Below are 56,568 nucleotides of genomic sequence, written 5' to 3' on the forward strand. Positions count from 1 at the left end.
GGGGGGGGGGGGTGGCTTACTAAAATCTTTCTCTGGCGCACCCCCCCCCCCCCCCCCCCCGCGGGGGGGGGGCCCCCCCCCCGGCCCCCCCCCCCCCGTCCGTCGTTCCTGTGGTGCTCCGCACACTGTCCCGCCGCAGGTCAAAGGTGAGTTGACGGGTGTTCGCGCAGCGTGGTGGACTTCCGGGGCCATGACGGCGGCAACAGAGGAAGCCCGGTGCGAATCCGGCGCGGTCCCGCCACTGTGACCGGGGAGTCGATCCCCGGGAGCCAGGAACTCTCTCCGCCGGTCACGTCGAGCCAGGGCGCGGACCCTGAGTGAGGACACAGCGCCATGCCCGGCCGCAGTGCAGCCACAGGTGTATTCGCGTACGGCGCCGCCGCCGGCCTGGCCGCGGACCTGATCGTCGGCGACCCCCGCCGCGGCCATCCGGTCGCCGCGTTCGGGCGCGCCGCCGGCTCCGTCGAGAAGCTGCTCCACCACGACCACCGCGGGTGGGGTGCGCTGCACACCGCCGTCTGCGCCGGTGGCGCCACGGCGATCGCGGCACTGGCCGCCCGTACCGTACGCGACCGCCCCGGGGCCGCCGTCGCGCTGACCGCCGCCTCCGTGTGGGCCGTCGTCGGCGGCACGACCCTGGGCCGCGAGGCCCGCGCGATCGGCGGGGCACTGGCCGCCGGGGACCTGGAGGTCGCCCGCGAGCGGATGCCCCACCTGGTGGGACGCGATCCGCAGGCCCTGGACGGCCCCGCGATGGCCCGCGCGGTGGTGGAGTCCGTCGCCGAGAACACCTCCGACGCCGTCGTGGGCGCCCTGTTCTGGGGCGCGGTCGCCGGGGTTCCGGGACTCGTCGGCTTCCGTGCCGTGAACACGCTGGACGCGATGGTCGGCCACAGGTCCCCGGCGTACCGGCGCTTCGGCTGGGCCTCGGCGCGACTCGACGACGTGGCCGGCTGGCCGGGCGCCAGGCTGACCGCCGCTCTCGCGACGGTCGCCGGCGGCGACCCGAAGGGGGCCGTGCGGGCATGGCGGCGGGACGCGGCCGGGCACCCGAGCCCCAACGCCGGTCCCGTGGAGGCGTCCTTCGCGGGGGCGCTCGGCGTACGGCTCGGCGGGACGCTGTCGTACGGCGGACGGGTCGAGCACCGGCCGGTGCTGAACGAGGAGGGCCGGGCCGTGGAGGTCGGGGACATCGAACGGGCGGTGCGGCTCTCGCGCCGGGTCACCGCGCTGACGCTGGCGGTGTGCGTGGGCGGACGGATCGTGGCGGGCGCGATGAAGCGGAGGAAGGCATGAGAGGCGGGGGGCTGCTGGTCGCGGGGACCACGTCCGACGCGGGCAAGAGCGTCGTCACGGCGGGCATCTGCCGCTGGCTGGTCCGGCAGGGCGTGAAGGTCGCCCCGTTCAAGGGGCAGAACATGTCCCTGAACTCCTTCGTGACCCGCGGGGGCGCGGAGATCGGCCGGGCACAGGCCATGCAGGCGCAGGCGGCCCGCGTCGAGCCGACCGCGCTGATGAACCCCGTGCTGCTGAAGCCGGGCAGCGACCGCTCCAGCCAGGTCGTCCTGATGGGCAAGCCGGTGGGCGAGCTGAGCGCGCGCGGGTTCTTCGGGTCCGGGGAGCCGTCCGCCGGGAAGGGTCTCCACGGGGGCCGGCGGACGGAGCTCTTCGAGCCCGTGATGGCGTGCCTGGAGGAGCTGCGGGGCACGTATGACGCCGTGATCTGCGAGGGGGCGGGCAGTCCGGCCGAGATCAACCTGAGGCGTACGGACATCGTCAACATGGGCGTCGCACGGGCGGCGCGGCTGCCGGTGCTGGTCGTCGGCGACATCGACAGGGGTGGGGTGTTCGCCCAGTTCTTCGGCACGACGGCGCTGCTCACGCCGGAGGACCAGAAGCTGATCGCGGGCTATCTCGTGAACAAGTTCCGAGGCGACGTGAGCCTGCTGGAGCCGGGCCTCGACATGCTGCTCGGACTGACCGGGCGCCGGACGTACGGGGTGCTGCCCTACGCGCACGGGCTCGGCATCGACGAGGAGGACGGCCTGCGGGTCTCGCTGCGGGGCGCGGTCCGCGAGTCGGTCGTCGCGCCCCCGGTCGGCGAGGACGTGCTGCGGGTCGCCGTCTGCGCCGTGCCGCTGATGTCCAACTTCACCGACGTGGACGCGCTGGCGGCCGAGCCGGGCGTGGTGGTGCGGTTCGTGGACCGGGCCGAGGAGCTCGTCGACGCGGACCTGGTGGTCGTGCCGGGCACCCGCGGGACGGTCAAGGCGCTGGCGTGGCTGCGGGAGCGCGGTCTCGCCGACGCGATCGCCCGGCGCGCGGCGGAGGGCAGGCCGGTGCTCGGCATCTGCGGCGGCTTCCAGGCGCTCGGGGAGCTGATCGAGGACGAGGTCGAGTCGAAGGCCGGCACCGTCGACGGGCTCGGACTGCTGCCCGTACGGGTCCGGTTCGCGGCCGAGAAGACCCTGGCCCGGCCCGTCGGCGAGGCGCTCGGCCAGCCCGTGGAGGGATACGAGATCCACCACGGCGTCGCGGACGTGCGAGGTGGCGAACCCTTCCTCGACGGCTGCCGGGTCGGCGCCGTCTGGGGCACGCACTGGCACGGCTCCCTGGAGAGCGACGGCTTCCGCCGGGCGTTCCTGCGGGAGGTCGCGGCGGCGGCCGGACGGCGCTTCGTCCCGGCCCCCGACACCTCCTTCGGGGCGCTCCGCGAGGAGCAGCTGGACCGTCTCGGCGACCTGATCGAGGAACACGCGGACACGGACGCGCTGCTGCGTCTGATCGAGAACGGCTCGCCGAACGGGCTGCCGTTCATCCCGCCGGGCGCGCCGTGAGGGCGGGCCCGGAGTTGAGCGAACGTCAGCGACCCGACCTTGAAGGAGTGACCACCCGATGAGCACCCGGTATCCGTTCACCGCCGTCGTCGGCATGGACGACCTGCGGCTCGCGCTGCTGCTGAACGCGGTGAGCCCGGCGGTGGGCGGTGTCCTCGTACGCGGCGAGAAGGGCACCGCCAAGTCGACCGCCGTGCGCGCGCTCGCGGACCTCCTGCCGCCGGTGGCGGTGGTCGCCGGGTGCCGGTTCAGCTGCGACCCGGGCGCGCCCGATCCGCGGTGCCCGGACGGCCCGCACGCCGAGACGCCCGGGGCGGCCCGCCCCGCCCGGATGGTCGAGCTGCCCGTCGGCGCGTCCGAGGACCGGCTCGTGGGCGCGCTGGACATCGAGCGGGCGCTCGCCGAGGGCGTGAAGGCGTTCGAGCCGGGGCTGCTCGCGGACGCGCACCGCGGGATCCTCTACGTCGACGAGGTCAACCTCCTCCACGACCATCTGATCGACCTGCTCCTCGACGCCGCCGCCATGGGCTCCTCGTACGTCGAGCGCGAAGGCGTCTCCGTACGGCACGCGGCACGCTTCCTGCTCGTCGGCACGATGAACCCCGAGGAGGGCGAGTTGCGGCCGCAGTTGCTGGACCGCTTCGGACTCACCGTCGAGGTCGCCGCCTCCCGCGAGCCCGAGCAGCGGGTCGAGGTGGTGCGCCGCCGGCTCGCCTTCGACGACGACCCGGCCGCCTTCGCCGCCCGCTGGGCCGAGGAGGAGAACGCGCTGCGGGACCGGGTCGTCGCCGCGCGCGACCTGCTGCCGAGCGTCTCGCTCGGCGACGCCGTCCTGCTCCAGATCGCCGCGACCTGCGCCGCGTTCGAGGTGGACGGGATGCGCGCCGACATCGTGATGGCCCGGACGGCGACCGCGCTCGCCGCGTGGGCGGGGCGGACGGAGGTGACCTCCGAGGACGTACGGCAGGCCGCGCTGCTCGCCCTCCCCCACCGCAGGCGGCGGAACCCCTTCGACGCGCCGGGGCTCGACGAGGACAAGCTCGACGAGACGCTGGAGCGGTTCACGGACGAGGACGGGGACGACGATCCCGACCCGGGACCCGACGGCGGACCGGGCGGTGGCCCCGGTGGCGGGGTGCCTCCGCAGGGCGAGGGGCCGGACGACGGCACCTCGCGGGACGCCGGTGCCGAGGAGGCTCCGGCGCCCGCTCCGGGCGCGGGCGGCGGCGCCGGTGAGCGGGCCGCCGTCAAGGCCGCCGAGCCCTTCCGTACGAAGGTGCTCAGCGTGCCGGGACTGGGCGAGGGGGCGGCCGGACGCCGTTCCAGGGCCCGCACCGAGCACGGCAGGACCACCGGCTCCGTACGGCCCCGGTCCACGCTGACCAAGCTCCATCTGACCGCGACCGTGCATGCCGCCGCCCCGCACCAGAAGGCGCGCGGGCGGACCGGGCCCGGGCTCGTGGTCCGCCGGGACGACCTGCGGCAGGCGACCCGCGAGGGGCGCGAGGGCAATCTCGTGCTCTTCGCCGTGGACGCCTCCGGCTCGATGGCGGCCCGGCAGCGGATGAGCGCCGTGAAGGGCGCGGTCCTCTCGCTGCTGCTCGACGCCTACCAGCGGCGCGACAAGGTCGGCCTCGTCACCTTCCGGGGGCGGGACGCCGAGGTGGCACTGCCGCCGACCTCGTCCGTGGACGCGGCCGCCGCGCGGCTCGAACAGCTCCCGACGGGCGGCCGCACACCGCTGTCCGCGGGGCTTCTCAAGGCCCATGACGTCCTGCGCGTGGAGCGGCTGCGTGATCCCTCGCGCCGTCCGCTGCTCGTCGTCGTGACCGACGGCCGGGCGACCGGTGGCGGCGCGGACCCGGTGGCGCTCGCCGCCCGGGCGGCGCGGCTGCATGCCTCCGAGGGCACGGCGGCCGTCGTCGTGGACTGCGAGACCGGGCCCGTGCGGCTGGGGCTCGCCGGGCAACTCGCCCGCGAACTGGGCGGCACGGCCGTCACCTTGGACGAGCTGCGCGCCGACTCGATCGCCGGGCTCGTCAGGGACGTACAGGCAGGACAGACAACCAGGAGGGCCGCGTAATGCCGCAGGGACAGCCGACCGTCGTTCCGGACGACGGTCTCACCACCCGTCAGCGCCGCAATCGTGCGCTGGTCATGGTGCACACCGGGGTCGGCAAGGGGAAGTCGACGGCGGCCTTCGGCATGGCCCTGCGCGCCTGGAACCAGGGCTGGCCGATCGGGGTCTTCCAGTTCGTCAAGTCCGCCAAGTGGAAGGTCGGCGAGGAGAACGCCCTCAAGGCGCTCGGCGAGACCGGCAAGGGCGGCAGCGTCACCTGGAACAAGATGGGCGAGGGCTGGTCCTGGATCCAGCGCGAGGTCGCCGAGGGCGAGCAGTCCCACGAGGACAAGGCGCGCGAGGGCTGGGAGCAGGTCAAGCGCGACCTCGCCGAGGAGAAGTACAAGTTCTACGTCCTCGACGAGTTCGCCTATCTGCTGCACTGGGGCTGGATCGACACCCGAGAGGTCGTCGAGGTGCTGCGCGACCGTCCCGGTCAGCAGCACGTCGTGATCACCGGCCGCAACGCCCCGCAGGAGCTCGTGGACTTCGCGGACCTGGTCACGGACATGTCGAAGGTGAAGCACCCGATGGACGCGGGTCAGAAGGGCCAGCGGGGCATCGAGTGGTAGCACGTCTCGTCATCGCCGCGCCGTCCTCCGGCGCGGGCAAGACCACGGTCGCGACCGGCCTGATGGCCGCGTTCGCCGGCCGTGGTCTCGCGGTCTCCCCGCACAAGGTCGGCCCCGACTACATCGACCCGGGCTACCACGCCCTGGCGACCGGACGGCCGGGCCGCAACCTCGACGCGTACATGTGCGGCACGGGGCTGATCGCGCCGCTCTTCGAGCACGGGGCGCGCGGCTGCGACCTGGCGGTCGTCGAGGGCGTCATGGGGCTGTACGACGGCGCCGCCGACCAGGGCGAGCTGGCGTCCACCGCCCAGGTGGCCAAGCTGCTCAGGGCGCCGGTGGTGCTGGTCGTGGACGCCTCGTCGCAGTCGCGGTCGGTGGCGGCGCTGGTGCACGGGTTCGCCTCGTGGGATCCGGAGGTGCGGATCGGCGGGGTGATCCTGAACAAGGTCGCGACCGACCGGCACGAGCATCTGCTGCGGGAGGCGCTCGGGGAGTCGGGGGTGCCGGTCCTCGGTGTCCTGCGGCGGGCGCCGGCGGTGGCCACGCCGTCGCGGCACCTCGGTCTCGTGCCCGTGGCCGAGCGGCAGGCTCAGGCCGTCGAGGCGGTGGCCGCGCAGGCGGAGCAAGTGCTCGCGGGCTGCGACATGGACGCGCTGCTGGCCCTGGCGCGCTCGGCGCCTCCGATGCCGGGAGACCTCTGGGACCCCGCGGGCGCCGTTCTGGTGCGGTCCGACGGTGGTGTGCCCACCCTCCCCCGGACGTCGTCCGGGGGTACCTCCACCGCCCTGCGGGACGATCGCCCACGCCCTGTCGTGGCGGTCGCGGGAGGAGCGGCGTTCACGTTCTCCTACGCCGAGCACACGGAACTGCTGAAGGCCGCGGGCGCGGACGTCGTCACCTTCGATCCGCTGCGGGACGAGGCCCTGCCCGAGGGGACCGGCGGGCTCGTCATAGGCGGCGGCTTCCCCGAGATGTACGGGTCCGAGCTGTCCGCCAACGAGCCGCTGCGGAAGGCCGTCGCCGCGTTCGCCGCGTCCGGCGCGCCGATCGCCGCCGAGTGTGCCGGGCTGCTGTACCTGGCGCGGTCGCTCGACGGGACGCCGATGTGCGGGGTGCTCGACGCGGACGCCCGGATGTCGGACCGGCTGACGCTCGGGTACCGGGACGCCGTGGCGGTGAGCGACAGTTCGCTCGCCGCGGCCGGGACGCGGATGCGGGGCCATGAGTTCCACCGGACCGTGATCGAGCCGGGCGCGGGGGCGGACGCGGCCTGGGGGCTGCGGCAGCCGACGCGGAGGGTGGAGGGGTTCGTGCGGCAGGGTGTCCACGCGAGCTATGTGCACACCCATTGGGCGGGCACCCCGCAGGCCGCCGTGCGCTTCGTGGAGCACTGCGCGAAGGGCTCCGCCGCGTGAGATCAGCCGCCGGAGGCGCCCACCACGAGCCAGATGAAGCCCACGCCCGTCACCGTGCAGAACAGGGTGGAGCGGGCCGGGTGTTCGTGGTGTGCCTCGGGGAGGATCTCGGCGGCGGCGAGGTAGAGCAGGGCGCCGCCGAAGAATCCGAGATATCCGCCGAGCAGTCCCTCCGGAAGGGTGAACAGCAGGGTGGACGCGGCGCCGACGACCGGTGCGAGCGCGTCCAGGACCAGCATCGTGACGGCTCTGCGCCGGGCGTTCCCGTACAGGCTGGTGATCGTGTACGTGTTGAACCCGTCGGCGAAGTCGTGGGCGATGACGGCGAGCGCGACGGTGGCGCCCATGCCCCCGCCGACCTGGAAGGCGGCGCCGAGCGCGATGCCGTCCATCAGGCTGTGGGCGACCATCGCGGCGGCGGCGGTGAGTCCGACCTGCGGCACCCTCTCGTCGGCGGCGACACCGTGCGCGGCCCGACGGACCGCGAGGAGGCGTTCCACCACGTGGGCGAGGAGGAAGCCGGCCACGAAGAGGAGCAGGGCCTGCGGCACTCCGAAGACCTTCTCCCCCGATGCCTCCATGGCCTCCGGCAGGAGGTCGAGGCCGACGACGCCCAGCATCAGGCCGCCGGCGAGCCCGAGGACGAGGTGGCGCCGGTCGGTGACGCGCTGCGCCGTCCAGCCTCCGAAGAGCGTCATGAGGAACGCGCCGAGCGCGACGAAAACGGCCATGGGCCCTTGCTATCGGATCGCGCGCGTTCCGCGCACATCACCGGGGCCGATGTGGGGAGGCTGGTCGCGTGATCACGGTGATCGGAAGCAGTGCGGGAGCCGACGCGGGCTCGTGGGCGGGCGAGGCGGCCCTGGTGGTGGACGTGCGGGGCGACGAGTTGACGGACACGGAACTCGACCTGGTCGAGAAGCACGTGTCCGGAGGTGGGACGCGGGTGGTCGTGCGAGCGCTGGGTGACCCCGGATTCTTCGGGGTCGTCCGCACCTTGGAGGAGCGCTTCGGGGCCGCGGAGCTCGACGTGCGGCCCGGGCCGACGATGGTGGGGCTGGCGTTCGCCCGCCTCGGCCTGCCCTGGGACGACGCCTTCGTGGTGGACGGCGGGGAGGAGTGCGGCCACGCGCTGAACCGGGCCGTGAACGTGTGCCGGGCGCATCCCAAGGTGGCCGTGCTGCCCGGGCCCGGGGTGGGTCCCGCGGAGCTGGGCGCCGAGCTGGTGCACCGGGTGGCGTCGCGGACGCTGGTGGTGTTCTCGGCGCTGGGCGATCCCTTCCGCGAGCGCTTCGAGCGGGTGGAGCCCGCTGAGGCGATGTGCCGGAGCTGGGAGGGGGTGAGCCTGGTCCTGTGTCTCGACGAGTCGCGGCCGGAGGGGCCGCCTCCGGCGGTGACGGGGCCGCTGGCGGGGCCCGGCCGCTGGGCGTTGCCGGACGGGGAGTTCGGGGCGGGCGACGCGCTCGGCGGGTCCGTGCTGCCGTACGAGGCGCGGGCGCTGGCTCTGGCGCGGCTGGGGCCGCGGGCCGGGGATCTGGTCTGGGACATCGGTACGGGCTGTGGCTCGGTCGCGGTCGAGTGCGCCCGGCTCGGCGCGGCGGTGGTCGCGGTGGAGCGGACGGCTTCCGGAGTCGAGCGGATCCGGGCGAATACCGCCGCGCACGGCGTGGAGGTGCGGACGGTGCACGGCGCGGCGCCGACGGTGCTGTCCCATCTGGCCGATCCGGACGGCGTGTTCATCGGTGGCGGGGGCAGCGAGCTGAAGTCGATCGTGCTGGCCTCGGCCCGGCGGGCGCGGCGGGCGGTGGTGGTGGCGGTGACGGCTCTGGAGCAGGTGGCGCCGGTCCGCTCGGCGCTGGCGTGCCGCGGTTTCGAGGCCGAGGGGGTGTTGCTGCAGTCCCAGCGGCTGCTCGCGCTGCCGGGAGGTTCCTCGACGATGGCGCCGGCGGCGCCGGTGTTCCTGGTGTGGGGTACGCGGTGAGCGGGGCTTCCGTGGGGGTCGGGGCCCGCTCGGGGGTGTCGGTGGACGAGGTTCTCGACCTGGTCTCGCAGGTGCTGCGGGAGGCGGTACTCGCGGACGCGGACGTGTCGGCGCTCGCGACGCTGGAGGCGCGGGCGGCGGAGCCGGGGATCGTGGGCGCGGCCGGGCGGCTCGGTGTGCCCCTGCGGGCCTACGGGGCGGAGGCGTTGGCCGCCGTGTCCGTGCCGCATCCCTCGCGGGCTCCGCTGGCGGCGGCCGGGACGGGGTCGGTGGCGGAGGCGGCGGCGCTGCTCTCGGCGGGTCCCGGTGCCGAACTTCTCGTACCGAAGCGGAAATCGCGACGCGTGACGTGCGCTATCGCCCGATCGCTCCCGGTTCGTCCGAACGAAGATGCCTCCGCCGCACGGTTGTTGCCCCAGAGACAGGGGTACATCGCTGGTCAGACGGAGCCCCGTACACCCCCCACTCACCACCCGACGGCGGCCATGGATTTCCACGCGCACACTGACGTCCACGATCTGCGCCACCACGGTGACGCGGAGGTACGGGACGAGAAGCTGATCGACCTCGCGGTCAACGTCCGCACGAACACGCCGCCGCAGTGGCTGCGCGAGCGGATCGCCGATTCCCTCACCGGTCTCGCGCACTACCCGGACGGGCGGGCGGCGCGGGCCGCCGTCGCCGAACGGCACGATCTGCCGGCCGGGCGGGTGCTGCTCACGGCCGGGGCGGCGGAGGCGTTCGTGCTGCTCGCGCGGGCGCTGCCGGTGCGGCGGCCGGTGGTGGTCCATCCGCAGTTCACGGAGCCGGAGGCGGCCCTGCGCGACGCCGGGCACGAGGTGGGCCGGGTGCTGCTCCGTGAGGAGGAGGGCTTCCGGCTCGACCCCTCGGCGGTTCCGGAGGACGCGGACCTGGTGGTGATCGGGAACCCGACGAACCCCACGTCGGTGCTGCATCCCGCGGAGACGATCGCCTCGCTGGCGCGTCCCGGCCGGACGCTGGTGGTGGACGAGGCGTTCATGGACGCGGTGCCGGGCGAGCGGGAGTCGCTCGCCGGGCGGACGGACGTGCCGGGGCTGGTGGTGCTGCGGAGTCTGACGAAGACCTGGGGTCTCGCCGGTCTGCGGATCGGCTACGTGCTCGCGGGGCCGGAGACGATCGAGACCCTCGCGGCGGCGCAGCCGCTGTGGCCGGTGTCCACTCCGGCGCTGGTGGCGGCGGAGAGCTGCATGTCGCGGGCGGCGCTCGCCGAGGCGGAGCTCGCGGCGCACCGGATCGCGGTGGAGCGCGCGCATCTGCTGGCGGGGCTGGCGGAGTTCGACGAGGTCAGAGCGGTCGCTGCGGCGGAGGGACCGTTCGTCCTGATCCGGGTCCATCGCGCGGACCAGGTCCGGGAGCGGTTGCGCGCCCTGGGATTCGCGGCCCGGCGCGGTGACACCTTCCCGGGCCTGGACCGGAACTGGCTCAGGCTCGCGGTCCGGGACCGGGCCACGACGAACCGGTTCCTTCAGGCCCTGGACCAGGCCCTGCTGATCACGGGCTGAGCGTGCGGGGAGGGCGGTGTCGTCGCCACCGCCCTCCGCGCGCTCGTTCCCCCTGAGGCCCCCCTCGGGTCGGTCAGCCGCGGGCGCGGCTCCGCGCCAGGACGAAGGCACCGGCGCCCAGGGCGAGCAGGACGACGGCTCCGCCGGCGAGGTACGGGGTCATGGAGCTGCCGCCGGTCGCGGCGAGGTTCTGGCCGGCCGGATCGGATCCGCCGTTCTGGGTCGTCACACCGCTGTCGTCGGTGGGATCGGCCGTGGGCTCCTTCGAGGGCTGCTCGCTCGGCCGCTCCGTGGGCTTCTCGGTCGGCTTCGCGCCCTTCGGCGTCTCACAGGTCGCCTCCGCGAGGGTCACCACGCCGTTGACCTCGGCGACGCCCAGCTTCAGCGGGTTCACCTGCACCTTCAGCTCAAGGGCGGTGGCGGCCGCGGTGCGCGAGGTGGTGGCGGTGCGGGACAGGTCGAGGGTCACGTCGCCGACGCCCGGTACGGAGACCTTGGTCTGTCCGGCCGTCGACAGGGTGGTCTTCTTGCCGAAGACGGTCACGTGTCCGAGCACGTTGGCCTCGGCGACGGGCTGCTTGCCCGTCTCGCAGACGGCGTCGGCCGTGACCTTCTGGACCTCGATCAGGGAGAGCGCCCGGATGCCGGGGACGTGGACCCGCGCCTTGACCAGGTTCACGTGCCCCTCGGCCCCGTCCTTGTCGACGGTGGCCTTCGAGGTGGCGACGTCCGCCCGCAGGATGCTGATCGGCTTGCCGCCCTCGGCGCCCTCCACCTTCACGGTCAGCGCGGTCTCGTCCTCGCTCTCGGGCGCCTTGACCTCGTTGAGCGAGGTCCGCAGCGGCACGTCCACCGTCTTGTTCAGCAGGGAGACGTCGAGACCGGCCCGCAGGACGACGGCGGTCGCGCGGCCTTCGCCGCCGGTCGCGTGCGCCGCGGGGGCGAGGAGGGCCACGGGCCCGACGGCCAGCGCGGCGACGGTCACGGCGGCCGCGGTACGGCGTACGGGCATGCGGAAGGTGTTGCTGTTCAAGATGGTGGAACCCCCACAGGAGACATGGCGCCGCCGGCCGCTCACCACGGGGACACGGGATCGACGCGGCGTCGGCGACTTGAGACACCGGAATCTTTACGCACGGAGAGTGAACCGACAGACACCTGACGTGAGTTCACTCCAAAGGGGGGTTTCCGCGTCCATATTCGATTCTTTCGACACACCCGTTCCCGCGCGCCCCGCGCGTCGCACGGTGCGCGGGCGCGCGCGGGAAGTGTTTCAACGAGATGCGCCGCCGTCGGGTAACGGATCGTCAACCCGACGCGTCACCGGGGGCCCGGCTCAGGTGGCGCGCCAGTAGCCGAGGGAGTGCACCCGCTCCTTGGGGAGCGCGAGCTCCTTGCGCACGTACGTGGCGAGGGTGCGGGTGGTCGCCGTGTCGCAGGCGATCCAGACGTACGGGTCGCTGCCGAGCAGCTCCGGCAGCTCGGCCCGCACGCGCTCGACGAGCGCCGTGCCGCCGCCCTGCCGCGGGACCCGGCGCACCTCGTGGCGGTCGGCGTCGAGGCGCAGCGGCAGCTCCTCGTCGGCGCCGTGGGAGGTCTCGAACCAGAGGGTGGCCGGAAGGTCGGGCGACGAGTCGAGGAGGGAGTTGATGGCGGGCAGCGAGGCCGGGTCGCCGATGACGAGCAGCCGCTCGGGGCGGGGCTCGGGGGCGGTGAATCCGGTGCCCTGCAGGGTCGCCTCGATGGTGTCGCCGGGGGCGCAGGTGCGGGCCCAGTCGCTGGCGACACCCTCATGGAGGGCGAACTCCAGACTGAAGGTCCCGGCGTCGACGTCCGGGTCGACCAGGGTGTAGGCGCGCTGGTGCGGCTTGCCCGCGCTCTCGAACCAGAGCCGCACCCACATCGTCGGGTGGACGCCGACGGCGGCGAGGAGCCCGCCGTCCGTCATGTGCACCCGGCGGTAGTGCTCGGTGACCTGCTCGGCCCCCGTCACCGTGAATGTGAAGTCCTTGCCCCGGAACAGTTTGAGAACGACACCTTCCCAGCCATGCCCCACCGCACTCTCCTCCCCTGCGAAGCTGTAGATTAATTTAGGTCAGCCTAACCTAAGAAGTGCGGATGGGATCGGGATCGGATTGAGCGTCGAGGTCTACCGGGACAACTGGGGCATTCCACACCTGCGTGGAGCCGATCCCGACGAACTGTCCTTCGCGCAGGGACGAGTGACCGCCCTGGACCGCGCCTGGCAGCTGGAGGTCGAGCGACACCGGGCCCAGGGCACCACGGCGTCGTTCCTCGGCGCGGGTGAGACCGCCTGGGACACCTTCGCGCGGCAGACCCGGCTCGCCGACACCGCGCGCCGCTGCTTCGACCGCCTGGACGCGGCGACGGCGCGGTGGGTACGGGCGTACGTCGACGGGGTCAACGCCGGCCTGCCGGAAGGCGCCCGCCGGGCACCCGAGTTCGCCCGCACGGGGCTCACGCCCGGGCACTGGGAACCGTGGACGCCGCTCGCGGTCTGGCTCTCCACCCACATCCTCTTCGCCGGGATGCCCACCAAACTGTGGCGGGAGGAGGTCGCGCGCCGGCTCGGCGAGGAGTGGACCGAGCTCTTCGCCACGGACGGGCCGGGGACGGCGGGCTCCAACGGCTGGGTGGTCTCCGGCGACCGCACGGCGAGCGGCGCGGCGATCGTGGCCGGGGATCCGCACCGCTTCATCGAGGCCCCCGGCGTCTACCAGCAGATCCGGCTGGCCTGCCCGGAGTTCGACGTGGTGGGCTTCGCCGTGCCGGGAGTGCCCGGTCTGCCCCACTTCGGGCACGCGGGGCGGGTGGCCTGGGCCATCACCAACGCCATGGCCGACTACCAGGACCTGTACCGGGAGCGGCTGCGACGGACCGCGGACGGCGGCGTGGAGGCCCTCGGCCCGGAGGGCTGGCGGCCCGCCGCGGCCCATGTCGAGACCGTGGAGGTCGCGGGGGCGGAGCCGGTCGAGATCGAGGTGATCGAGACGGCACGCGGCCCGGTGATCATCGGCGCGGACGGCGCGAGCGGCACGGATTCCGGTTCCGCTCCGGGCCCCGACGCGGGCACCTGGGACGCGATCAGTCTGCGCTACCCGCCGAGGGCCACCGGCGAGCTGGGCTTCCGCGTCCTGCCCGCGCTGCTCGCCGCCCGCACCGTCGCGGACGTGGACCGCGCGGTCGACGACTGGATCGAGCCGGTCAACGTCCTCCAGGCCGCGGACGTGGACGGCGGGCTGCTGCACCGGGTCGCCGGGTTCGTCCCCGTCCGCGACCGCGCCAACTCCCTTCGGACCGTGCCGGCCTGGGAGGCCGCCCACGCCTGGCAGGACGGCGCGCAGGCCCCGACGCCCCGTGCGGACGTCGAGGGCCACGCGGTCATGGCCAACGCGCGGGGGCTCGCCGCCCCGCTGGGCGCGGAGTTCGCCCCCCGGCACCGGGCGGAGCGGATCGCCGCGCTGCTCGACGGTTCGAAGAGCTGGACCCCCGAGGCCATGACCACCGTCCACACGGACACCGACAACCCCTCGGCGGCGCGCCTGCTGGAGGCGGTCCGGGCCGCGGGCGCCGCCGAAGCTCCCGCGCCGCTCTCCCCCGCCGCACTCGCGGTCCGCGCCCGGCTGCTCGGCTGGGACCGGCGGATGGAGGCGGACAGCGTCGACGCCGGGCTCTACGCCGCCGTGCGCGGGGCCGTCGTGCGACGGGTCGCGGCGCACCCGGCCTTCGTGGCGCTGCGGGAACCCGCCCCGCACCCGGCGGTGTTCCAGCCGTGGCTCGCGCTCGGGCCCCGCGTGGCCTTCGCGCTGGAGACGCTCCTCACCACCGGACCCGTACCGGCCGAGGACATCGCGGAGATCGTCCGGGAGGCCCTGGAGGAGATCGCCTCCGGCGAGGAGCCGCCCGCCTGGGGCGTGACGCACCGGCTCGCGCCCTGGCAGGCGCTGCCCGACCTCGACCCGGAGGCCACGGACGCGCAGTGGCCGGGTCTGGGCGGGGACCACGACTGCGTGCTGTCCACGTCCAGCGTTCCCGGGTTCACCGACCGCAGCGGCCGGGCCTCGGCCGCCCGCTACGTCTGGGACCTCGCCGACCGCGACAACAGCCTCTGGGCCGTGCCGTTCGGCGCCTCCGGCGTCGCCGGGGAGGCCCACCACCGAGACCAACTCCCCCTGTGGCTGCGGGGCGAACTCGCCCCCGTCACCACCGACTGGCACCACCTCACCAAGGAGCACCCCCGTGACGACCACTGAGTCGACGCAGTCCAGACAGCCGGCCCACCTCCAGATCGTCGAGGGCTTCGGCACCGTCCGGATCGACCCCGTCGACCCGGACGCCGACGCCGCTCTCATCCACCGTTGGGTCAACGAGGACCGCGCCCGGTTCTGGGGCATGGGCGGCACCACCGTCGAGCAGGTGCGCGACATCTACGCGCACCTGGACTCGCTCACCACCCACCACGGCTTCCTGGTCCGCCGCGACAGCGAGCCGGTGGCGCTCTTCCAGACCTACGAGCCCGAGGCCGACCGGGTCAGCGAGTGCTACGAGGTGCTGCCCGGCGATATCGGGGTGCACATCCTGATCGCCCCGGCCGCCACCCCCGAGCCCGGCTTCTCCGCCAAGCTGTTCGTCGCGCTGAACGACTTCGCCATGACCGGCCGCACGCGCGCCGTCGCCGAGCCGGACGCGGACAACGAGAAGGCGATCGCCCGGCTGGTGCGGGCCGGGTTCGAGCTGGGCCCCGAGGTCGTCCTGCCGGAGGTGGACCTGCCGGAGGTGTTCATCCCGGAGAAGAAGGCGCGGCTCGCCTTCCTGACCCGCTGACGGGGTACGGGCCCGGCGCCACCGGCACCGGGCCCGCTCGGCCCCCGGGGCACCCCCGCCTCAGCCGATCACACGGCCGTTCACGATGACCCGCCGCGGCGCCGCGAGCACACGGACGTCCGCCCGCGGATCCCCGTCGTAGACGACGAGGTCCGCCGGTGCGCCCTCCTCCAGGCCGGGGCGGCCCAGCCAGGAGCGGGCGCCCCAGGTGGTGGCCGAGAGGGCCTCGATCGGCGGGATGCCCGCCGTGACCAGCTCCGCGACCTCGGCGGCGACCAGGCCGTGCGCGAGGGAACCGCCCGCGTCCGTGCCGACGAAGACGGGGACGCCGGCGTCGTATGCCGAGCGGACCGTGTCGTACCGGCGCTCGTACAGCCGTCGCATATGCGCCGACCAGCGCGGGAACTTCTTCTCCCCGCCCTCGGCGAGCCTGGGGAAGGTGGCGATGTTGACGAGCGTCGGGACGATCGCGACGCCCCGCTCCGCGAAGAGCGGGATCGTCTCCTCGGTGAGTCCGGTGGCGTGCTCGATGCAGTCGATGCCCGCCTCCACCAGGTCGCGCAGCGAATCCTCCGCGAAGCAGTGCGCGGTGACCCGGGCCCCGAGCCGGTGGGCCTCGGCGATCGCCGCCTCGACCTCCGCGCGGGGCCAGCAGGCGCCCAGATCGCCCGCCTCCCGGTCGAGCCAGTCCCCGACGAGCTTGACCCAGCCGTCGCCCCGCCGCGCCTCCCGGCCGACGTACGCCACCAGGTCCTCGGGCTCGATCTCGTGGGCGTAGTTGCGGATGTAACGACGGGTGCGGGCGATGTGGCGGCCCGCGCGGATGATCTTCGGCAGGTCCTCGCGCTCGTCGATCCAGCGGGTGTCGGAGGGCGAGCCGGCGTCCCGGATCAGGAGCGTGCCCGCGTCGCGGTCGGTCAGCGCCTGCTTCTCGCTGGTGACGTCGTCGACCGGGCCGTGCTGATCCAGGCCGACGTGGCAGTGCGCGTCGACGAGCCCCGGCAGGGCCCAGCCCTCCACCGTCAGGGCGTCGCCGGACGGCCGGGTGTACGTGATCCGTCCGTCGACCGCCCAGAGCTCGTCCCGTACGTCCTCCGGGCCGACGAGCACCCGCCCCTTCACATGCAGCACCACGTGATCGCTCATGTCTGCACTCTACGAGGGGCGGGCGCCCCCTCGTAGAGCGGTCGTCCGTCGGTCGCCGCACCGAAGCGGCGACGGGGTCCGGGAGGGCCGCTCGGTACCCTGAACCGACGCTCCACCAGCACCGTACCGACCCGAAGAAGGCACCGCCGTGACCGTGACACATCCGCTCCTGGACCTGGCCCCGCTGACCGCCGCGCACTTCGCGTCCATCGAGCGACGGGTCGCCGCCCTCCTCTCGACCGAGCAGGACGTGGTGATCACCCAGGGCGAGGCGCTGCTGCCCCTGGAGGGGTGCATCCGCAGCGGGGCCCGGCCCGGCTCGACGGCGCTGAACATCGTCACGGGTCCGTACGGACAGACCTTCGGCGACTGGCTGCGGGACTGCGGCGCCACGGTCGTCGACCTGGAGGTGCCCTTCCACACGGCGGTGACCGCGGCGCAGGTGGAGCAGGCGCTGACGGACCACCCGGAGATCGACTTCGTGTCGCTGGTGCACGCGGAGGCGGCGACCGGCAACACCAACCCGGTCGCCGAGATCGGGGCGGTCGTGCGGGAGCACGGGGCGCTGTTCTACCTGGACGCCGTGGCGTCGATCGGGGCGGAGCCGGTGCTGCCGGACGCGTGGGGCGTCGACATGTGCATCATCGGGGCGCAGAAGGCGATGGGCGGACCTGCCGGGGTGTCGGCGGTCTCGGTGAGCGAGCGGGCGTGGGAGCGTTTCGCCGCCAACCCGCGGGCGCCGCGCCGTTCGTACCTCTCGCTCCTGGACTGGAAGGAACGCTGGATCGACGGCGGTCGCAAGGCGCTGCTGCATGCCCCCGCGCAGCTGGAGATGCTGGCCCTGGAGGCGTGCGTGGAGCGGATCGAGTCGGAGGGCCTGGACTCCCTGATGGCCCGTCACTCCGCCGCGGCCGCCGCGACCCGCGCGGGCGTCCTGGCCCTGGGCGGCGGCCTGGAGCCGTACGTCCGCGAGGCGAAGGACGCGGCCCCGGTCGCGACGACGCTGCGTTCCCCCGCGGGCGTCGACGCCTCGGAGCTGGTCGCGAAGGCGCTGGCGGCCGACCCGTCGCTGCCGCTGATCGCGGGCGGCGGGGCGCTGTCGAAGGAGATGATCCGGGTCAACCACTACGGCGCGGACGCGGCTCCGGGCGCGGTCCAGTCCTCGCTGGCGGCGCTGGGCGCGGCGCTCGGCGAGACGGGCCGCGCGGTGGACCTGGAGGCCGCCCGCCGAGCCGCCGCGGAGGCGTGGGGCGCCCGCTAGGCTTCCGGCGACACGCGGGAGACGGGCGGGACCTTCGGGCCCCGCCCTTTTCGCATGCCCGCGCCCCGCGCCGCCCGGTACGCCCGGCCTGCCCGTACGCCCGCCCCGCGCCGCCCGTACGCCCGCCCCGCGCCGCCCGACACGCCCGGCCCGCGCCGTTCGGCCGTGCCGACGCCGGGCCCGCGCGGTTCGACCGTCGGACCCGATTCCCGTGAATGCCACGAGTAATTTCGAAAGGAATTCCCCGGGAGTATTCTCCGAGCGAATTCCCGTACATGTTCCGAAGTTCTTCTGCCCCGATTCCTCGACCTCAAACGCCAAGGTTTCATCAGGGTTTCTCTCGCATTCCGGTCGTGTGATCGACTCCACATCGCGCCCGATTTGCACAGATAAATACGGGCAAAAGGGTGGCCATTCGCGCCCGCGCGAGTAACACATCGAGCCGCTCCCGCACACCCGCCTCCCCCGTGCAATCCGAGAAATTGCTCGGTAAATTCCCTCGGCATGACCGCAGCACAAGCAGCCACGACCCTGACTCTGGAAAGCCCACGCGTGGAGGACGGACCGGCGATGTGGCGCATCGCCCGCGATTCCCAGGTCCTGGACCTGAACTCCCCGTACAGCTATCTGCTGTGGTGCCGTGACTTCGCCGCCACTTCGCTGGTCGCGCGCGGCGCCGACGGCGACCCGATCGCCTTCGTCACCGGATACCTGCGCCCGGACCGCCCGGGCACCCTCGTCGTCTGGCAGATCGCCGTCGACGCGGAACACCGCGGTCGGGGCCTGGCCGGCGTGCTGCTCGACGCACTCACCTCGCGAGTCGCCCCCGACTCGGTCGAGACGACCGTCACCCCCGACAACACGGCCTCCGGCCGGCTCTTCACCGCCTACGCCGTGAGGCACGGGCTCCCTCTGGAGCGCGAGGTCCTCTTCGACGGGGGCCTGTTCCCCGACACGTCCGACGGCACCGGGCATCTGCCCGAAGTACTGCACCGTATCGGCCCCTTCCCCCACACCGGAGCTTCGCTGTGACCATCACCCCGCCCGAACTGAGCGTCTTCGAGACCCTTGAGTCGGAGGTGCGCAGCTACTGCCGCGGCTGGCCCACCGTCTTCGACCGCGCGCAGGGCGCCCGCCTCACCGACGAGGACGGCCACACCTACCTGGACTTCTTCGCCGGCGCCGGTTCCCTCAACTACGGCCACAACAACCCCGTCCTGAAACGGGCGTTGATCGACTACCTGGAACGCGACGGGATCACCCACGGTCTCGACATGGCGACCACCGCCAAACGGACCTTCCTGGAGACCTTCGAGGAGGTCGTGCTGCGGCCGCGCTCGCTGCCGTACAAGGTGATGTTCCCGGGGCCGACCGGCACCAACGCGGTGGAGTCCGCGCTGAAGCTGGCCCGGAAGGTGAAGGGCCGCGAGGCGGTGGTCTCCTTCACCAACGCCTTCCACGGGATGTCCCTCGGTTCGCTCGCCGTCACCGGCAACGCCTTCAAACGGGCCGGTGCGGGCATCCCGCTGGTGCACGGCACTCCGATGCCGTTCGACCAGTACCTCGACGGCCAGCTGCCCGACTTCCTCTGGTTCGAGAAGCTGCTCGACGACCAGGGCTCCGGCCTCAACAAGCCGGCCGCCGTGATCGTGGAGACGGTGCAGGGCGAGGGCGGCATCAACGTGGCCCGGGCCGAGTGGCTGCGCGCGCTCTCCGATCTGTGCCGGCGGCAGGACATGCTGCTCATCGTCGACGACATCCAGATGGGCTGCGGCCGCACGGGGGCCTTCTTCTCCTTCGAGGAGGCCGGGATCACCCCCGACATCGTGACGCTGTCGAAGTCGATCAGCGGCTACGGACTGCCCATGTCGCTGTGCCTGTTCCGGCCGGAGCTGGACGTCTGGGAGCCCGGCGAGCACAACGGCACCTTCCGCGGCAACAACCCGGCCTTCGTCACGGCGGCGGCCGCCCTCGACACGTACTGGGCCGACGGCCAGATGGAGAAGCAGACCATCTCCCGCGGCGAACAGGTCGAGCAGACCCTCCTCGCCATCTGCGAGGAGAACTCCGCCGACGGCGCGCACTACCGCGGCCGCGGGCTGGTCTGGGGCCTGGAGTTCGCCGACCGCGCACGGGCTTCCAAGGTCTGCGCGCGCGCCTTCGAGCTGGGGCTGCTGCTGGAGACCTCGGGCCCGGAGAGCCAGGTCGTGAAGCTCCTCCCGCCGCTGACCATCACGCCCGAGGAGCTGGACGAGGGGCTGCGCACGCTGTCCCGCGCGGTCCGCGAGACCGTGTGAACCACCCGTACCACCCCTAGACACAAAGGGAGTTGCACCACCGTGATCGTCCGATCGTTCAAGGACATCGAGAACACCGAACGCCATGTGCGGGCCGCGTCCGGCACCTGGGAGAGCAAGCGGATCGTCCTCGCCAAGGAGCGCGTCGGCTTCTCGCTCCACGAGACCGTGCTGTACGCGGGCACCGAGACGTCCATGTGGTACGCGAACCACATCGAGGCCGTCCTGTGTGTCGAGGGCGAGGCCGAGCTGACGAACGACGAGACCGGCGAGTCGCACTGGATCGAGCCGGGGACGATGTACCTGCTCGACGGCCACGAGCGGCACACCCTGCGCCCGAAGACCGACTTCCGCTGTGTCTGCGTCTTCAACCCGCCGGTCACCGGCCGGGAGGACCACGACGAGAACGGCGTCTACCCGCTGCTGACGGAGGAGGGCTGAACCATGACCGACGTGCTGACGAACACCGACCTGTACCCCACCCGCGGCGCCACCGAGGTGCTCACCCCCCGCCGTGACCCGGTGGTGTGGAGCGACGCCCCGGGTCTGGAGACCTTCGACCGCGACGGCTTCCTCGCCCAGCCGGATCTGCTGACCGACGACGAGGTCGCGGTGTACAAGCGGGAGCTGGACCGGCTGATCGCCGATCCGGCCGTACGGGCCGACCCGCGCGCGATCGTCGAACCGAAGACCGCCTCCGTACGGTCGGTCTTCGAGGTCCACCGGATCAGCGAGGTCTTCGCCCGGCTCGTGCGCGACGAGCGGGTGGTGGGCCGGGCCCGCGAGATCCTGGGGTCGGAGGTGTACGTCCACCAGTCGCGGATCAACGTGAAGCCGGGCTTCGGTGCCTCCGGGTTCTACTGGCACTCGGACTTCGAGACCTGGCACGCGGAGGACGGACTGCCGCGGATGCGGGCGGTGTCGGTGTCGATCGCGCTGACCGAGAACCACGACACCAACGGCGGCCTGATGATCATGCCGGGTTCGCACCGGACGTTCCTCGGCTGCGAGGGCGCGACCCCGAAGGACAACTACAAGCGCTCCCTGCAGATGCAGGACGCCGGCACCCCGTCGGACGAGGCGCTGACCTCGCTCGCGCAGGCGCACGGCATCCGGCTCTTCACGGGCCGGGCCGGCTCGGCGACCTGGTTCGACTGCAATGCGATGCACGGCTCGGGCGACAACATCACGCCCTATCCGCGCAGCAACGTCTTCATCGTCTTCAACAGCGTGGAGAACGCGGCGGTGGAGCCCTTCGCGGCGCCGGTGCGGCGCCCGGAGTTCATCGGCGCGCGGGACTTCACCCCGGTGCGGTGAGCCTCGCGCGGTCCGGGGCGAGGGGTGCGGGGGCCCGGGTGGGGCCCCCGCGAGTCCCTCACAGCGCCGGGTAGTCGGTGAAGCCTCGGTGGTCGCCGCCGAAGAAGGAGGCGCGGTCCGGGGTGTTGTACGGGCCGTCGCTCCGCAGCCGGGCGGGCAGGTCGGGGTTGGCGATGAAGAGCTGCCCGTACGCGACCATGTCCGCGGTCCCGTCCTCGATCAGCGCCAGCGACTCGGCCCCGGTCGGGCCCTCGGTCGCGGGGTTGAGGACGAAGGTGCCGGAGAAGCGCTTGCGCAGCGTGAGCGTCAGCTCGCGGATGCCCGGGACCGCCTCGGTGACGTGCAGATACGCGATGCCGAGCGGGTCGATCGCCTCGACGAGCGCGGTGTACGTCTCCTCCGGCCCGGTCTCGGCGATGTCGTTGTACGGGTTGGCCGGGGAGATCCGCAGTCCGGTGCGGCCCGGGCCGATCTCGGCGGCGACGGCCTCGACCACCTCGACGGCGAACCTGATCCGGTTCTCCACGGAGCCGCCCCATGCGTCGGTGCGGTGGTTGGAGCCCGGGGCGAGGAACTGGTGCACGAGGTAGCCGTTGGCCCCGTGGATCTCCACTCCGTCGAAGCCGGCGGCGACGGCGTTGCGCGCGGCGGAGGCGAAGTCGGCGACCGTCTCGCGCACCTCCTCCGCGGTCAGCTCGCGCGGGGTGACGAAGTCCTTGAGTCCGTCGAGGGTGTAGAGCTGCCCCTCAGGGCGGACGGCGGACGGGCCGACCGGGTGGAGGTCGCCTTCGAGGAGGTCGGGGTGGCCGATCCGTCCGGTGTGCATGAGCTGGGCGAATATCCTGCCGCCGCGCGCGTGGACGGCGTCGGTGACCTCGCGCCAGGCGGCCGTCTGCTCGGGGCTGTGCAGGCCGGGGGTGTTCGGGTATCCCTGGCCGACGGCGGAGGGCTGGGTGCCTTCGGTGATGATCAGGCCGGCGGAGGCGCGCTGGGCGTAGTACTCGGCCACCAGCGGGGTCGGGGTCCGGCCCTCGTTCTGGGCGCGGCTGCGGGTCATCGGGGCCATGGCGATGCGGTTGGCGAGCCGCGTGCCGGCCAGGTCGATGGGGTCGAAGGCAGTGGTCATGACGGTCTCCCAGCCATTTATGTGGTCGGCCAATCATCTGGCCGCCCTCACTGTAACTCATTACTTGGCCGACCAAGGTAATCTGGGACACCACCCCCGCAGGAGCTCGCCGCCAAGGAGCACGACATGCCCGAGTCCCCGTCCAGGCCCTCGTCGGACCCCGCCTGTAGCGGGGCGCTGCCGACCGCGGCACAGGGCGGACCGGTGAGTCACGCCCTGGCCCGGGTGGCCCGGCTGCACCGCATCGCCGCGGGCCGGCTGCTCAAGGAGGTCGGCCTCTTCCCGGGCCAGGAGTTCCTGATGATGTGCCTGTGGGACCGCGGGCCGGTGCGGCAGTCGGAGCTGATCAAGGCGATGGGGGTCGACGCCTCGACGGTCACCAAGATGCTTCAGCGCCTGGAGCAGAGCGGCCATGTGCGGCGCAGCCCCGACCCCACCGACCGGCGCGCCGTGCTCGTCGCGGCGGCCGACGGGGGCGGGGCGCTGCGGTCGGGGGTCGAGGAGGTCTGGACCGGCCTGGAGGAGTACTCCCTCGCCGGCCTCACCCCGGCCGAGCGGGCCGAGCTCGCCCGGCTCCTCGCGAAGGTCGAGGGGAATCTGTCCGCGGAGGCCGGCGCCGTGGAGACGGGCGGCTGCGCGGAGCCGAAGGCAGCGCGCGGGGCATAGGGCAGGCGGACCGGAGCCCGAGGCCGCGCGCGGGCGCAGGGCAGGCGGACCGGAGCCCGAGGCCGCGCGCGGGCGCAGGGCAGGCGGCGGCGCCGGAGCCGCGGCGATCGGCCCCGCCTTCCCTGCCCGGCTCGGGCCGCGCGGGGCTCGGGACCGGGCCGGCGGGGTCCGGGACCACGGCCCCGGACGGCGCCCCGGCGGCCCGGGCCGGGGGTTCAGCCGGCGAGGACCTCCAGGGCGCGGTCCACGTCCGCCGCGCCGTTGTAGAGGTGGAAGGACGCCCGCAGGAAGCCCGCACGGGCGGACACCAGGACGCCCGCCTCCTGGAGCGCGGCCCGGCGGTCACCGAGGCCCGGCACACCGACGACTCCGGAGACGTCCGCCACCGGCGCGTGCCCCAGCTCCACGAGCCCCGCCCGGAAGCGGGCCGCGAGCGCCTTGTTGTGCGCCTCGATCCGCTCGATGCCGATCTCCTCCAGCAGGGCCAGCGAGCGGGCGGCCCCGTGGTAGGAGAGGAAGGCCGGCGGCTCGTCGAACCGCCGTGCCGAACGCGCCAGTTCGCGCACCGGACCGTAGCTGTTGGTCCACAGCTCCTCACCGGTCACCCACCCGGCGTGGATCGGCACCAGGGTGTCCTGCGCCTCCTCGGTGACGGTGAGGAAGGACGCCCCGCGCGGGCAGAGCAGGAACTTGTAGCCACCGGCCACGGTGTAGTCCCACTCCCCCGCCCGCAGCGGCAGCCAGCCCGCCGACTGCGTGGCGTCGAGGAGCGTACGGGTGCCGTGCGCGGCGGCCGCGGCCCGTACCGCGGCGAAGTCGGCCGTCCGGCCGTCCGCGGACTGCACGGCGGAGAAGGCGACGAGACGGGTCTCGGGGCCGATGGACTCGGCCAGCCGTTCCAGCGGGACGAAGCGGGTCTTGAGGTCGCCCCGCACCGTGAACGGCGTGATGACGGAGCTGAAGTCCCCCTCGGGGAAGAGGATCTCGGCGCCCGCCGGCATCGACTGGGCGATCATCCCGACGTGGACCGATACCGAGCTGCCGACGGCGACCCGGTCCGGGTGGACGGACATGAGCCGGGCGAAGGTGGCCCGGGCCTCCGCGACGATCTCGAAGTCGCCGGCCCCCTCGGGCCGCCCGTCCGCCGTCTCCTCCGCGAGGAGGGTGACCGCCTCGATGGTGCGGCGCGGCAGCAGCGCGCAGGCGGAGGTGTTGAGATACGTCTGCTTCGGCGCGAACTCGGCTCCGCCGAGGGGTTCGATGGCATCCATGACCACAGCCTGGGGTCCCCCCGACCCGCCGTCAATTGCCTTTGATCATGGAGAGAAGCCAAGCCACGCTTATGTGCGCAGGTCAGAGGCGTGTCGGGGCGTGGAGCCGATGCGGACGCCGTCGAAGACCTCCGGAGGCGGGTGAAGCGGCTCGCCGGGAACGGCCCGGCCCCGGACGCATGGCGTCCGGGGCCGGGCTCCGAGAAGGAGCGGGGTCCCCGAGGATTGCGCCGGGCTCCGAGAAGGAGCGGGGGATCCGAGAAGGAGCGGGGGGCTCCGAGAAGGGGCGGGGCCCGTCAGACCTCGCAGGTGCCGTCGGCGTCGCAGGCGGCGGCGTCCCCGCCGACCGGCTGGAGCGTCCGGCCCTGCCACGCCTGCTCCAGGGCCTGGGTGAAGACCTCGGCGGGCTGCCCGCCGGAGATGCCGTAGCGGCGGTCGAGGACGAAGAACGGCACGCCGTTGGCGCCGAGTTCGGCCGCCTCGCGCTCGTCCGCCCGTACCGCGTCCGCGTACGCGCTCTCGTCGGCGAGCACGGAGCGGACCTCGGCCTCCTCAAGCCCCGCCTCGACCGCGAGCGCCACGAGGGTCTCGGCGTCGAAGACGGAGCGCTCCTCGGCGAAGTTGGCGCGGTAGGCGAGGTCGAGCAGCTCGTTCTGCCGCCCGCGCTGCTTGGCGAGGTGGAGCAGGCGGTGGATGTCGAAGGTGTTGCCGTGGTCGCGACCCTCGGTCCGGTACCCGAGCCCCTCGGAGTGGGCGTTGGAGGCGACGTGCGCCTCCATGGCGCGGGCCTCGTCCAGGGTGCGGCCGTACTTCTTCGCCAGCATGTCGATCACCGGGGCCGTGTCGCCCTTGGGCCGGTTCGGGTCGAGCTCGAAGGAGCGGTGCACCACCTCGACGTCGTCACGGTGGGCGAAGTCCGCGAGCCCCTTCTCGAAGCGGGCCTTGCCGATGTAGCACCACGGGCAGGCGATGTCGCTCCAGATCTCGACGCGCATGATCTTGCTTCTCTCCGGGGTCAGGGGATGTTCCAGGGGCGGGAACACCGCCGGGCGCCGGAATCATTCCGTCGCGGGCCCCACTGTGAGGCGGAGCACGAGGTGGCGGCCGGAGCGCGGGGCGTCGGTGTCCGGGGTCCAGCCCCGGGCGGTGTAGAAGGCCCGGGCCCGCTCGTTCCGCTCGAAGACCTCGAGCCGGGCGGTCTCGACGCCCAGGGACCGCCAGATGTCGACGCAGGCGCCGTGGAGCGCGCTGCCGATCCCGTCACGCCACAACGCGGGCAGGACGTGCAGCTGGGTGAGTGTCATGACCCCGTCGACCGGCCCGTAGGCGGCGACGCCCACCGGGCGGCCGTCCCGCTCGGCACACAGCACGGTGCCGCGCTCCACGGCCCTGCTCCACCCCTCCCTGGTGCGGGCGAGTTCCTCGGGGCCCTCGAACTCGATGTCGGGGATGTGGCCGCGGTAGTAGCTGGCCCGGGCCTCCAGGTGCAGATCGGCGATGGCGTCGAGGTCGTCGGCGGTGGCGATTCTGATCATGCTGCCGGGGACGCGGCACCGCCGCCCGCGGTTGCGAGCCGGCCGAAGGATCCACGGCATGGCACGGGGGCCCGGGGGGCGGTTCGGCGTGAGGGCGGGACCGCTGGACGGCGAGGGAACCACGGCGGGGCGCGGGGAGCGGCATGAGGGCGGGACCGCCGGGCGGCTGGGCGGTCACGGCTCCGGTGACGGCTCCGGCGTCGGGGCTGCCGCGGCACCGACGGCCGTGGTCACGCCCGCGCTCCGCGCCGATGCGCGGCGGTACTGGCCGGGGGCCATTCCGTACTCCCGCTTGAACGCCTTGGCGAAGGCGAACTCCGAGGTGTAGCCGGCGTGCTGGGCGACCGCGCGGAGCGGGGTGTCGTCGGTGCGGAGCAGCCGTCCCGCCGTCGTCATGCGCCACCAGGTCAGATACGCCAGCGGCGGACGGCCCACCAGGGCGGTGAAGCGGCGGGCGAAGGCCGCGCGGGAGAGGCCGCCCTCGGCTCCGAGCTCCTCGACCGTCCACGACCGGGCGGGGTCGGCGTGGATCGCGCGGAGGGCCGCGGTGACGACCGGGTCGCTCAGGGCGGCGGACCAACCGGTGGCGCGGTCGGGGCGTTCGGTGAGCCACCAGGTGCGCAGCATCAGGACGAGGAGGGTGTCGAGCAGGGCGGGCACCAGGGCGTCGGATCCCGGCTGGGGGTCGGCGAGTTCGGCGCCGAGCAGGTCGACCGCGGCGCGCAGCCGGGGGTGGGCGCCGGCCCGGGCGGGGATGTGCACGTACGGCGGCAGCTCGGTGAAGAGGGGATGGGCCCTGGCCCTGCTCACCTGGTACGCGCCGCAGAGCAGCAGGGTCTCGTCCTCGCGGGCGGGGGACCGGTCGGGCGGGGTGGGCCAGGAGCCGTCGGGGGCCTGCACGGCGTCGACGAGCGGGGCGTCGGGGCGGGCGGCGAGCCCGTGGCCGGTGCCGTGGGCGAGCAGCACCACGTCACCGGGGCGGAGTTCGACGGGCTCGCCCTCGCCCGGCGGCATGAGCCAGGCCGCCCCCTGGACCACCACGTGGAAGCCCGCGCCCTTGGCGGGCGGGAAACGGAGGCCCCAGGAACCGGAGTTGACGGTACGGGAGGAGTGCGGGCGCCCGGTGCGCATGGCCGCGACGGCGTCGCTCAGTACGTCCATGGCCGCACCGTACCGCGAGACGGACGGACATGACGGGGAGGTCCTGGGACATGGAACGTCTCGCCGCGCCTGCCTACGGTCGAGCACATGACGACCGACATGACGACCGACACCACGATGGGCACCACGACCGGCACGACGACACGCGCGGTGCTGTTCCACGAGCTCGGAGGCCCTGAGGTCCTCACCGTGCAGGAGGTTCCGCTTCCCGCGCCCGGCCCCGGCGAGGTGCTCCTCCGCGTCGAGGCGATCGGCATCAACCGCGCCGAGGCCCTGTTCCGCTCGGGCGCGTACTACTACCCCGCCACGCTCCCCGGCTCCCGGCTCGGCTACGAGGCGGCGGGGGTGGTCGAGGCGGTCGGCGCGGGTGTCACCGCCTTCGCCGTCGGTGATCCGGTCATGGCGGCCGCCAACTTCGACTTCGGTGTGCACGGGGTGTACGCGGAGCGGGTGGTGCTGTCCGAGGAGTACGTGGTGGGCAGGCCCGAGGGCGTGGACGCGGTGGTATCGGCCGCCTCGTGGCTGACGTACTCGACGGCGTACGGCGGCATGGTGGAGGCGGGCGGGCTGCGCCCGGGCGACACGGTGGTGATCACGGGAGCGTCCAGCGGGGTGGGGACGGCCGCGATCCAGGTGGCGCGCCGGATCGGCGCGGTACCGATCGCGACGACGCGGGGCGAGGGGAAGCGGCAGAGGCTGCTCGACCTGGGAGCGGCTCGGGTGATCACGACCGAGAGCGAGTCCGTGGTGAAGGAGGTGCGGCGGTTCACCGGCGGCCGGGGCGCGCGGCTGGTGTTCGACGCCGTGGGCGGGCCGGGCTTCGCGGAGCTGGGGAACGCCCTGGAGCCGGGCGGCACGGCGGTGCTCTACGGCTGGCTCGATCACCGGCCCGCCACGGTTCCGATGAACTGGCCGCTCACCGTGCGGGGTTACGCCAACGGCGCCGTGGTGCGCGACGAGGAGGGGCGACGCCGGATCGCGGGGTTCATCGGCTCGGGCCTGCGCGACGGCTCCCTGGCGCCGGTGATCGCCCGGACCTTCGAGGGTCTGGAGCGGATCACCGACGCCCATCGGCTGATGGAGTCGGACACCCACGTCGGGAAGATCGTCGTGCGTGTCTGACCGGGCCGGGCCGGGTCAGCGGCGCGGCAGCCCGAGCGGGTTGCCGTCGCGGAGCTCCGGCGGGAGCAGGTGCTGCGGCGTCGACTGGTAGGTGACCGGGCGCAGCCAGCGCTCGATCGCGGTCGCGCCGACCGAGGTGAAGGTGGAGGTGGTGGCGGGGTAGGGGCCGCCGTGGTGCTGGGCGCCCGCCACCGCCACACCGGTCGGCCAGCCGTTGACGAGCACACGGCCCGCCAGCGGGGTCAGTTCGGCGAGCAGGGAGACGGCTTCGGGGTCCTCGTCGGCCATCTGGAGGGTGGCCGTGAGGTTGCCGGGGAGCAGGGCGAGGACCGCGGTGATCTCGTCCCGCGAGGCGTAGCGGACGACGAGGGTCACGGGGCCGAAGTACTCGCTGACGAAGGCACCGTGGTAGCCCTTGCCGTGGCGCTCCAGCAGGAGCTCGGCGTCGAAGGTCAGGAAGCCCGCCCGGACGGTGGACGGCCCGGCGGGGCCGGGCTGGACGGGCGCGGTGACGCCCTCGGACTCGGCGAGCTCGTAGGTCCCGGTGAGGAAGTTCCCCCGCATCCGGCGGTCGAGCATCACACCGGGCTCGACCGCGCCGATGGCCTCCGTGAGGGAGGCGACGAAGCGGTCGCCCGCCTCTCCGGCGGGCGCCAGGACGAAGCCGGGCTTGGTGCAGAACTGCCCCTGGCCCATCGTCACGGAGCCGGCGAGCCCGGCCCCGATCTCCTCGGCCCGCTCCTCGGCCGCGGCCTCGGTGATCACGACCGGGTTCAGGGAGCCGAGTTCGCCGTGGAAGGGGATGGGCACGGGCCGGGCGGCCGCCGCGTCGAAGAGCGCCCGTCCTCCCTGTACGGAGCCGGTGAAGCCGGCCGCGGCGACGAGCGGGTGGCGGACGAGCTCGACGCCCGCGTCGAAGCCGTGGACCAGGACCACCACGTCCTCGGGGAGGCCGGCCTTGACCGCGGCCCGGCGCAGGACCGAGGCGCAGAGTTCGGAGGTGGCCGGGTGGTCGGGGTGGGCCTTGATCACGACCGGGCAGCCGGCCGCGAGGGCGCTGGCGGTGTCGCCGCCGGGGACGGAGAAGGCGAGCGGGAAGTTGCTGGCGGCGTAGACGGCGACGACGCCGAGCGGGATCTTCCAGCGGCGGAGGTCGGGGCGGGGCGGGGTCGTGGCCGGGTCGGGCAGGTCGATCCGTATGTCGAGGAAGGATCCCTCGTCGACGACGTCCGCGAAGGACCGCAACTGGGCTGTGGTGCGGGCGAGTTCGCCCGTGAGCCGGACCGGGCCGAGCGCGGTCTCGGCGTCGGCGGCCTCGATGACGTGCGGTCCGGCCTCGTCGAGGAGGTCCGCGGCGGTACGGAGCAGGGCGGCTCGCGCCGTACGGTCGGCGAGCGCCTCGCGGGTGGCCGCCGCGGCACGGACGGCCCGGTCGATCTCCTCCGCCGTGGCCTCCACCGCAACCTGTTCACGCGGCTTCCCCGTTCGGGGGTCCACACTCCACACTGGTTGAGCTGCCACCTCGACGCCCCTCGCTCGCACCCCGTTCGCTATTCTGAACAGAGTTCCTGTAGATGAATCAGGACTCTATTGACGGGCGTGCCGTCTCCACAAGAGGCACCAACAAGAGGGGCGAGGGCGATGTCGACTGCCGACACGGGTGGGGCCCAGGTCAAGTCCGCGGTGCGCACGGTGGAACTGCTGGAGTACTTCGCCGGTCGTCCCGGGATGCACTCGCTCGCCGCCGTCCAGGAGGCCGTCGGCTACCCCAAGTCCAGCCTGTACATGCTGCTGCGCACCCTCGTCGAGCTGGGCTGGGTGGAGACGGACGCGACGGGCACGCGGTACGGCATCGGCGTGCGGGCCCTGCTGGTCGGCACCTCGTACATCGACGGCGACGAGGTCGTGGCCGCCGCCCGCCCCACCCTGGACCGGCTCTCCGACGACACCACCGAGACCATCCACCTGGCACGGCTGGACGGCACCAACGTGGTCTATCTGGCGACCCGTCAGTCCCAGCACTATCTGCGGCCGTTCACCCGGGTCGGGCGCCGGCTGCCCGCCCACTCGACCTCGCTCGGCAAGGCGCTGCTCGCCACCCACAGCGACGAGCAGGTCCGCAAGCTGCTCCCGGAGACGCTCCCGGCGCTGACCGAGCACACGATCACCGACCGCGAGCAGCTCATCGAGGAGCTGCACCTCGTCCGCGAGCAGGGGTACGCCGTGGACCGCGAGGAGAACACCCTGGGGCTGCGCTGCTTCGGCATCGCCATCCCGTACCGGACCCCGGCGCGGGACGCGATCAGCTGCTCGGTGCCGGTGGCCCGGCTGACGCCTGGACACGAGCAGATGATCAAGGACGCGCTCTTCGACGCGCGCGACCGGCTGACGCTGGCGACCCGCCGCCTCTGAGCCGGGGCCGGGCCCCGCCACACTGAGCCAGGACCGGGCGGCGCCGCCTCTGAGCCACGGCCGGGCCCCGCCGCCCCTCGGTCAGGACCGGGCGGCGAGCGCCCGCTGCCACACCGGGCTGTCGACGTAGTGGTTGTCGTACCGCTCGGAGGACTCCTTGATCTCCTCGAAGCTCGCTTCGCCGCGCATCACGCGCCCGAGCAGCCGCAGATAGTCGAAGCGGGTCATGCCCGGCGTGAAGACGAAGAGCACGTCGGCCTCGGCGCCCGGAGCCGCGGCGAAGGCGTGCGGGGTGTGCGGCGGCACGAGCAGGAAGTCACCCTGCTCCAGCACGGTCAGCTCCTCGCCGAGCAGCACCTGGAGCGAGCCCCCGAGCACGTAGAACATCTCCGACGCCTTGGTGTGGAAGTGCGCCGGGGCCCCGACGGCGCCCTTCGCGAAGGTCGAGCGGTAGCTGGTGAGCTGCCCGCCGGTGGTGTCGGAGTCGGCGAGAAGGGTCATCACGCTGCTCGGGTCCGCGGTGGTCTCGGCGGTGGCGGCGCGGGCGAGGAGCGGGGCGAAGGGCTGCGTCGTGTTCATGAAGATCATGCTACGGAGATCAGTGACCCGGTGAGGGGTGCATTTCCGCCCTGAAAACATGGGTCAATTCCCGAGGAGGAAGGCGGTCTCCCCCGCGCGGCGGAGGCGGTTCGTCGGCGGGAACGAGGTGGCGCGCCCGGTCCTCGCGGGAGCGTGGGGCCATGACACCGACCGCCCAGCTCCCCGCCCCCGCGCCGGCTTCCCGGCCGGACCTCGCCCGCCGCGTCCTGCGCGCCCTCGCCGTCGTGGCCTGCCTCCCGTACATCTCGCTCAAGCTCGCCTGGATCGCGGGAAGCGAGATCGGCATCCCGGCCGGCAGCGTGCTCCTCGACCACCGGACGCTGCTGATCGTCGCCAACGCCGTCTCCGTCGTGATGGACACCGCGGTGGTCGTCCTCGCGCTGCTGCTCACCCAGCCGTGGGGCCTGCGGGTGCGGGCCTGGCTGCTCGCGTTCCCGCTCTGGGCCGCGACCGGGCTGCTGTCCCCGATCATGGTCGGCTTCCCCGCGCAGCTCGTGGTCTCCCTCCTCACCGGCCCGGAGCGGACGGGGTCCCGCGAACCCTTCCTCGACGAGTGGGTCTTCGGGGTCGTGTACGGCGGCTTCATCGTCCAGGGACTCGCGCTCGGCACGCTCTTCGTCCTCTACGCACGGGAGCGCTGGGCGCACGTGTGGCGCGGCGCCTCGGTTGAGCTGCCGGACCGGCTCTGCGGCACCGGCACCCGCGTCGCGGCCGTCGTCGCCTCGCTGCTCGCCCTGGTGCCCGCCGCCGTCCATCTGATGTGGGGGCTCGGCTCGACCCGGGGCCTCTCGGCCGCGCAGATCGCCCGGCGGACCGACGACTTCTACGTCCTGGAGTGGGTACGGGCGCTGTTCGTCGCCGTCGCCGTCGCCGGTGTGCTGATGCTGGTCCTCCGGCGGGCCCGGTCGCTGTCGGTCCGTACGCCCCTGGGCCTGGCCTGGCTCGGCACGGGCGCGGTGGGGTGCTGGGGCGCGTACATGACCCTGGTGACGCTCATGCCGGAGACCGATCCGGCCGATCCGTTCACCGGCCTGGCGCGGCTGACCTACGCTGGGGAAATGATCACCGGGTTCCTGCTGGCCGGCTGTCTGGCCGTCTTCCTCCGGCGGCGGAGTGCGAGCGCGTGAGGCGTCGGTTCGTGCCGGTCCTGGGGCAGCGGGCCAGGTTCCGCTGGATCCATCTGATCCTGGGCGGCGCCGTGTTCATGCCGTACTGGCTGGTCGGCACCGTGGTCATGGGATGGGTCGCCGGCGGGGAGTCGATGTTCGCGGCGAGCCTGGGCGTCCAGTTCGGGGCGTACGCGATCGGCCTGCCGCTGGCCGCGATCACCGCGCTCTTCCCGCTGACCCGGCCGATGTCCGTGGCGGCGGTTCGGGCGCTGTGCGGGATTCCCGCGGACCGGCTCGCCGACGCTCCGGCCCGCGGCCGGAGCGCCAAGGCACGGACGGCGGGCTGGTTCACGCTCCATGTGGGAGTCGGCGCGCTGGTGAGCGGGGCGACGCTGGCGCTTCCGCCGTTCGCGGTCACCGTGATGGCGCTGCCGCTGTCGGCGTCGCTGCGGGAGTCGGAGCTGACGTCGCTGTGGGGTCTGGACCGGCCGTGGGCACAGTGGTTCGGGGTCCCGGCGGGTCTCGCGATGCTCCTCGCGCTCGCCGCCGTCGCCGCGGCCGCCGGGGAGCTGCTGGCCCGGCTGGCACCGAGGCTGCTCGGGCCGAGCCCGGCGGACCGGCTCGCGGCGGCCGAGCGGCGCGCCGCCGAGCTGGCCGTGCGCAACCGGCTCGCCCGCGAGCTGCACGACTCCGTCGGCCACGCCCTGAGCGCGGTGACGCTGCAGGCGGGCGCGGCGCGCAGGGTGCTGGACAGCGATCCGGAGTTCGTCCGCGAGGCGCTCGCGGCGATCGAGGAGACGACCCGGCGCACGGTGGGCGAGCTGGACTCCGTCCTCGGGCTGCTGCGTCAGGGCGAGGACGACGGGCAGCTGCCGGGATTGCCGCTCGACGCGCTGGACTCGCTCGTGAGCGGCGCGGGGCCACGAGTGGAGCTGACGGTGACCGGGGACCTGGACCGGGTGCCGGAGGCGGTGTCGAGGGAGGCGTACCGGATCGTCCAGGAGGGCCTGACGAACGCGGCCCGGCACGCGGACGGCGGGCGGGTGACCGCGCGACTCGCCCTGCGCGACGACGAGTTGGAGATCACGATGGAGAACCCCCTGCCCGCCCGCGCGCCGGTGGCCCGCCCCGACGGCGGCCGCGGCCTCCTCGGCATGGCGGAGCGCGCCCGGCTCCTGGGCGGCACGTCGGAGGCCGGCCCGGTCGACGGCGCCTGGCGCCTCGCGGTGCGACTGCCCCTGGGAGGCGGCCGGTGATCGGCATCGTGCTGGCGGACGACGAGCGGATGGTGCGGACCGCGCTGCGGGTGATCCTCGACGCGGAGCCCGACCTGGAGGTGGTGGGCGAGGCGGCGACGGGCGCCGAGGCGGTGTCGGTGGTGCGCGAGCGGCGGCCGGACGTGGTGCTCATGGACGTGCGGATGCCGGAGATCGACGGGATCCGGGCGACCGAGCAGATCCTGGCGGGGATGGCGGAGCCGCCGCGGATCGTGATGGTGACGACCTTCGAGAACGACGCGTACGTGTACGACGCGCTCCGGGTGGGAGCGGCCGGTTTCCTGCTCAAGAGAGCCGCGGCCGAGGAGCTGGTGGACGCGGTCCGGCTGGTCGCGCGCGGTGACTCCCTGCTCTACCCGTCGGCGGTCCGCGGGCTCGCCACCGCACACGCCCGCCGCCGTCCCCCGGCCGCGCCGCCCTGGGTGGCCCGGCTGACCGAGCGGGAGGCGGAGGTGCTGCGCCAGGTGGCGAAGGGCCTGACGAACGCGGAGATCGCCGGGCGCATGGGCGTGGGCCCGGCGACGGTGAAGTCCCATGTGGCGGCGGTGCTGGCGAAGACGGGGGCCCGGGACCGCACCCAGGCGGTGATCCTGGCGTACGAGTCGGGGTTCATCAGCCCCGGGTGACGACGGCCCCGGACCGGGTCCCGGGACGGTCGGCGTACGGCCGCACCGGCCCCGCGGCCGTCGTCCGCGGCCGAGAAGCCGACGCGTGCGCGGGCGCTCACCCTCCGGCTCCGGCGAGGGCCTCGGGGAGGGCCTCGGGGCGGCGGGCGTCGCCGACGCGGGTGCGGCGCGGATGAACGTTTCCTGAGAAACGGGACACATCCGGAACGCCGCGCCCCCTCCCGCTCGTCCCGCATATGGGATGAACAAGACGATCAGGCGCGCCTCGGTCTTCTCGCTGCTCCTGGTGCTCGCCCTGCTGGGCCGGGCGACCTGGGTTCAGGCGTACGAAGCCAAGGCCCTCGCGGACGACAAGAAGAACCGGCGGAACGTGATGGCGCAGTACGCGCAGCCGCTCGGGAACATCATCGTGGCCGGTTCGCCGGTCACCGGATCGAAGGAGACGCAGGGCAGCGATCTCGCGTACAAGCGCAGCTACACCGACGGCGAGCTCTACTCGGCCGTCACCGGCTACAGCTCGCAGGCGTACGGGGCCACCCAGCTGGAGGGGATCTACTCCGATGTCCTGGACGGCACCGACACCCGGCTGAAGAACCCGCTGGACGCCCTCACCGGCAAGCAGCAGGAACCCGGTGACGTGCTCACGACCATCGATCCGGCCGTGCAGAAGGCCGCCTACGAGGCGCTGGGCGAGAAGAAGGGCGCGGCCGTCGCCATCGACCCGAAGACCGGCCGGATCCTGGGCATGGTCTCCACCCCCTCGTACGACCCCTCGAAGATCGCCGGCCTCACCGACGGCTCCAGCTGGCAGGAGCTGACCACGGACACGGACAAGCCGCTGGTCAACCGGGCACTGCGGCAGCCGCTGCCGCCCGGCTCCACCTTCAAGCTGGTCGTCGCAGCGGCCGCGCTGGAGAACGGTCTGTACGGCTCCGTGGACACGCCGACCGCCAGCCCGAACCCGTACAAGCTGCCCGATTCCACCCGCTATCTGGAGAACGAGAACGCCTCCGCCCCCTGCGAGAACGCCACCATCCGCACCGCGCTCCAGTACTCCTGCAACAACGTCTTCGCCAAGATCGCCGTCGATCTCGGACAGGACAAGGTCAAGGCGATGGCGGAGAAGTTCGGCTTCAACGACGCCGAGCGGGACGTGCCCGTCCGCGCCTACGCGAGCGTCTACCCGTCCGGCATGGACAGGCCGCAGACGGCGCTCACCGGCATCGGCCAGTTCGACGTGACGGCGACGCCGCTCCAGATCGCCATGGTCTCCGCGGCGATCGCCAACGACGGGCTCATGGCGGCGCCCCACATGGTCTCGAAGGTCGTCGACTCCGACGGCGACGCCCTGGAGTCCTTCGAGGACGGGGACACCGAGCGGATCGTCTCCTCCGAGACGGCCGAGCAGCTGCGCAGCGCGATGGTGACCGTGGTCGACAAGGGCACCGGCACGAACGCGGCGATCCCCGGCGCCGAGGTCGGCGGCAAGACCGGCACCGCCCAGCACGGCGAGAACAACAGCAAGACCCCGTACGCCTGGTTCACCTCCTACGCCAAGGACTCGGACACCGGCAAGGAGGTCGCGGTCGCCGTCCTGATCGAGGACTCCGGGGCCGCCCGCTCCGAGGTCAGCGGCAACGGGCTCGCGGCCCCGGTGGCACAGAAGATGATGAAGGCGGCGCTGAGGTGACCTACCGGTCCAGGGGCCTCGCCATGAACAGGGCGGTCTCGCCCTCGGACTCGGTGCCCGTGTAGAGGGTGGTGTCCAGGCCGCAGAGCCGGAAACCCATGCGCCGGTAGGCCCGTACCGCCGGGACGTTGACGCTGGTGACCTCCAGCCAGGCGGTACGGGCGCCGTGCTCGCGCCCATGGGCCAGGGCGCGGCGCATCAGCTCGCCGCCGACGCCCCGGCCGCGGTGGGCGGGCGCGACGGTGACCTGGTGCACGACGAGCCGCCGGTTCCACTCCTCCACGCCGACGGCGATGAAGCCGACGGGCGTGCCGTCGGCGTCGACGGCGACGATCTCGTGCACGTCCGGCTCCGCGCCGTCCTCGTCCTCCGCGGGGAAGACCTTGACGAGCGGCGGGTCGACGGCGACGAGCCGGAGGCCGAACCCGACGTCCCCGGCGGCGACTTCGTAGACGTGTTCCGTGGTGAAGGAGTCGTCGAGGGCGGCGAGCGCCGATTGGTCGGCGGGCCCCGCGACACGGTATGCAAGGTCACTCATGAACCGAGCATAGTTTCGATCTCGCGGAGGACCGCCGTGCGACTGCCCCGTTCCCTGTCCGGCTGGACCATGGCCGTCTTCGGACTCCTCGCGGCGGCGCTGGGGGTGGTGGGTCTCGTGGCCCCCGACGCCCTGCTCACCGTCATGGGCTTCGAGCCCGTCCCGGACGCGAGCCGTTCGGACGGGGACCACACCCTCGTCTTCCTCACCGCCTCCTCGATGGCCGCGCTCAACATGGGCGTCTACTACGTCCTCGCCGCACTCGCGGACTGGAAGCCCTTCTTCCGCTGGACGGTCCCGTTCCGGCTCCTCACCTGCGCCGTCTTCACCCTCGCGGTCGTCACCGGCCGCGCGCCGGCGGGCTTCCTCGGCGTCGGCCTGTGGGAGGGCCTGGGAGCCCTGGTGACGGGAGCCGCCCTGCGGTACGAGAACCGGGCACGGAAGAATGCCGTGGCATGAACGCGCGGCCTTCCGGCACCCTGGTCGCGACGCCGTGACGCGGAGGCCGCGAAGGCCCTGCGGACGGGCCGTCCGCCCGGACGGTGACGGGGCGTTCGTGGTTCTGGAGCCGGTCGAGGAGAAGTACTGATGCACGATCCGCTCGCGGGGCTCGACGCCATCGGCTGGGGCGGGCTGCGGCACGCCTACGGATCGGCCGACGACGTTCCCGGGATGCTGCGGGACCTGTACCGGCCGGAGAAGGCCGCCCGGGCCTCCGACGACCTGCTCACCCACGTCCACCACCAGGGCGGATGCGTCGTGACCTCCGCCGCGCCCGCCGTGCCGTACGTGCTCCGGGCCGCGGTCGACCCGGGCATCGAGCCGGCCGTCCGCCAGGAGCTGGTGGAACTGCTCGGCGCCATCGCCTACTCGGGCAACACCGCCGAGGCCCGCTTCGTCGACAGGGCCTGGCCCGCGGCATGGGACCTGGCGGTGACGGCACTCCTCCCCCTGCTCGACGCGCCGGAGGCCGCGATCCGCCTGGCGACCGCGGACGCCCTCGCCGAGGCCCAGCACCGGGCCGACGAGGTGATCACGGCGCTGCGGGCCCGGTGGGCCGTGGAGCCGGACGCGGATACCCGGAACCAACTCGTCGACTCCGTCGGATCGTTGACGCCTCACTCCGAGGACCAGCGGGATGCGTCCCTCGGCTGGCTGCGCGGACTGACGGACGGCGGCGAGCCGGCGGGCGTCCGCCTCGCCGCCGTGAAGGCGCTGCACACCGCACGGCGGGGGCAGGCCGACGGCGCCTCCGCGCGGACCGTGTCCGAGGTCCTGCTGGGCACCGATCCGGCAACCTGGCAGCCGGGCACCGCACGCGTCGAGTGGACCGTGACGCGCACCGTCGGCCTGCTGAACAGCGACCCGACGGAGCAGATGACCGCGATCCGGAGCCTGCTGGCACATTCGGACGCGGCCGTGCGGACAGGTGCGCTGAAGGCGGCGGCCGACGCGATGGCCCGGCGGCGCTCCGCCGTGCCCGCGCTGCTGCCGGCCGTCGCCCCCCTGCTGTCCGACCCCGAGCCCGAGAACCGGCTCTTCGCCGCCCGCGTCCTCGGCATGTGCGGCCGGGCTGCCCGCCCCTGGGCCGACGCGCTGGCCGCCATGGTCACGGACGAGGGCGAGCCGTACCTGCCCGCGCAGGACCACGCCGTCTGGGCGCTGTCCCGGCTCGGGGACGCCCGGTGCGTACCCCCGCTCGTGGAACGGCTCGCCGGGGAACGGCTGGGGTTCGCGGACCACGAGACGTATGCCGACGGCTGGTGGACCCACGCGCAGAGCCTGGTCGAGACCGCGGGCGGTCTCGCCGCCCACGCCGCCGTCCTGCTGCCGCCGCTGCGGACCCGGCTCGCGGCCGCCTCGGCCCTCGGCGAGCGCCGGGCGCTCTGCCGACTCCTGGAGCGCTGGGGTCCGGCGGCGGCTCCCGCGATCCCCGAACTGCTGCCCCTCCTGGACACCGACTGCGCCGTGTGGGCGCTGGACGCGCTCGCCGCGATCGGCCCCAGGGCCGCGGAGGCCGTGCCCCGGGAGCGACTGCGGGCTCTGCTCCCAGACCCTTCCGAGGGCTGGTCGTTCGCGGGGCCCGCCCTCGCGCTCGCGTACGGACGGCTCACCGGCGACCGGGAGCCGGCGCTCGCCCTGCTGCTTCCCCGGATGGGCGAGCCGTACGGCCGGGGCAGCGCCGTCACGCTGCTCGAAGAGCTGGGGCCCGCGGGGGCGCCGCACGTCCAGGAGCTGCGCGCACTCCTCACCCGGCACAGGACGAACTGGCTACCGCTGCGCGCGGGCGCGGCGCTGTGGCGGATCACCGGAGAGACGGACGAGGTCGTCCCCGTGCTCGTCGGGGCGATCGAGCCCTTCGCCGGGGAGAGCGGGAAGGCCACGCGCGCGGTCACCGAGACCGTCAGACTGCTCGGCGAGATCGGCCCGCCCGCCGCCGAGGCCGCGCCCTTCTTGCGCCGCTTCCTCGACGCCGACGAGCGGCCGGTCAGGCACGGGACCTGGCGCTCGGTCCCGGAGGACGACGAGCTGCGCGACGTCGCCCGCGCCGCGCTGCTCGCCGTCTCCCGTACGGAAGGCGCTACTTGACGCCGAGCAGCTGCTCGATCGGGTCGATCGCGAAGTAGACGGCGAACAGCGCCGCGGTCCCCCAGAGCAGCCAGTGCACCTCGCGCGCCTTGCCGAGGACGGCCTTGATGACGACATAGGCGAGGAATCCCGCGCCGATGCCGTTGGTGATCGAGTACGTGAAGGGCATGACGGCGATCGTGAGGAAGGCCGGAACGGCGATCTCGTAACTGGTCCAGTCGATGTGCCGGACCTGGGCCATCAGCAGGAAGCCGACCGCGACCAGGGCGGGCGCGGCGGCCTGGGCGGGGACGACGGTGGCGAGCGGGGTGAGGAAGAGGGCCAGCGTGAACAGTCCGCCGGTGACCACCGAGGCGAAGCCGGTGCGGGCGCCCTCGCCGACGCCGGCCGCCGACTCGATGTAGGAGGTGTTCGACGAGGCGGAGGCGGCGCCGCCCGCGGCGGCGGCCACACCGTCGATGAGGAGGACCCGGCCGAGGTGCGGCACCTTGCCGTTCTCGTCGAGGAGCCCGGCCTCGCTGGAGACGCCGACGACGGTGCCCATGGTGTCGAAGAAGTCGCTGAGCAGCAGGGTGAAGACGAGCAGGACGAGGGTGACGACGCCGATCTGCTCGAAGGCGCCGAAGAGGCTGAACGAGCCGACGAGCCCGAAGTCGGGAGCGGCGACGACGTCCGAGGGAACGGCCGGGACGGTCAGGCCCCAGGCCGCCGCCGGGATGTCGGCGAGCTCGTTGATCACGATCGCGACGAGGGTCATCGCGACGATGGAGAGGAGGATCGCCCCCTTCACCTTGCGGACCATGAGGGCGACGGTGAGCAGGACGCCGAGACAGAACACGAGGATCGGCCAGCCGGAGAGGTGCCCGCCGGCGCCGAGCTGGACGGGGACGGTACCGGTCTCGCCGGGGATGCGGGTCACGAACCCGGCGTCGACGAATCCGATGAAGGCGATGAAGAGGCCGATGCCGACGCTGATGGCCTGCTTGAGCGCCTGCGGGATGGCGTGCATGACGGCCTCGCGGAGCCCGGTGACCACCAGGACGCAGATCAGGACGCCTTCGAGGACGACGAGCCCCATCGCGTCCGGCCAGCTCATGAGGGGTGCGAGCTGGAAGGCGACGACGGCGTTCAGTCCGAGTCCGGCGGCGACGGCGAGCGGGAGGTTCCCTCCCACGCCCATCACGACGGTCATCACGGCCGCCACCAGGGCCGTGACGGTGGCCAGTTGGGCGCCGCTGAGCTGGTGGCCGAACTTGTCCTCCGCGCTGCCCAGGATGATCGGGTTGAGCACGATGATGTAGGCCATGGTGAAGAACGTGGCGAGGCCGCCGTGTATCTCCCTGCCGAAGGTCGACCCTCTGTCGCTGATGGCGAAGTACCGGTCGACCGGGTTGGTTCTGGTGTCGAACATGACTCTCCTCGGGACGGCTGGCTGGATTGTGCCCAGCCATGCGCCCTTTCAGGTGTCCCCGGTGTTACGCCGCCGGTCTCCGGCCCCCCTCTAGGGCAATTGCCCGATCCGCGTCGGCCACCTCAGGGGCCACGCTGCCGGGATGACGGGAACAACGGGTGGGAGAGGAACCGCCGGTCTCTATCTGACCGGCGTCCTGGTGTCCGGTTTCGGCACGACGGCGATGTGGCTGGCATCGGGGATCTGGGTCAAGTCCCTGACCGGCTCGGACAGTCTGGCGGCCCTCACCGTGTTCGCCCTGTGGGCCCCGGCGCTCGTCGGCCCGCTGCTCGGCACGGTCGCCGACCGGATGCGGCGACGGCCGCTGATGGTCTGGTCGAACCTGGCGATGGCGGCGCTGCTGCCGACCCTGCTGTGGGTCGACAGCGCGGACCGCGTGTGGCTGCTCTTCGCCGTGCTCGTGCTGTACGGGATCCAGGGCACCGTCCATGAGGCGGCGGAGGTCGCACTGGCCTCCGCCGCGCTCGACCGACGGCTGCTCGGGGACTTCAACGGGCTGCGGATGACGGTGAACGAGAGCGTGAAACTCGTCGCCCCGCTCGCCGCGGCCGGGCTCTTCGCCCGGTACGGCGGCGGCCCGGTGGCGCTGCTCGACGCGGCGACGTTCGCGCTGGCGGCGGGGGTGTTCGCACGGATGCGGGTGCGGGAGGAGAAGCCGGTGCGCCCGGCGTCTGCGCACTGGCTCCGGGACACGGCGGAGGGCCTGCGGACCCTGCGCTCGTCTCCGGTGCTGCGTCCGCTCGTCCTGACCGGTGCGTTCACCATGCTGCTGGCCGGGATCAACGGGGCGGCGGTCTACGCGGTCGTGGACCGGGGGCTCGGCCACCCGCCCGCGTACGCGGGGGTGCTGTACGCCGTCCAGGGCGCGGGCTCGGTCGTCGCGGGCCTGGCGGCCGGGCCGCTGCTGCGCCGGGTCTCCGAGCGGCTCCTGTCCGCCGCCGGGCTCGCCCTGTTCGCCGTGGCGGCGGGCGTCCGGGCCGTCCCCCACGACGGGGTGGCGCTGGGGGCGAGCGCCCTGATCGGGGTGGGTCTGCCCTGGGTTCTGGTCGCCGTGATGACGGCGGTCCAGCGGGAGGCCCCGGAGACCGCGGTGGGCCGCGCCGCGGCGACGGCCCACACCCTGGTCTTCGTCCCGAACGCGATCGCCCTGGCGGCGGGCGCGGGCCTGGTGGCCGTCGTCGACGTCCGGCTGCTGCTGCCGCTGCTGGCCGTCGCCGGCCTGGCCGGGGCGGTCGTGTCGGCCACCCGGGGCGCGCTCGCGCGCGTGGCCGCCCCGGCGAGGGCGGACGTCTGAGGCGTCCGCCCTCGCCTCAGCCCAGGGTGCGCAGCGCCTCCGCCACCAGGGCCAGGTCGGCGTCGGAGGCCAGGCCCGCGTGGTAGAGGCGGAGTTCGGTGGCGCCCTCCGCCTCGGCCCGCCGCGCGTCCTCGGCGAGCGTGGCGGGCGAGCCTCCCATGCCCGTCACCACACCGAGGTTGGCCGCGAGGACCGTGCCCGGGGCCGCGTGGGGCGCGAAGGGCGCCACGGTCGCGGACGGGGTGACGACCCCGTCCGCGACGTCGAGGACATGGGCCGGGTCGGTGCCCGCGTTCGCTCCGCAGCGGTACGCGTGCGGGTCGGCGTGGAGCAGGACGCGGAAGCCGGCCGGGGCGGCCGCCCGTACCGCGGCCACGACGGACTCCTGGAGCGTGCGGGCGGTCCGCGTGCGCCAGGCGAGGGCGGGTGCCTCGAAGCCGTCGAGCGGTCCTGGGGCGCCCCCGGTCCACACCGGCTCCAGCGCGGCCCGCACGGCGGCGGCGAGCGCCTCGGGGTCGGCGCCCTCCTCGGCGTACCCCTCCCGGCAGCGGGGGCAGAAGCAGAGGGACATCAGGTACTGCTCCCGGTCGCCGAGCGCGACACCCGCGGTCTTGTCGTGCGCGTGCAGATGCGCGAAGCCGTACCAGCCGCAGGACTCCAGCTCGGTGCCGGCCGCGCCGGGCCGTACCGCCGCCTCCACCGCCAGGTCCACCAGGTAGGCGCGGACGTCGGGTCGGGCGACGCAGGGCGCCCAGGGGTAGCGGTCGCCATGGGCGTTGACGACCGAGGTCCCCGGATGATCGGCCCCCAGACGGGAGTTGTGGGCGAGGACGACCCAGCTGTGCACCTCCAGACCGGCGTCCGCGAGCGCGGCCGCCGCCGCGCCGTACGCGTCGCCCGGAGCCCACTCCCCCGCTTCGTACGGCCGCAGAGTCCGCCCCGACCAGCGTGCCGTGTCCGGCGGGTAGAGCACGGCGGCGTGTTCGGCGGTGACGACGCGGTGCCCCGGATGCCGGGGGGTCAGCGCGCGCGTGGAGTGGTAGGCGGAGGCCAGGGTGACGCTCGCGACGCCCAGCTCCGCGAGGAGGCCCGGGGCGGCGGGGTCGCCGATGACGTCCCAGGGGTAGACGAAGGTCCCGGCCCTCACGCGTCGCTCCCCAGCAGCGCGCGCCCGCGCTCGACGATCCCGGCGAGCTCCTTCAGATGCTCGGGCGCGGGCTCGCTCAGCGGCGGCCGGACCTCGCCGACGTCCAGCCCGCCCATGCGGACCGCGGCCTTGACGAGGGAGACCGCGTAGCCGCGCCCCTTCGCGCGCAGTTCGACGAGGGGGCGGTAGAAGCCGTCGACGAGGCGCTCCACGGTCGCGTCGTCGCCGGTGGTCAGGGCCCGGTGGAAGGCGAGGGCGATGTCGGGGGCGAAGCAGAAGACGGCGGAGGAGTAGAGGGTGACGCCGATGCCCCGGTAGGCGAGGCCGGTGAGTTCGGCGGTGGGCAGGCCGTTGAAGTAGAGCAGGTCGAGGCCCTCGGAGCGGACGGCGCTGACGATGCGCTGCATCAGATCGAGATCGCCCAGGCCGTCCTTGAGGCCGATGATCCCCTCGGCGCGGGCGAGGGCCACGGCGGTCTCGGGGGTGAGGATCGCGTTGTCGCGCTGGTAGACGATGACGTCCAGCGAGGTGGCGGCGGCGAGTTCGGTGTAGTGGCGCAGCAGTCCCGCCTGGTCGGCGACGACGAGGTACGGGGGCATGGCGAGGAGCCCGTCGGCGCCCGCCTCCTCGGCGAGCCGCGCGTACCGGATCGCGAGCGCGGTGCCGTAGCCGGCGCCGGCCAGGACGGGGACCCGGCCGGCGGACTCCTCGACGGCGGCGGCGACGCAGGCGTGGAACTCCTCGGGGGTGAGGGCGTGGAACTCACCGGTGCCGCAGCAGGCGAAGACGGCGGCCGCGCCCGCGTCGACGCCCGCCCGGACGTGGGCGCGGAAGGTGTCGAGGTCGACGGTGCCGTCCGGTCCGAAGGCGGTGACGGGGAAGAACAGCAGGCCGTCCAGCCGGGCGGCGAGCGGGGCTGAGGTCACGGGCGCTCCCAGAGAAGTCCGTCGTGCACCCTCGTGCACAGTTCTGATTGTTGTCCATATTCTTGAACAACTTCACGCTAGAGCAGCCCCGAAGGGGCGGTCAAGGAGCAAACACGTCCGCTGCGTTCACTCTTGACGGTCCGTGTGCGCTCTTGACGCTCGTCGAGCCCCTCCCTACCGTGTCCACGTTTGTGAATCGGATCCACGGACGGAGATTGTTCGATGCCCACACCCCGTACCGTCCTGCTCACCGGCGCCGCCGGGGGCGTCGGCACGCTGATGCGCGAGCTGCTGCCGGCGTACGGATACGAGCTCCGCCTGCTCGACCTGGCGCCCGTCGACGGCGCACCGGACGCGATCGTCGCCGATGTGACGGACCGAAAGGCACTGCGCGAGGCCGTCCGGGGGGTCGACGCGATCATCCATCTCGCGGGCATCTCCCTGGAGTCGACCTTCGAGAAGATCCTCGCCGCGAACATCACCGGCCTGCACCACCTCTACGAGGCCGCGCGCGAGGAGGGGGTGGGCCGGATCGTCTTCGCCTCCAGCAACCACGCCGTCGGCTTCACCCCGCACCCGCGCGGCGACGAGCCGTTGATCCCCGTCGACACCCCACACCGGCCGGACACCCTCTACGGCCTGTCCAAGTGCTTCGGCGAGGACCTCGCCCAGTTCTACTGGGACCTGCACGGCCTGGAGACCGTCTCCGTCCGCATCGGCTCGTGCTTCCCCGAGCCGACCTCGGTCCGGATGCTGTCCATGTGGCTGAGCCCCGCCGACTGCGCCCGGCTCCTGCACGCCGCCCTCACCGCCGAGAACGTGGGCCACACGGTGGTGTACGGCTCGTCCGCCAACACCCGGCTGTGGTGGGACCTCTCCTCGGCCCGGGCACTCGGCTACGAGCCGAGGGACGACTCGGAGCCGTTCGCCGAGCGGATCATCGCCGAGCAGGGGCTGCCCGTGCAGGGAGATCCGGCGGAGGTCAATCTGGGCGGCCACTTCTGCACGGACCCGCCGCGCTGGCCCTACTAGGGCGACACACGCCCGTAGGGCGGGGAGGTCTCAGGCCCGGCCGGACTGATGCGGGGGCGCCGGCCGGGGCCCGGGTCACGGCGTGCGTTGGCACACGCGACAGGAGGAACGTTACGGCGGGGGTGCGGACCCCCGCGATCCGCTCAGCGCGGGCACTGTCCGCGGAACGCGGCGGGCCCGCCGTCCCCCGCGCGAAGTCGGGTCGCCCGGGGCCCGCCCTCCCCCGCGCGGAGTGGGGTCACCCGTCCGCGCGCAGGGTCTGCGACGGCGTCTCGCCGAACCGGGTGCGGTACTGCGCCGCGAACCGCCCGTGGTGGGCGAAGCCCCAGCGCCAGGCGACCTCGCTCACGCTCAGCTCACCCGGCCCCGCGCCCCGCAGCTCCTCGCGGACCCGCTCCAGCCTGACCTCGCGGACGTACGCCATCGGCGACATCCCCACGTACTCCCGGAACGACTCCTGGAGCCGACGCACCCCGACCCGGGCCAGACCGGCCAGTTCGCCGGTCGTGAAGGGGTGCTCGGGGCGATCCCGTACGGCGTCCATCACGCGCTTGACGGGTGCGGGCCGCCGCGGCTCGGCCGGGCGGTCCAGCTCCTCGCGCCAGGGGTGTTCGGCGGCCAGCAGCAGCCCGTTCAGCAGCGCCTCCCGAAGCGGCGCGGCCACCAGCGCGTGATGGGCCAGGCTGTCCCCGGCGAGGGCCTCGTGCGCCACCTGCCGGGCGAAGCGCGCCCAGCTCAGCCCCGGGCCGCGCGAGATGTCCAGCCGCGGCGCGAAGGCCAGACCGCCCCTCGGCGGCCGGCCGAGGAGCCGCTCCAGCCGGTCCCGCAACGCCACCGCGCCGATCTTCACGGAGACCGTCCGGCAGTCCCCGCTCCACCGGTCGAGGAAGGTGTCCCCCGAGGGATCGAGCACCACCCCGTCGGCCGGCGTCGCGACCACCGGCGCGCGGCCGCCCTGGCGCAGCTCCATGGTGCCGCTGAGCGGGGCGTTGACGTGGAAGGCCCCGAGCTCGCCGAAGCGCATCCGCACATCGGCCCCGCAGGCCAGGTCGCCGATGACCAGGTCCCCCAGGTCGACGGTGTCGAACCGGGCGGCGAAGGGACGCTCCCCCGGCTCGATGACGTCCATGAAGTTGGCGTAGTACCGCGCGTCGATCTCCTGCCGCGCCTCGTCCACGTCCCGTGTTCTGAAAGAACTCCCACCCACGAGCGGCAAGGATACGAGCCGCTCGAATATTCGTATGACGGACCCGGCCGGGAACGGCAGGATGCCCGTCATGCCACAGCCTCATGGATTCAGCTACGAGCAGCGCGCCGACGGCTCGGTCGTCATCACCCACCGCGGACGCAACGCCTCCACCCTGCGCGGCGGACGCGCGGAGAAGTTCCTCGCGGAGGTGGTGTCGGGGGACGCCCAGCTCGTCATGGCCCGCTGGACGGGCGCGTACAAGTTCGGCAACGAGCGCACCGCCCGGAACCATCCCCGTAATCAGAGTGGCCGAAGGTAGCGAAGGTAAGGGAACGGCAAAGCTGTCTCGCTCGTTACCCCTGGCATGACCGCTATGACCCCCGGCTCGAACATCCCTCTCTCCGCCGCGCGCGTGGCGGTGGACGTCGCCGCCCCGGTGCGGCTCGACGTCTCGGGCCTTCTGCTCAGCGCCGACGGCAAGGTGCGCTCGGACGACGACTTCATCTTCTACAACCAGCCGTCCGGCCCCGGCGTGACCTACCGCTCCGGCGGCGGCTCGGCCCCGGACGCGATCGTGGTGGACACGGGCGCCGTGCCGCCCGGCATCGAGAAGATCGTGGTCACCGCCAGCCCCGACGCCGCGGGCCAGACGTTCCAGGGCGTCGAGCCCACGGCGACGATCCGCAACGCGGACGACGGCAGCGTCCTCGCCACCTTCACCCCGCCGCAGCTCGGCACGGAGACGGCGCTGGTGGTCGTGGAGATCTACCTCCGCAACGGCGCCTGGAAGGCCCGCGCCGTCGGCCAGGGGTACGCCAACGGGCTGGCCGGCATCGCCACCGACTTCGGTGTCTCGGTCGACGAGGAGCCCGCCGCCGCGGCGCCTCAGACGCCGGCCGCGCCCGTCGCGCCCCCGGTGGCCGCTCCCGTGGACCCCCGGATCGCCGCCCAGGCGCCTCCTCCGCCGGCCGCCCCGCCCGCACCCCAGGCGGCCGCCCCGGCCCCGTCCGGGAAGATCAACCTGGACAAGGGCCGGGTCAGCCTCCAGAAGAACCAGACCGTGTCCCTGGTGAAGGGCGGCCGCCCGCTGCTCTCCCAGGTCAAGATGGGCCTCGGCTGGGAGCCCGCGTTCCGCGGCAAGGACATCGACCTCGACGCCTCGGTCATCGCGTACGGCCCCCAGCGCAACCACCTGGACAGCTGCTACTTCGGCAAGCTGTCCATCCTGAACGGCGCCATCAAGCACTCCGGTGACAATCTGACCGGCGAGGGCGCGGGCGACGACGAGGTCATCGTCGTCGACCTCGGCCGCCTCCCCGCGGACGCCACGGGCCTGGTCTTCACGGTCAACTCCTTCTCCGGCCAGAAGTTCACCGAGGTCGCCAAGGCGTACTGCCGGCTGATGGACGCGGCGACCGGCGAGGAGCTGGTCCGCTTCGACCTGACCTCGGCCGAGCCGCAGACCGGCGTGATGATGGCCAAGCTCATCAAGCAGTTCAGCGGCGAGTGGGAGATGACGGCGATGGGCGACTTCGTCAAGTCGCGGACGGTCCGCGGCATGGTGAAGCCGGCCGCCCAGGCCCTCTGAGCATGGGTACGGAAGGGGCCCGCCGGTGCGTGACCGGCGGGCCCCTTCGTCACTCCGCCCAGGGCCAGTCGGCCGTCCGGCCGGCCTCCAGCAGCGGCACCATGCGGAACGCGGCGTCGGTGAGTCCGGCGAAGGTGTGGCGCCGACCGGTTCCCGACGGCGCGTGGCCGACCCGGTAGCCCGCCAGGTTCCAGGTGTAGACGGGAACGTGGTCCGGAACCTGCCGCGTCGGGTCGCCCCGGTGGCTGTACGCCGCCTGCTCGTCGGTGACGATCAGGACCCGGTCGTGCCCCCGGTAGTGCCTCCGCACGGCCTCGGTGGTGTCGGTGCCACCGAGACTTCCGAAGCGGCCGAGCACCTTCAGCACGGACTCGCCCGCCTGGTACGTGACCGGGGCGCTGCCCGTGCCGAACTCCACCAGGTCCGCGTCGGCGGCCCGCATCGCCACGGCCGTGCCGAACACGGCCGCCGCGTCGGCCCGGTTGAGCTCGGAGCGGTCCGAGAGCGGCGACCACATGGATCCCGAGCGGTCGACCAGGATCAGCGTCCGGCCGGGCAGCGCGGGCACGTTCGCCAGCGAGTGGCCGAGCGCCTGTTCCAGCGGGTAGGCCCAGCGCAGGGACGGCGCGTGCCGGTACGCGGCGAGATAGCGGAAGGGGAACTGGCGCGCGCCGGCGACGGCCTCGGGGTCCGAGATCCGCGCCGCCACCCGGGCCGCGACCTCGTCGGAGACCCCGGCCTGGTCGAAGTTGCGCAGGTTCCGCAGCAGTGCCATGGCGCCCATGGACGGGATGACGGCCTCCCAGGCCGCCGCGTCCATCGGCCCCTGCGACCAGCCCGCCAGGGCCTCCCACGTCATCCCGGCCTCGGCCAGCCGTCGCGCCCCGTCGGGCCCGACGACCACGGCACGCCGCTCCTCGACCGGCAGCGCCATCAGGGCCCGGTGGGCGGTGAGGGTGCGGCTCGACGCGGGCGGGACGGCGGTCTCGGGGTGATGGCGCCGGTCCAGCGCGTAGCGGAACAGCTCGCCCTGCCACGCCTTCGCCGGGTCGGGCGTGGCGTGCACCAGGTTGAGGACGTCACCGAAGCGGAAGCCCTTGGAGTCGGTGTCGTACTTCAGCAGGGACTTCGCGGAGTACAGCCGGCGTACGGCGTCGGCGACACCGCGCTTGACGGGCTTCGGGATGTTCCGGCCGTACGTGGCGGTCCAGTAGCCGAGCAGCTCGCCGGGCTCGTCCGCGCGGAGCAGGACGGAGGCGACGACCTGCCGGTTGGTGGGGCCGGTCTCGACGCCCGCGTCGAGACGCGCCTTGACGTACTCGGCGGCGCCGACGAGGGACGCCGTGCGCATGTGGGCGTCGCCGCGCAGCCAGCCGAGCAGGGCGGCGGTCCATTCCGGGTCCTCCACGGCGAGCTTCCGCACCAGGGCGGTGAAGCGGTCGTCGCGGTCCTCGCCGCTCTCGTAGAAGGTCTGCTGCGTGACGAAGTTGGCGACCGCGAGCAGGAACAGCTCCGACTTGGGCTCGCGCAGGACTCCGGCGCCCCCCTGACGGGTACGGGCGGGGCCGGTGGAGACCACCGGCGAGGTCGTGCGGGCCCTGGTGGTGCGGAGGTTGAACCGAGCCATGTGAATTCCCCCGAATTCGAGCGTGCGGGAGAGACACAGGACCGTGGAACGACGAGGGCGCCCGAGATCAGGAGTCGGCGACGGGACTAGTCGGCAGCTCTATCCGATTGAGCTACACCCCCCGGAGGGAGTGACGGGACTCGAACCCGCAACCTGCTGATCCAAGGAAGTATCCGTCGCCTGCGCACCGGGCACCCTCGTGTCCATGCTGTGCCTCCCGAGATCAAGAGGGGCAGCGGCGTGATTTCGTGGAAGGAAGTAGCCGCGGCCTGCGCACCGGGAGGTGCATGAGGAAGACCTTAGGCGGGTGGCACGCCCACCCGCCAAGGGTTTTCGGGCGTCTTGGCGGGACGGGTCAGCGGCGCGGCTGGCGGCGCCACGGACCGGTGATGGCGACCATGATGCCGGGCTCCTGGATGTTGGCGTAGAGGGTGTCGCCGTCGGGCGAGAAGACGACACCGGTGAACTCGCTGTCGTTCAGGTCGTTCCGTGCGATCGGGTACGTACGGCCGCGCTCGGTCGCCCCGAAGAGGTGCTGGACGCCCTCGCCGTCCTCGGCGATGACGAGTCCTCCGTACGGGGAGACCGTGATGTTGTCGGGGCCGTCGTAGGCACCGTCCTCGTCCGGGGCGGCGTTGACGCCGAGGAGGACCTGGAGGGTGAGGGTGCGGCGCTTGGGGTCGTAGAACCAGACCTGGCCGTCGTGCGGAGCGCCCGGGCTCTCCTCGCGGGCGTAGGAGGAGACGATGTAGGCGCCCCCGTCGGCCCACCACATGCCCTCCAGCTTGCGGGCCCTGGTGACCTCGTCGGGGCCGAACTGCTCGCGCACCTCGACCTCGCGGCCGTCGCGGTCGGGGACGTCCAGCCAGTCGACGCCGTAGACCGTGCCGATCCGGGTGGCGCGGGACAGGTCGTCGACGAACCGGCCGCCGGAGTCGATGCAGCGCGGCGCCTGGAGGACGCCGGCGTCGTCGGCGAGGGTGCGGAGCCTGCCCCGGCCGTGCTGGAAGCCGTGCGGCGGCACCCAGCGGAAGAAGAGGCCGTTGGGCTCGTCGGCGTCCTCGGTGAGATAGGCGTGGCCGCGCTTGGGGTCGATGACGACGGCCTCGTGGTCGTAGCGGCCGAACGCCTTGATGGGCTTGGGGTCGCGGTTGGCACGGCGGTCGCGCGGGTCGACCTCGAAGACGTATCCGTGGTCCTTGGTCATGCCGTTCTCGCCCGCGAGGTCGGAGTTCTCCTCGCAGGTGAGCCAGGTCCCCCAGGAGGTGCGGCCGCCCGCGCAGTTGGTGGAGGTGCCGGCGATGCCGACCCACTCGGCGACGGTGCCGTCGCGGTGGATCTCGACGACCGTGCAGCCGCCGGCCGCGGCGGGGTCGTAGACGAGGCCCTCGGTGAGCGGAACGGGGTGGTCCCAGTTGGCGCGGGGACCCTTCAGCTCGTGGTTGTTCACCAGGAGCGTGGTGCCGCGGGGACCGGCGAACGTGGCGGTTCCGTCGTGCTTCTCCGGCGTGAACTCGCCGGACTCCAGCCTGGTGCGGCCGCTGTGGGTGATGACGCGGTACGAGAACCCGGCGGGCAGGGCGAGGACTCCCGCGGGGTCCTCGACGAGGGGGCCGTACCCGAGGCGGTGTCCGTGTCCCCACGCCTCCCGCTCCTCGGAGGCCGCCAGCGCCTCGGGGGCGGTGGCCAGTGCGCCGACGGCGCCGGTCAGGACGAGCCCGGCGCCGGTGGCGGCGGACTTCTTGGCGAACTCTCTGCGATCGAGCTGCATGGCGATGCGTCTCCCTGCGGTCACCCGGTGTCGGGGCACACGTTCTCGCCCGCGTATAAACGAGAGTTGAACAGAGAGGCGGTCTTCCATGAACCTGCCGGCCACGGGGCGGCGCGTCCTCGTCAGCGGTGCGTCCCGAGGGCTGGGCCGCGCTGTCGCCCAGGCCTTCGCCGCCAACGGCGACCGGGTCGCGGTCCACTACGGCACCCGGGCCGACGAGGCCCGCGAGACCCTGGACTCCCTGGCCGGGTCCGGCCATGCCCTGACCGGCGGCGACCTCACGGATCCGGCGGGCGCGGCGGCCGTGGCGGAGGCGGCGGCCGACGCGCTGGGCGGGATCGACGTCCTGGTGAACAACGCGGCGGTGAACATCCGCCACCCGCTCGCGGAGACGCCCTACGAGGAGTGGGTCGAGGTCTGGCGGCGGCACGTCGCCGTGAACCTGCTGGCCACCGCGAACCTGAGCCATCTGGCTGCGCGGCGGATGATCGACCAGGGGGCGGGCGGGAGGATCGTCAACATCGGCTCCCGGGGCGCGTTCCGCGGCGAGCCGGACCACCCGGCCTATGGGGCGACGAAGGCCGCCGTCCACGCGCTGGGCCAGTCCCTGGCGGTCTCCCTGGCCCCGTACGGCATCGGGGTGGCGTCCGTCGCCCCCGGCTTCTTCGCCACCGAACGGGTTGCCCCGCGTCTGGCCGGACCCGAGGGCGAGGCGATCCGCGCCCAGAGCCCGTTCCGTCGCGTGGCTCGCCCCGAGGAGATCGCGAAGGCGGTCCTCTGGCTCGCCTCCCCAGAGGCCGAATGGTCCTCGGGCACGATCCTCGACCTCAACGGCGCCTCCCACCTGCGGACATGAGACCGCCGGGGCCGGTGGGCCCGGCCCGCCCGCGCCCGGGCGTCGACACGGCGACGCACCGGGCCGTGTTCCCGTGCGTCAGCTCCCCGACCGCGACCTCGCCTTGAACGCCGCCTTGCGGGCCTCCTTGGCGGCGGCCTTGTCGCGGTGCAGGCGGCCCATGGCCTCCAGGACCTCGGCCGTCGCCGGATGCTCGACCCGCCAGGCCGCGTCGAAGAAGCCGCTGTGCCTGCCGGTGAGCCCCTCGATCAGGTCCTGGAGCTCCTCCAGGTCCCCGTCGGCGTCCAGCTGCGCCGCGATCGTGTCGATCGCCAGCCAGAAGATCATCGTCTCCGGCGGCGCCGGGATGTCCGCCGCGCCACGCTCCGCCAGCCAGACCCGGGCGAGCCCGCCCAGCTCCGCGTCGTCGAGCACCTCCCGGACCGCGGGCTCCGCCGCCACGCTCACCAGGGAGAGCGCCTGCTGGCAGTGGAGGCGGCGCAGCGGCGAGCCGGCGTCCACGCCGCGCGCCGCGTCGAGCAGCTCGCGCGCGGCGGTCACGTCGTCCCGCCCGGCCAGCCAGCCCACCGTCTCGGCGCGGGCCGCGGCCTCGGGGTAGGTCGCGAGGCCGTCGAGGAGCACGTCCGCGCCCTTGCCGGCCAGTTCGCCGACGGCCGGCGCGTCCACGCCGGCCTCCAGCATCCGGGCCCGCACGCCGTAGAGACCGAGCGGGGTCAGCCTGACCATCCCGTACCGCGTGACGTCCTCGTCGTCGACCTCGTCGATCCGCGCGGTGGGCTCCTCGCCCTCCTCGGCCATCAGCGCCTCGTCGACGGGCTGGTAGTCGACGAGGCCGATCGGCTCGAGGAGACGGAACTGGTCGTCGAGGCGCATCATCGCCTCGGAGACCTGCTCCAGGACGTCGTCCGTGGGCTCGCCCATGTCCTCCGGGACGATCATCGACGCGGCGAGCGCCGGCAGCGGGACCGCGCTGTCGCCCGGTCCGCCCTCACCGACCGTCAGCAGGTACAGGTTGCCGAGCACGCCCTCCAGGAACTCGGCCTCCTCCTCGGGGTTCCAGTCGAGGAGCTCGAAGTCGATCTCGCCGTCCTCGCCGATGACCTCGGCGATGTCGTCGAGGACGGGCGCGGTGGCGTCGGCGAACACCACGTCCAGGGCGTCGAGCCAGAGCCCGAGGACGTCGAGCGGCGCACCGCCGGTGAGGACGGCGAGGTTCGCTCCGGTGTTCGCGGTTCCGGGGGTGTCGTCGTCGCCGTCCTCGACGTCCACGAGTCCCGTGTCGACGGCCAGCCGCCACGCCTCGCTCGCGTAGGCGGCGCCGTCCTCGTCCGGTTCGAGCCCCAACGCCTCGGCTGCCGCGGGCAGTTGCTCGTCGGCGAGCTCCCCGCCCGCGCCGACCGGGGTCTGCGGACCCGCCCAGCGGGCGAGGCGGGCCGCCCGGGCCAGGAGAGGTGCGGCCAGGGCGGCCCGCGCCAGCTCCGCGTCCGAGTGCAGCTGAACGGGGGGCAGGGTGGGGCGGTCCGGTGCCATCTGGGGTCTTCTCCTCGAAGGGCGCGTCGGGGGCGACGGTGCTGGCGAACGGCCTTCAGGGTAGACGTATTTCCCGGGCGGACCGGCGGTTCACGCAGGCGTCAGCCTTCGTACACCCGTCGACCCTTGACAAGTCCACCACTCAGCCAAGAGATTGACGCGCGTAGATACACCGACCGTTTCTCCAAGCGTCTCCGGAGCTCCTTGATGCCTTCCTCCATACCGAGATCCGCGGCTGTGGCCGCCGTCGTAACGGCCGCGCTCGCGGCCGGACTCCTCGCGGGCTCCTCCGCCTCGGCGGAGACCACCGCGGACACAGCCGCCGTCCGCGTCCACGACATCCAGGGCACCACCCGGACCTCGCCCCTCGTCGGCCAGCAGGTCACCGGCGTGACGGGCATCGTGACCGGCGTCCGGACCTACGGTTCGCGCGGTTTCTGGATCCAGGACCCGCAGGCCGACGACAACCCGGCCACCAGCGAGGGCCTCTTCGTCTTCACCAGCTCCGTGCCGACCGTCGCCGTCGGTGACGCGGTCAGCGTCAACGGCACGGTCGGCGAGTACGTCCCCGGCGGTCTGAACTCCGGCAACCAGTCGATGACGCAGCTGTCGAAGCCGACCGTCACCGTGATCTCCTCCGGCAACCCGGTCCCGGCGCCCGTCACCATCTCGGCCTGGTCCGTCCCCTCCGCCTACACCCCCGAGGGCGACCCGGCGGCCGGCGGCTCCATCAACGGCCTCACCCTGGAGCCGAAGCGGTACGCCCTGGACTACTACGAGTCCCTGGAGGGCAGCAACGTCCGCGTCGGCAGCTCGCGCGTGGTCGGAGCCACCGACCCGTACTCCGAGCTCTGGGTCACCGTGAAGCCCTGGGAGAACCCCAACTGGCGCGGCGGCACGGTCTACGGCTCGTACACCTCGCAGAACACCGGCCGGCTCCAGATCCAGTCGCTGACCCCGATCGCCCAGCAGCCCTTCCCCAAGGCGAACGTCGGCGACGTGCTCTCCGGCACGACCGAGGGCCCGCTGGACTTCAACCAGTTCGGCGGCTACACCCTGACCGCGCGCACCCTCGGCACGGTCGTCGACCGCGGCCTGGAGCGCGAGACCACGGACAAGCAGCACAGGAACGAGCTGGCGGTCGCGACGTACAACGTCGAGAACCTCGACCCGTCCGACCCGCAGGAGAAGTTCGACGCGCTCGCCTCGGCCGTGGTGAAGAACCTGGCCTCGCCCGACATCCTGGCCCTGGAGGAGATCCAGGACAACAACGGCGCCAAGAACGACGGCACCGTCGTCGCGGACCAGACGCTGAAGAAGTTCACCGACGCCATCGTGGCGGCGGGCGGTCCGGCGTACGAGTGGCGCTCGATCGACCCGGAGAACAACAAGGACGGCGGCGAGCCCGGCGGCAACATCCGCCAGGCGTTCCTCTTCAACCCGGAGCGGGTCTCCTTCACCGACCGCGCGGGCGGCGACGCCGCGACCGCGACGGACGTGGTCCGCGCCGCCAAGGGCCGCGCCGCGCTGACCCTCTCCCCCGGCCGGATCGACCCGGCGAACACCGCCTGGGAGGCCAGCCGCAAGCCGCTGGCGGGCGAGTTCACCTTCCGCGGCCGCACGGTCTTCGTGGTCGCGAACCACTTCGGCTCCAAGGGCGGTGACGAGTCGCTGGTCGGGCACCGCCAGCCGCCGAACCGTTCCTCCGAGGCCAAGCGCCTCCTCCAGGCGCAGGCCGTCAACGCCTTCGTCAAGGACGTCCTCGCGATCGAGAAGGACGCCGACGTCCTCGTCCTCGGCGACATCAACGACTTCGAGTTCTCGGAGACGACGAAGGCGCTGACGGAGGGCGGGGCGCTGTACCCGGCCGTGAAGGCGCTGCCGCGCAGCGAGCGCTACTCGTACGTCTACCAGGGCAACAGCCAGGTGCTCGACCAGATCCTGACCAGCCCGGGGATCCGTCACTTCGAGTACGACAGCGTCCACATCAACGCGGAGTTCGCGGACCAGAACAGCGACCACGACCCGCAGGTGCTGCGCTTCCGTCCGTAGCGCCGCCCACCGCACGCCCGCGCCGGGTCCCGGCGCGGGCGTGCGCCGTCCTGTCCGGCACCCTCCTGCGGCGGCGGCCGCGGCCCGTGGGAGACTCCGCCCCGTGATCCTCCGCCCCGCCACCCGCGCCGACCTGCCCGCCGTCCTCGCGCTTCTCGCCGACGAGGAGAAGGTCGTGGACCCCGCGTCGGTCGTCGTCACACCGGCGTACGAGCGGGCCTTCGCGGACATCGAGGGCGATCCGCGCAACGAGATGCTGGTGCTCGTCGACCGGGAGCTGGTCGTGGGGTGTCTGCAGGCGACGTACGTCCCCGGCCTCGGCAGGGGCGGGGCCGAGCGGGCGCTGATCGAGGCCGTGCGGGTCCGCGCGGACCGGCGTGGCGGCGGGCTCGGCCGGGAGCTGATGACGCGGGCGGTGGAACGGGCGCGCGCACGTGGCTGCGCCCTCATCCAGCTGACCAGCGACAAGAGGCGGACCGAGGCCCACCGCTTCTACGCCTCGCTGGGCTTCGCGCGCAGCCACGACGGGTTCAAGCGCGCTCTCTAGCCGAGCAGATGCCCTCCGCCGTCGACGAGCAGGACCTCGCCGGTGATGTACGCGGCGTGGGTGAGGTCGAAGACGGCGCCGGCGATGTCCTCGGGCCGGCCCACCCGGCGGAGCGGAACCGCCGCCGCCACACGGGCCTTGGCCTCGTCCGCGCCCTCGACCCCGTCGAACCACGGGGTGTCGATGAAGCCGGGCGCGACCGCGTTGACCCGGATCTCGGGGCCGAGCGACTTGGCCAGCAGCTTCGTCATGTGGTTGACGGCCGCCTTGGAGACCGCGTACGGGATGGAGCTGCCGCCGGGGCGGACTCCGGCCTGCGAGGAGATGGTCACGACGCTGCCCGCGCCGTGCGCCCGCAGGTGCGGGACGGCGGCGGTGATGGTCTGCCAGACCCCGATGACGTTGACGTCGTAGAGGTGCCGCCAGACGTCGGGCGAGGCGGCGTCGAGGTCGTCGTGCGGGATGAAGCGGGTGGTGCC

The 56,568-nt window shown here is 73.4% G+C and carries 50 protein-coding genes and 1 riboswitch (1 of these 51 only partly in view); of the genes, 30 read left to right on the forward strand and 20 right to left on the reverse strand.

Going from position 1 to position 56,568, the window contains the following annotated elements; translation table 11 throughout:
• Positions 1–158 precede the first annotated feature (158 nt).
• A riboswitch (cobalamin riboswitch) is annotated at positions 159–302 on the forward strand.
• A gap of 31 nt (positions 303–333) precedes the next feature.
• The 5 genes from AB0D99_RS26075 to AB0D99_RS26095 are packed head-to-tail and all read left to right on the forward strand — an operon-like array spanning position 334 to position 6,946.
• Positions 334–1,296, forward strand: coding sequence for a cobalamin biosynthesis protein (locus AB0D99_RS26075; protein WP_362366946.1), 963 nt, complete (start codon positions 334–336; stop codon positions 1,294–1,296).
• Positions 1,293–2,837: a cobyric acid synthase gene (locus tag AB0D99_RS26080; protein ID WP_362366949.1), complete on the forward strand. Its 1,545-nt coding sequence runs from the start codon at positions 1,293–1,295 to the stop codon at positions 2,835–2,837. Before AB0D99_RS26075 ends, AB0D99_RS26080 begins: the two co-directional genes overlap by 4 nt.
• A gap of 58 nt (positions 2,838–2,895) precedes the next feature.
• A complete protein-coding gene (locus AB0D99_RS26085) occupies positions 2,896–4,920 on the forward strand; it encodes a putative cobaltochelatase (protein ID WP_362366952.1) in 2,025 nt (674 codons plus the stop codon).
• The gene (gene cobO / locus AB0D99_RS26090; protein WP_362366955.1) at positions 4,920–5,528 is read left to right on the forward strand and encodes a cob(I)yrinic acid a,c-diamide adenosyltransferase; all 609 of its coding nucleotides are present in this window, start codon (positions 4,920–4,922) and stop codon (positions 5,526–5,528) included. Before AB0D99_RS26085 ends, cobO begins: the two co-directional genes overlap by 1 nt.
• Positions 5,522–6,946: a cobyrinate a,c-diamide synthase gene (locus AB0D99_RS26095; RefSeq protein ID WP_362366958.1), complete on the forward strand. Its 1,425-nt coding sequence runs from the start codon at positions 5,522–5,524 to the stop codon at positions 6,944–6,946. Before cobO ends, AB0D99_RS26095 begins: the two co-directional genes overlap by 7 nt.
• 2 nt (positions 6,947–6,948) lie before the next feature.
• Here the strand turns inward: AB0D99_RS26095 and AB0D99_RS26100 are convergent, their stop codons facing one another.
• The gene (locus AB0D99_RS26100) at positions 6,949–7,677 is read right to left on the reverse strand and encodes a ZIP family metal transporter (RefSeq protein ID WP_362366961.1); all 729 of its coding nucleotides are present in this window, start codon (positions 7,675–7,677) and stop codon (positions 6,949–6,951) included.
• A 68-nt stretch (positions 7,678–7,745) separates the two neighbouring features.
• Between AB0D99_RS26100 and cbiT the strand changes: the two genes are divergently transcribed.
• Entirely contained in the window at positions 7,746–8,927 is a 1,182-nt protein-coding gene (gene cbiT, locus AB0D99_RS26105; protein WP_362366964.1) for a precorrin-6Y C5,15-methyltransferase (decarboxylating) subunit CbiT, read from the forward strand.
• Complete coding sequence (gene cobC, locus AB0D99_RS26110; protein WP_362366967.1) at positions 8,924–10,471, forward strand: Rv2231c family pyridoxal phosphate-dependent protein CobC; 1,548 nt, start codon at positions 8,924–8,926, stop codon at positions 10,469–10,471. The genes cbiT and cobC overlap by 4 nt, the downstream gene beginning before the upstream one ends.
• Before the next feature lie 73 nt (positions 10,472–10,544).
• On the opposite strand, the gene AB0D99_RS26115 is transcribed toward cobC, so the two are convergent.
• Together AB0D99_RS26115 and AB0D99_RS26120 are read right to left on the reverse strand one after the other, a co-directional pair.
• A complete protein-coding gene (locus AB0D99_RS26115) occupies positions 10,545–11,504 on the reverse strand; it encodes an SCO1860 family LAETG-anchored protein (protein ID WP_362366970.1) in 960 nt (319 codons plus the stop codon).
• A gap of 303 nt (positions 11,505–11,807) precedes the next feature.
• A complete protein-coding gene (locus AB0D99_RS26120; RefSeq protein WP_362366974.1) occupies positions 11,808–12,527 on the reverse strand; it encodes a siderophore-interacting protein in 720 nt (239 codons plus the stop codon).
• A gap of 79 nt (positions 12,528–12,606) precedes the next feature.
• Here AB0D99_RS26120 and AB0D99_RS26125 point away from each other — a divergent pair, with 79 nt between their 5' ends.
• Both AB0D99_RS26125 and AB0D99_RS26130 read left to right on the forward strand, forming a co-directional pair.
• Positions 12,607–14,745, forward strand: coding sequence for a penicillin acylase family protein (locus AB0D99_RS26125; RefSeq protein WP_362366977.1), 2,139 nt, complete (start codon positions 12,607–12,609; stop codon positions 14,743–14,745).
• On the forward strand, positions 14,732–15,316 hold the full coding sequence (locus tag AB0D99_RS26130; RefSeq protein WP_362366980.1) for a GNAT family N-acetyltransferase: 585 nt from the start codon (positions 14,732–14,734) through the stop codon (positions 15,314–15,316). Before AB0D99_RS26125 ends, AB0D99_RS26130 begins: the two co-directional genes overlap by 14 nt.
• Before the next feature lie 60 nt (positions 15,317–15,376).
• On the opposite strand, the gene AB0D99_RS26135 is transcribed toward AB0D99_RS26130, so the two are convergent.
• On the reverse strand, positions 15,377–16,462 hold the full coding sequence (locus AB0D99_RS26135) for an amidohydrolase family protein (protein ID WP_362366983.1): 1,086 nt from the start codon (positions 16,460–16,462) through the stop codon (positions 15,377–15,379).
• Between the two features lie 154 nt (positions 16,463–16,616).
• On the opposite strand from AB0D99_RS26135, the gene AB0D99_RS26140 reads away from it, so the two are divergent.
• From AB0D99_RS26140 to thpD, 5 genes are all read left to right on the forward strand, one after another.
• Positions 16,617–17,723, forward strand: a complete 1,107-nt coding sequence (locus AB0D99_RS26140; protein ID WP_362367165.1) for an aminotransferase class V-fold PLP-dependent enzyme — start codon at positions 16,617–16,619, stop codon at positions 17,721–17,723.
• Positions 17,724–18,227: 504 nt separating this feature from the next.
• The gene (gene ectA / locus AB0D99_RS26145; RefSeq protein ID WP_362366985.1) at positions 18,228–18,755 is read left to right on the forward strand and encodes a diaminobutyrate acetyltransferase; all 528 of its coding nucleotides are present in this window, start codon (positions 18,228–18,230) and stop codon (positions 18,753–18,755) included.
• Positions 18,752–20,020, forward strand: coding sequence for a diaminobutyrate--2-oxoglutarate transaminase (gene ectB / locus AB0D99_RS26150; protein ID WP_362366988.1), 1,269 nt, complete (start codon positions 18,752–18,754; stop codon positions 20,018–20,020). Before ectA ends, ectB begins: the two co-directional genes overlap by 4 nt.
• Positions 20,021–20,062: 42 nt before the next feature.
• The gene (locus AB0D99_RS26155) at positions 20,063–20,461 is read left to right on the forward strand and encodes an ectoine synthase (RefSeq protein ID WP_362366991.1); all 399 of its coding nucleotides are present in this window, start codon (positions 20,063–20,065) and stop codon (positions 20,459–20,461) included.
• A 3-nt stretch (positions 20,462–20,464) separates the two neighbouring features.
• Positions 20,465–21,337, forward strand: a complete 873-nt coding sequence (gene thpD / locus AB0D99_RS26160; RefSeq protein ID WP_362366994.1) for an ectoine hydroxylase — start codon at positions 20,465–20,467, stop codon at positions 21,335–21,337.
• Between the two features lie 58 nt (positions 21,338–21,395).
• Here thpD and AB0D99_RS26165 read toward each other — a convergent pair whose 3' ends face one another.
• The gene (locus AB0D99_RS26165; protein WP_362366998.1) at positions 21,396–22,463 is read right to left on the reverse strand and encodes an alkene reductase; all 1,068 of its coding nucleotides are present in this window, start codon (positions 22,461–22,463) and stop codon (positions 21,396–21,398) included.
• Positions 22,464–22,589: 126 nt separating this feature from the next.
• Between AB0D99_RS26165 and AB0D99_RS26170 the strand changes: the two genes are divergently transcribed.
• A complete protein-coding gene (locus AB0D99_RS26170; protein WP_362367001.1) occupies positions 22,590–23,129 on the forward strand; it encodes a MarR family winged helix-turn-helix transcriptional regulator in 540 nt (179 codons plus the stop codon).
• A 215-nt stretch (positions 23,130–23,344) separates the two neighbouring features.
• Here the strand turns inward: AB0D99_RS26170 and AB0D99_RS26175 are convergent, their stop codons facing one another.
• The 4 genes from AB0D99_RS26175 to AB0D99_RS26190 form a co-directional block, all read right to left on the reverse strand.
• Complete coding sequence (locus tag AB0D99_RS26175) at positions 23,345–24,400, reverse strand: aminotransferase class V-fold PLP-dependent enzyme (protein WP_362367004.1); 1,056 nt, start codon at positions 24,398–24,400, stop codon at positions 23,345–23,347.
• A gap of 296 nt (positions 24,401–24,696) precedes the next feature.
• Positions 24,697–25,395: a DsbA family oxidoreductase gene (locus AB0D99_RS26180; protein WP_362367007.1), complete on the reverse strand. Its 699-nt coding sequence runs from the start codon at positions 25,393–25,395 to the stop codon at positions 24,697–24,699.
• A gap of 63 nt (positions 25,396–25,458) precedes the next feature.
• Positions 25,459–25,935: a GNAT family N-acetyltransferase gene (locus tag AB0D99_RS26185; RefSeq protein ID WP_362367010.1), complete on the reverse strand. Its 477-nt coding sequence runs from the start codon at positions 25,933–25,935 to the stop codon at positions 25,459–25,461.
• Between the two features lie 174 nt (positions 25,936–26,109).
• Positions 26,110–27,096 carry an AraC family transcriptional regulator gene (locus AB0D99_RS26190; RefSeq protein ID WP_362367013.1) on the reverse strand — a complete coding sequence of 329 codons (987 nt, stop codon included), beginning with the start codon at positions 27,094–27,096 and terminating at the stop codon, positions 26,110–26,112.
• Positions 27,097–27,183: 87 nt separating this feature from the next.
• On the opposite strand from AB0D99_RS26190, the gene AB0D99_RS26195 reads away from it, so the two are divergent.
• Entirely contained in the window at positions 27,184–28,218 is a 1,035-nt protein-coding gene (locus AB0D99_RS26195) for a zinc-dependent alcohol dehydrogenase family protein (RefSeq protein ID WP_362367016.1), read from the forward strand.
• 15 nt (positions 28,219–28,233) lie between these two features.
• Here AB0D99_RS26195 and AB0D99_RS26200 read toward each other — a convergent pair whose 3' ends face one another.
• Positions 28,234–29,739, reverse strand: coding sequence for an aldehyde dehydrogenase (NADP(+)) (locus AB0D99_RS26200; protein ID WP_362367019.1), 1,506 nt, complete (start codon positions 29,737–29,739; stop codon positions 28,234–28,236).
• A 120-nt stretch (positions 29,740–29,859) separates the two neighbouring features.
• Here AB0D99_RS26200 and AB0D99_RS26205 point away from each other — a divergent pair, with 120 nt between their 5' ends.
• Positions 29,860–30,630, forward strand: coding sequence for an IclR family transcriptional regulator (locus AB0D99_RS26205; protein ID WP_362367022.1), 771 nt, complete (start codon positions 29,860–29,862; stop codon positions 30,628–30,630).
• An 81-nt stretch (positions 30,631–30,711) separates the two neighbouring features.
• On the opposite strand, the gene AB0D99_RS26210 is transcribed toward AB0D99_RS26205, so the two are convergent.
• Positions 30,712–31,209, reverse strand: coding sequence for a cupin domain-containing protein (locus AB0D99_RS26210; RefSeq protein ID WP_362367025.1), 498 nt, complete (start codon positions 31,207–31,209; stop codon positions 30,712–30,714).
• A 161-nt stretch (positions 31,210–31,370) separates the two neighbouring features.
• On the opposite strand from AB0D99_RS26210, the gene AB0D99_RS26215 reads away from it, so the two are divergent.
• From AB0D99_RS26215 to AB0D99_RS26230, 4 genes are all read left to right on the forward strand, one after another.
• Positions 31,371–32,357 carry a hypothetical protein gene (locus AB0D99_RS26215; protein WP_362367028.1) on the forward strand — a complete coding sequence of 329 codons (987 nt, stop codon included), beginning with the start codon at positions 31,371–31,373 and terminating at the stop codon, positions 32,355–32,357.
• Entirely contained in the window at positions 32,354–33,595 is a 1,242-nt protein-coding gene (locus AB0D99_RS26220; protein ID WP_362367030.1) for a histidine kinase, read from the forward strand. Before AB0D99_RS26215 ends, AB0D99_RS26220 begins: the two co-directional genes overlap by 4 nt.
• Positions 33,596–33,624: 29 nt before the next feature.
• Positions 33,625–34,242, forward strand: coding sequence for a response regulator transcription factor (locus AB0D99_RS26225; RefSeq protein ID WP_362367168.1), 618 nt, complete (start codon positions 33,625–33,627; stop codon positions 34,240–34,242).
• Positions 34,243–34,483: 241 nt separating this feature from the next.
• Positions 34,484–35,932, forward strand: coding sequence for a penicillin-binding protein 2 (locus AB0D99_RS26230; RefSeq protein WP_362367033.1), 1,449 nt, complete (start codon positions 34,484–34,486; stop codon positions 35,930–35,932).
• A gap of 1 nt (position 35,933) precedes the next feature.
• On the opposite strand, the gene AB0D99_RS26235 is transcribed toward AB0D99_RS26230, so the two are convergent.
• Positions 35,934–36,470, reverse strand: coding sequence for a GNAT family N-acetyltransferase (locus AB0D99_RS26235; protein WP_362367036.1), 537 nt, complete (start codon positions 36,468–36,470; stop codon positions 35,934–35,936).
• Positions 36,471–36,539: 69 nt separating this feature from the next.
• Here AB0D99_RS26235 and AB0D99_RS26240 point away from each other — a divergent pair, with 69 nt between their 5' ends.
• Together AB0D99_RS26240 and AB0D99_RS26245 are read left to right on the forward strand one after the other, a co-directional pair.
• A complete protein-coding gene (locus tag AB0D99_RS26240; RefSeq protein WP_362367171.1) occupies positions 36,540–36,929 on the forward strand; it encodes a hypothetical protein in 390 nt (129 codons plus the stop codon).
• Positions 36,930–37,058: 129 nt separating this feature from the next.
• Entirely contained in the window at positions 37,059–39,059 is a 2,001-nt protein-coding gene (locus tag AB0D99_RS26245) for a HEAT repeat domain-containing protein (protein WP_362367039.1), read from the forward strand.
• Here AB0D99_RS26245 and AB0D99_RS26250 read toward each other — a convergent pair.
• Positions 39,052–40,470 (reverse strand): NCS2 family permease, encoded by a 1,419-nt coding sequence (locus AB0D99_RS26250; RefSeq protein WP_362367042.1) that lies wholly within the window; start codon positions 40,468–40,470, stop codon positions 39,052–39,054. The two genes, AB0D99_RS26245 and AB0D99_RS26250, sit on opposite strands and share 8 nt — an antisense overlap.
• A gap of 142 nt (positions 40,471–40,612) precedes the next feature.
• On the opposite strand from AB0D99_RS26250, the gene AB0D99_RS26255 reads away from it, so the two are divergent.
• Complete coding sequence (locus AB0D99_RS26255) at positions 40,613–41,824, forward strand: MFS transporter (protein ID WP_362367045.1); 1,212 nt, start codon at positions 40,613–40,615, stop codon at positions 41,822–41,824.
• 16 nt (positions 41,825–41,840) lie between these two features.
• Here the strand turns inward: AB0D99_RS26255 and AB0D99_RS26260 are convergent, their stop codons facing one another.
• A complete protein-coding gene (locus tag AB0D99_RS26260) occupies positions 41,841–42,971 on the reverse strand; it encodes a hypothetical protein (RefSeq protein ID WP_362367048.1) in 1,131 nt (376 codons plus the stop codon).
• The gene (locus AB0D99_RS26265) at positions 42,968–43,897 is read right to left on the reverse strand and encodes a 5-dehydro-4-deoxyglucarate dehydratase (RefSeq protein WP_362367051.1); all 930 of its coding nucleotides are present in this window, start codon (positions 43,895–43,897) and stop codon (positions 42,968–42,970) included. The genes AB0D99_RS26260 and AB0D99_RS26265 overlap by 4 nt, the downstream gene beginning before the upstream one ends.
• Positions 43,898–44,119: 222 nt before the next feature.
• On the opposite strand from AB0D99_RS26265, the gene AB0D99_RS26270 reads away from it, so the two are divergent.
• Positions 44,120–44,929, forward strand: a complete 810-nt coding sequence (locus tag AB0D99_RS26270; protein WP_362367054.1) for an NAD(P)-dependent oxidoreductase — start codon at positions 44,120–44,122, stop codon at positions 44,927–44,929.
• Between the two features lie 238 nt (positions 44,930–45,167).
• On the opposite strand, the gene AB0D99_RS26275 is transcribed toward AB0D99_RS26270, so the two are convergent.
• Positions 45,168–46,106 carry an AraC family transcriptional regulator gene (locus AB0D99_RS26275; RefSeq protein WP_362367057.1) on the reverse strand — a complete coding sequence of 313 codons (939 nt, stop codon included), beginning with the start codon at positions 46,104–46,106 and terminating at the stop codon, positions 45,168–45,170.
• Between the two features lie 100 nt (positions 46,107–46,206).
• On the opposite strand from AB0D99_RS26275, the gene AB0D99_RS26280 reads away from it, so the two are divergent.
• A complete protein-coding gene (locus AB0D99_RS26280) occupies positions 46,207–46,437 on the forward strand; it encodes a hypothetical protein (RefSeq protein WP_362367060.1) in 231 nt (76 codons plus the stop codon).
• A 45-nt stretch (positions 46,438–46,482) separates the two neighbouring features.
• Entirely contained in the window at positions 46,483–47,706 is a 1,224-nt protein-coding gene (locus tag AB0D99_RS26285) for a TerD family protein (protein ID WP_362367063.1), read from the forward strand.
• Positions 47,707–47,755: 49 nt separating this feature from the next.
• Here the strand turns inward: AB0D99_RS26285 and AB0D99_RS26290 are convergent, their stop codons facing one another.
• Positions 47,756–49,333 carry a TROVE domain-containing protein gene (locus tag AB0D99_RS26290; RefSeq protein ID WP_362367066.1) on the reverse strand — a complete coding sequence of 526 codons (1,578 nt, stop codon included), beginning with the start codon at positions 49,331–49,333 and terminating at the stop codon, positions 47,756–47,758.
• A gap of 355 nt (positions 49,334–49,688) precedes the next feature.
• Positions 49,689–51,104, reverse strand: coding sequence for an alkaline phosphatase PhoX (locus tag AB0D99_RS26295; RefSeq protein WP_362367069.1), 1,416 nt, complete (start codon positions 51,102–51,104; stop codon positions 49,689–49,691).
• A gap of 88 nt (positions 51,105–51,192) precedes the next feature.
• Between AB0D99_RS26295 and AB0D99_RS26300 the strand changes: the two genes are divergently transcribed.
• Complete coding sequence (locus tag AB0D99_RS26300) at positions 51,193–51,960, forward strand: SDR family oxidoreductase (protein ID WP_362367072.1); 768 nt, start codon at positions 51,193–51,195, stop codon at positions 51,958–51,960.
• Positions 51,961–52,038: 78 nt separating this feature from the next.
• Here the strand turns inward: AB0D99_RS26300 and AB0D99_RS26305 are convergent, their stop codons facing one another.
• Positions 52,039–53,490, reverse strand: coding sequence for a hypothetical protein (locus tag AB0D99_RS26305; RefSeq protein ID WP_362367074.1), 1,452 nt, complete (start codon positions 53,488–53,490; stop codon positions 52,039–52,041).
• A gap of 207 nt (positions 53,491–53,697) precedes the next feature.
• Between AB0D99_RS26305 and AB0D99_RS26310 the strand changes: the two genes are divergently transcribed.
• Together AB0D99_RS26310 and AB0D99_RS26315 are read left to right on the forward strand one after the other, a co-directional pair.
• Entirely contained in the window at positions 53,698–55,542 is a 1,845-nt protein-coding gene (locus tag AB0D99_RS26310) for an endonuclease/exonuclease/phosphatase family protein (protein WP_362367076.1), read from the forward strand.
• A gap of 103 nt (positions 55,543–55,645) precedes the next feature.
• The gene (locus AB0D99_RS26315; protein ID WP_362367079.1) at positions 55,646–56,089 is read left to right on the forward strand and encodes a GNAT family N-acetyltransferase; all 444 of its coding nucleotides are present in this window, start codon (positions 55,646–55,648) and stop codon (positions 56,087–56,089) included.
• Here AB0D99_RS26315 and AB0D99_RS26320 read toward each other — a convergent pair.
• A protein-coding gene (locus tag AB0D99_RS26320; RefSeq protein ID WP_362367082.1) for a glucose 1-dehydrogenase crosses the window boundary here: on the reverse strand, positions 56,086–56,568 show its 3' portion. Its footprint extends 258 nt past the window's final position; 483 of the gene's 741 nt are visible here — the last part of the coding sequence; its start codon lies beyond the right edge, outside the window — the gene reads right to left on this strand; it ends in the stop codon at positions 56,086–56,088. The two genes, AB0D99_RS26315 and AB0D99_RS26320, sit on opposite strands and share 4 nt — an antisense overlap.

Source organism: Streptomyces sp. NPDC047971, from assembly GCF_040653355.1.
Taxonomy (GTDB): Bacteria; Actinomycetota; Actinomycetes; order Streptomycetales; family Streptomycetaceae; genus Streptomyces.

Bases quoted from the DNA above. Each gene is read 5' to 3' on its own strand.
- AB0D99_RS26075 (WP_362366946.1), top strand. From the start codon at position 334: ATGCCCGGCCGCAGTGCAGCCACAGGTGTATTCGCGTACGGCGCCGCC.
- AB0D99_RS26080 (WP_362366949.1), top strand. From the start codon at position 1,293: ATGAGAGGCGGGGGGCTGCTGGTCGCGGGGACCACGTCCGACGCGGGC.
- AB0D99_RS26085 (WP_362366952.1), top strand. From the start codon at position 2,896: ATGAGCACCCGGTATCCGTTCACCGCCGTCGTCGGCATGGACGACCTG.
- cobO (WP_362366955.1), top strand. From the start codon at position 4,920: ATGCCGCAGGGACAGCCGACCGTCGTTCCGGACGACGGTCTCACCACC.
- AB0D99_RS26100 (WP_362366961.1), bottom strand. From the start codon at position 7,677: ATGGCCGTTTTCGTCGCGCTCGGCGCGTTCCTCATGACGCTCTTCGGA.
- AB0D99_RS26135 (WP_362366983.1), bottom strand. From the start codon at position 16,462: ATGAGCGATCACGTGGTGCTGCATGTGAAGGGGCGGGTGCTCGTCGGC.
- ectA (WP_362366985.1), top strand. From the start codon at position 18,228: ATGACCGCAGCACAAGCAGCCACGACCCTGACTCTGGAAAGCCCACGC.
- thpD (WP_362366994.1), top strand. From the start codon at position 20,465: ATGACCGACGTGCTGACGAACACCGACCTGTACCCCACCCGCGGCGCC.
- AB0D99_RS26165 (WP_362366998.1), bottom strand. From the start codon at position 22,463: ATGACCACTGCCTTCGACCCCATCGACCTGGCCGGCACGCGGCTCGCC.
- AB0D99_RS26170 (WP_362367001.1), top strand. From the start codon at position 22,590: ATGCCCGAGTCCCCGTCCAGGCCCTCGTCGGACCCCGCCTGTAGCGGG.
- AB0D99_RS26175 (WP_362367004.1), bottom strand. From the start codon at position 24,400: ATGGATGCCATCGAACCCCTCGGCGGAGCCGAGTTCGCGCCGAAGCAG.
- AB0D99_RS26180 (WP_362367007.1), bottom strand. From the start codon at position 25,395: ATGCGCGTCGAGATCTGGAGCGACATCGCCTGCCCGTGGTGCTACATC.
- AB0D99_RS26185 (WP_362367010.1), bottom strand. From the start codon at position 25,935: ATGATCAGAATCGCCACCGCCGACGACCTCGACGCCATCGCCGATCTG.
- AB0D99_RS26190 (WP_362367013.1), bottom strand. From the start codon at position 27,096: ATGGACGTACTGAGCGACGCCGTCGCGGCCATGCGCACCGGGCGCCCG.
- AB0D99_RS26195 (WP_362367016.1), top strand. From the start codon at position 27,184: ATGACGACCGACATGACGACCGACACCACGATGGGCACCACGACCGGC.
- AB0D99_RS26205 (WP_362367022.1), top strand. From the start codon at position 29,860: ATGTCGACTGCCGACACGGGTGGGGCCCAGGTCAAGTCCGCGGTGCGC.
- AB0D99_RS26210 (WP_362367025.1), bottom strand. From the start codon at position 31,209: ATGAACACGACGCAGCCCTTCGCCCCGCTCCTCGCCCGCGCCGCCACC.
- AB0D99_RS26215 (WP_362367028.1), top strand. From the start codon at position 31,371: ATGACACCGACCGCCCAGCTCCCCGCCCCCGCGCCGGCTTCCCGGCCG.
- AB0D99_RS26225 (WP_362367168.1), top strand. From the start codon at position 33,625: ATGGTGCGGACCGCGCTGCGGGTGATCCTCGACGCGGAGCCCGACCTG.
- AB0D99_RS26230 (WP_362367033.1), top strand. From the start codon at position 34,484: ATGAACAAGACGATCAGGCGCGCCTCGGTCTTCTCGCTGCTCCTGGTG.
- AB0D99_RS26235 (WP_362367036.1), bottom strand. From the start codon at position 36,470: ATGAGTGACCTTGCATACCGTGTCGCGGGGCCCGCCGACCAATCGGCG.
- AB0D99_RS26240 (WP_362367171.1), top strand. From the start codon at position 36,540: ATGGCCGTCTTCGGACTCCTCGCGGCGGCGCTGGGGGTGGTGGGTCTC.
- AB0D99_RS26245 (WP_362367039.1), top strand. From the start codon at position 37,059: ATGCACGATCCGCTCGCGGGGCTCGACGCCATCGGCTGGGGCGGGCTG.
- AB0D99_RS26250 (WP_362367042.1), bottom strand. From the start codon at position 40,470: ATGTTCGACACCAGAACCAACCCGGTCGACCGGTACTTCGCCATCAGC.
- AB0D99_RS26255 (WP_362367045.1), top strand. From the start codon at position 40,613: ATGACGGGAACAACGGGTGGGAGAGGAACCGCCGGTCTCTATCTGACC.
- AB0D99_RS26270 (WP_362367054.1), top strand. From the start codon at position 44,120: ATGCCCACACCCCGTACCGTCCTGCTCACCGGCGCCGCCGGGGGCGTC.
- AB0D99_RS26280 (WP_362367060.1), top strand. From the start codon at position 46,207: ATGCCACAGCCTCATGGATTCAGCTACGAGCAGCGCGCCGACGGCTCG.
- AB0D99_RS26285 (WP_362367063.1), top strand. From the start codon at position 46,483: ATGACCGCTATGACCCCCGGCTCGAACATCCCTCTCTCCGCCGCGCGC.
- AB0D99_RS26290 (WP_362367066.1), bottom strand. From the start codon at position 49,333: ATGGCTCGGTTCAACCTCCGCACCACCAGGGCCCGCACGACCTCGCCG.
- AB0D99_RS26295 (WP_362367069.1), bottom strand. From the start codon at position 51,104: ATGCAGCTCGATCGCAGAGAGTTCGCCAAGAAGTCCGCCGCCACCGGC.
- AB0D99_RS26300 (WP_362367072.1), top strand. From the start codon at position 51,193: ATGAACCTGCCGGCCACGGGGCGGCGCGTCCTCGTCAGCGGTGCGTCC.
- AB0D99_RS26305 (WP_362367074.1), bottom strand. From the start codon at position 53,490: ATGGCACCGGACCGCCCCACCCTGCCCCCCGTTCAGCTGCACTCGGAC.
- AB0D99_RS26310 (WP_362367076.1), top strand. From the start codon at position 53,698: ATGCCTTCCTCCATACCGAGATCCGCGGCTGTGGCCGCCGTCGTAACG.